The following is a 57,671-nucleotide window of genomic DNA, read 5'->3' as shown; positions in this document are numbered from 1 at the left end:
AAATTGACACCTGGCTGCATGAATTTAAAGGAAGAGGCGGAGTGAAAATTCCATTTAAAGAGGTTCGTGCAACAAATTCGCTTGATGTTAATATAGTTCTTGATTTGAAGTATAAAGATAAGTCTACTTCTTCTGATACAATTTCATACGAAACGAAATCGGTATTGAAGAAAGGGAAAAAACTGATATCCCTTGAGGAGATGAATGAGAAATTAGTGAAACAAATTGGCTCACAATTGTACTACTTACAGCACTTTGCCGAATGTGATATGATTTGCTACCGTTTTCCTAAACTTAAGATAAAAGATAAAGAACTAAAGAATGATATAAAAACCATTCAAACTTTGTTGAATGAGGCCAGGTTAAGCGATGTGGCCAATATCTACCGAAAAATTATTGATAAAGAACCTTCACCAGAAGCCCATTTATGCTTGGGTATTTGTTATGAATTGGCAGGAGATATCAAAAAGGCAGAAGCAGAGTTTAAACACAAAATAGATTTTCATATTAAAACGAGAATGAAATCTAACAATCAGATATATGATTATTTTCAATCAATAGGTATCACCTTAAAAGGAGTTGAGATTTAGTATAACATTATTGTATTTTAGTTAGAAAGAAATCCCGTTAATAGTATTGGCACTATAGCGGGATTTGCTTTTTTTCTTATATTCTGTTTATGTAAAAGCAAGTATAAATGTGAATTTGACTAATACTGAAATTTCAACAGTCAACTTAGCATTCTAAATTTAGTTGATTTCCATTTTGTTCTGCTTTTTTATCAAAATATATTCCTACAGATATTCCTATTGCCAAACCAAGTATCAAGCCCATGCCATTGTTATCAAAAGAGGTAGAAAACACAACTCCCAGAGCAACTCCAATAGCCATATATAGGTTTTTGTAGTGGTTTTTTGTAACCAGATTAAGCTCTTTTTCAATTAGTCTCAGAGTTTTATAATATACTTTTCTCAGAAGTCTGACCAGTTTTTGATCTGTTTCTGAAAATGAATTAATCGCGGCAATATCCGTATTAACAGCGTTTTGGATATTTTCCGGTATTTCTCTTTTATTCAACTCATCAATCAAAACCTGTAACTTATGATATGCTTTTGTAAGCTTTATATTTTGCTCATTATTAGCTCTTTCTTCTATTTTTTGTATTGTCATGCCCGTAAAATTAAAATTATGATTTTGAATGAGAATCAGGCTCTCAATTCTTCAATATCTGCAATTAGTTCATCCAGCTTTCTAAATACCTGGCCATAAATCAGGCTCACATCAAAATTGTAAATTCGATCGCCAAAGTAGGCTAGTAAACCTGTAATAATTACAACTGGAATTGTCCATAGTACCGGTATGTTATTTATGAGATAAATTTGATTGGGTCTTTCTAATATCCCTTTAAATGTTTCCTGAATATCCTGCGAAAACCAAAAACCCAATACCATAAAAAGGAAAAATAAAGGGTAATAATATCTGGCTAGTTTTCTGTTAACTGCAAGTTGTTCTTTCATCCAGTTATCGAATGATTTCAAATATTGGTAGCTGTTTACATTTTTATCAATTTTAAACAGGCCTTTCATTAATTTTCTGTTGACCAGTAAAATAGCATTTAAAATGAAAAAATATCCTATACCCATAACAGGGATTCCCACAACACCGGAAGCAATCAAAATTACGAATGAACCTATAAATAATGCATTCAGGTTTATTCTGAACATTCTTTTGAATTTATCGATAATGTGTTTGGATTTTTGATTGTACAAGTCATTTAGTTTTGGGGCTACCAATGCATCGCTTTCTAAAAAACCTTCTTTCCAAATTGTTTCAATTGACTTTTCCATCTAATATTTTTTTTAGCCGTTCTTTAATTCTTTTAACCCGCACACCAATATTGTTCGGATTTGTACCAATAATTTCTGCAATTTCCTGATAGGATTTTTCCTCCAGATAAAGCAAAACAACTGCCCTGTCTATCTCTGATAATTGCTTGATCGCAGTATAGAGATGATTAAGGGACTCATCGTCAAAGGTCCGGTTGTCTTCAGCTGCCACGTCTGGTAATTGATCTGAAGTAACATGATGCTTGCTGTTTTTCTTCAGTAAGGTCAGGCAAACATTCAAGCTCAATCGATAGATCCATGTCGACCATTCCGATTGTCCTCTAAAATTTTCATTACTTCTCCATATCTGTAAACAAACCTCTTGGTAGTAATCTTCGAAATCTTCCTGTGTATTCGTGTATGCCCGGCATATCTTAATGATAATGGCAGCATATGGAAGAATCGATGATGTGTAAAAATCGTTACTCACTATTGTTTTTTCTTAATTAGTGGTAGAAATATAAGATTATTACACCCAAAAGAAGATTTTTTTTTAATGTGACATTAAGATTTGCTTTATTACCGGTTTGGTAATTGTTTATTCCTATAAACAACAAATGCTTAAACCGATTAAAATCAGTTTAAGCATTGTGTGTTATTGGTGATCCGGTGTTGATTATTTTATTACCGGCACAATGGTAAAGCTGTAATGATATACTTTATCTGCATAATATAGATATGGATTGTGAGGTTTTGCACCCCAGCTGTTATCACCGCCAAGTCCCATCATTTTGTGGTCGATGTGAACTTCTACAAATTCGTGCTCTTTTACGTCAGCAGTCGTGCGTCCAAGTTTCTCCGTTCCCGGATCAAAATCAGACGTAGTGTAGTGCAGTGCATTGAATTCAATAGGTTCACTGTTGGCAATTATTTTTACTCCCAAGCCTGATTGATTGGTTAGGCTTAACCAGCGAACGTCTGTTTTATGTCCGTTTTCCTGTGGTCGGTTGTATGGAAAATATTGATCAGCTGCATTCGATTGATACAATCCAATAAACGATGCGGTATTTCTGTCGATATAATTTTCCTGAGGTCCTCGGCCATAATAGGTAAGATTATTAAATTCCTTTGGCAGTTTAAACTGTAAACCAATACGCGGTATTTCCGGTAACTTTTCCCGTTTAGCTTCAAAGCTATAGTTTACATCAATTTTACCATCTCCGTAAATTGTATAAGTAAGTTCTATTGAACCTTTAATACTTGGCAGTTGTAATTTTGCATGAACAGAAACTTCCGATTCAGAGATTTGTTTCGATGTAAATTCCTGAAGACTTGCATCATTCATAGCCTGTTTCCAAATTTCACATCGCTCCGGCATTTTGCTTCCAAAATCATTATCGGTAGGAGCACGCCAAAAGTCCGGTGCTAACCGGTCTTCTATTAATTCGTAACCATTCAGTTTGTAGGAAGTAACAGCGCCCGATTTTTTTGAGAATAAAGCTGAAAAATCCTTGCCGGAAAGGCTTAACTGATCTGCATTCTCTTGAATTGAAATCAGATCAGCAGAAACCAAATGATCTTCCGAGGCTTTAAATTCACTGATAGCAAATTGTTCAGAAGCAACAACATGACCGAATGGTATTAGTTCGGTTTCCTTAGCCTGCAAAGCAAACAGGTTGATGAAATATTCTGTTCCTTCGCTTTGATTAAAATCACCCAAATCGAGTTTAAATTCTTTTTCAGATTGAGGCGCAACTCCTGCAGGGGTAAATTCTCCAGACTTTTGAACAATACCATTAGCCAGCAATTCCCAGTGGATTTGGTAGTCATTCAAATTTTTGAAGAATTGATCGTTTGAAACTTTAATAAGTCCTTCAGAAAGATTAACGGCTTTAAAATTAATGTTTTGATATACTTTCTTTACTTCGTACAAAGCGGGATGCGGGGTTAAATCAGGATCCACCACACCATTTAAACAAAAATTACCGTCATTATACACCCATTTTGGCTCAAAATGACCGCCATATGCCCAAAACCGCTCTCCGTTTTCAGTGTACTTTGCAATTCCCTGATCCATCCAATCCCAAATAAAACCACCTTGCATTTGTCGGTTTTTACGAACCAAATCCCAATACTCCTTAAAGTTGCCGTTGCTGTTTCCCATGGCATGAGAATATTCACACCAAATAAAAGGACGTTCCGAATCTGTACCAATCCATCTTTTCTCTACACTTTCAATTGAACGGTACATGTCACCAATAATGTCGGTATGTCTTTCTTTTACGTCGGTCATTTTTTCAGCACGTTCGTAATGTACTGGTCGGTTACCATCAATTTCATTAATCTTTTTATAACAAGCCAGAAAATTAGGCCCTGTTCCGGCTTCGTTTCCCATGCTCCAAACAATTACCGAAGGATGGTTTTTATCTCTTTCCACCATATTTGAAGTTCGTTCTACATGAGCCGATTCCCATTCCGGATTATTTGCTAAAGTATGCTTTGGCTCGTAACCCATTCCGTGCGATTCAATATTGGCTTCATCATACAAATAAATTCCATATTCATCGCACAGTTCATACCAAAGCGGATCATTCGGATAATGGCAGGTACGAACCGCATTGATATTAAATTTTTTCATGGTTCGGATATCGTCCAGCATATTTTTTCTGTTAACAACATGTCCAAAATAAGGATTGTGTTCGTGTCTGTTAACCCCTTTTAACAGGATTGGAGTTCCATTTACCAATAATTGTCCGTCTTTAATTTCGCTGGTTCTAAAACCAATTTTAATCGAAGTGGCTTCTACTATTGCATTTTCTTTATTCCTTAAAGTTAGCAGCAGGGTATATAAATTTGGTTCTTCGGCCGACCATTTTTTCACATTGGGAATTTCACCTGTAAATGAAATCTTCTTAGTCTGATTTTTCATGCTGAATTCAGATTGATCAGTCAGAATTTCATTTCCTTCACGATCCAGAATTGTATATTTAAAATGATATACACCAGTATTTTTTCTTGAATGGTTTCCTATTTCGGCATCTAAGTTAAATACCCCATTTTTGTAATTTTCATCCAGTAATGCCTTGGCATAAAAATCAGTAATGTGCGTTTTGGGGCGATAATATAAATTTACATCCCGTTGAATGCCGGTTAATCTCCAAAAATCCTGATCTTCCAGGTAGCTGCCGTCGGTAAATTTAAAGACCTGAACAGCCAATTTGTTTCTGCCATCCTTTAAATAAGGTGTGATGTTGAATTCGGCAGGTAGTTTAGAGCCTTGGCTGTAACCAACTTTTTTACCATTTATCCAAATATAAAAGCCTGATTTTACAGAACCGAACTGAATATAAGTCTCTTTGTTTTTCCAATTTACTGAAGGCGTAAAGTAACATATGTATGAACCCGTTGCGTTGATTGAATCTGTAATAAATGGTGGATTCTTTTCAAATGGATAATCGGCATTGGTATAGTTGGCAAATCCATAATTGTACATTTCCCAGTTTCCCGGAACCGAAATCTCATCCCAATTGTTGTCATTAAAATCTTCCCGATAAAATTCTAAATTTCTTTTGCCTGCACTTTTGCTGTATTGAAATTTCCATTTTCCATTTAAGCACTGAATAGTTTCCTCTTTTGAAGGATCGGCGGCTAAAGCTTTCTCTTGGGAAGAGTATGATAAAAATGTAGAATGAGCCTTTTCTCTGTTTTTCTGAAATACATGTGGGTTTTCCCAATCGTTCTGACTAAATGAGCTTTGGCATAAGAGTACAAGCCAAATGATGGCAACGAAATGTTTCATTTCTTTTGGTTTTTTAGATGATCAACTAAATAGGAATATGATAGCCTTTCAATACCTACCTGTGGTGGCTGGTAGGTATTCAAAAGTAAGCCGTCCCGAATTTATTAAAAACGTCAGGATAAACAAAATAATTGAGGCGCTAAAAACACCAGAGACTGATTCTTAAATGCCATTTGAATTTAGTTCAGTATCTTCTTTTACTGTAATTGAGGATTTCTCGCTTTAATTGAGAAAATCAGTAAAATGACGGCGTAGGCGACTCCAGCGTATCCAGCTATGCTATAGCTTCCGGTTAATGTGAATATTCTACTGAAGAAAAGGGGCGCCATTGCACTTGAAAATACAACTAAGGACATTGATAGTCCGCTAATCGCACCCAAATGTTTTCGCCCGTAAAAGCGAGGCCATGTAATTGCTACTAAAACTGAATACAAGCCACCCATAATACCATTTCCCAGTATTAATACATAGTAGCCAATTTCAGATCCTAAAATTGCAATCCCTAAACTTGACAACAAACATCCAAGTAGAAAAATAATCAGAAGTTTTTGCATTTTTATGTAATCACTTAGAAGATTACCTAAAATTGCAGAAACAATAGAAATGATGGAAGCAGGAACAAATACACTTAAAGCTTTTTGTTCCGAATATCCACATGATTCGAAGATGGATATGACATTAAAGGTGAAACCGGTAATGAAAAATGCATTAAAACTTAAGCCAAAAGTAAACAGCCAAAATACCCATGTGCTTCGCGCTTCTTTTAGAGTATATTGTTTTTTAGTTTGAAATGTAGGATTGCTTTTGTGTTTTGGTTCAATAATTTTTCCATCAGGAATTAAACCACATTCTTCAGGATTATCCCGGTAAAAGATAAATGCGAAAATAACAAACAGAAAAGTAAGTACTGCCAAAATCTGGTAGGTGATACTCCAGTTAAAGCGGGTAATAAGCAGTGCTATAAAAAGTGGAGATACGGCAAATCCAAAAGATTGAATCGCACTGGAAAGACTATTTGCCAGCCCTCTTCGCTGGTCGAACCATTTCATGATCAGGTTTCGTGAGGCCAAGGTTAGTACTCCTTGTCCCGAGAATCGTAAGAAGAAGAATAACAAAGAGATCAGAACAAATGAAGCTGTTGAGAACTCAATACTGACAAAGTTTGATAACGACCCGGATAAAAGATCAGAATAGGAAAATAGTATTAATGTTACGGCTAATCCTAAGGCAGCGATCATTGCTGTGAAACGGGCACCAAATTTATCGTAAATTTTACCTGCATATGTTAAGAAAAGAGAACTCGCCACAGTACCAATCAAATAGGCTGAACTCAATGCATCACGACTTAATTTCAACGAATCGATTAAGTAATTGGTAAACACCGAAACGCCCATTGTTTGCCCGGGAATACTACTGATTATACCTATGGTACCTGCAATCATACAAATCCATCCGTAAAAAAACGGAATTTTTGCCGGAGCAAACGGGAAGTTCGGATTTCTTTTCAAACCAATAAATTTAAATAGATATAGTATGTATTCTTTTTGATAGTAGAGAATACTTTTATGAGACTGTAAAAATAAGCATTTTGAATTTATATCTTATGTGATCTAATTTAAAATAATATTAAATGTTTTAGTGATATATGTAAATACCTCTTAATCTTTTATTTGTTGTTTGATGTTACCCATTCCAGAACATCACCAAATCGATAATTTTCCAAATAAGCAAAGTGTTTTTCCTGTTTCAATTTTAAACGGGTGAAAATAGGTGTGTTGATGCCGCATAAAAATTTTGCAAGCAGTTCATCTGTTAAAAGATCACCAAATTTATTGATGGCAGTTTCACACAATTCTATATAATTATACTCAGGCAGACTTTTTAGCTGGTGGGATTTTGCAATTTTCACAGGACCGGAACTGCATACCGAGCAGTGCCCGCATTTTTCCCATTCGGGATATTCACCAAAATAGTTGGCCATATTTTTACTGATGCAGGTTTCCGATTCGAACAGACTTAGCATTTCCCGAATTCTGTTGACTTCAACTGCTTCTTTCTTTTTAAAACTGTCGTAAAGATCTTGCGCCACAGTATCGATATCAAAATCCGGATTTGTTACGGCAAAAACATCTACCATTAGTTTTGCTTCCAAATTGATTAATTTCTTAGCATCAAAATATTCCAAAGCAGAAACAATTCTATTTCTATCTGTCGGATAATTTTGGCTGATGGTGTCGAAATTTACTGTGATCCATTTTCTGGCTTTTTCAGAATGATCGAAAATGGCCTGAATAAATTTCTTTCGCTCTCCCTGGAACTTTTCTACGATACTTTTTTCGTCGTTGTTTAAGCTAAATCTATAGTCTGCAAAATAGCTGTATTGAGGTTTGATAATTCCTCGTATCTCCATGTAAACCAGTAGGGTTTTAATTGGCAGAATACGGATATTGCTATGTGCCGGAAGTGTGTTTAGCTTAATTTCCCAGCTTGTTTTAGCCTTTTTTATGCGACTGAGAATTTCTTTTATGCCTGATAGGGCAGGAGTGTCTCCAAATATGAAATTCTCAAGCACATTAACATTGTCATGATTTGCCAAAACAATACAATCTGATTTTTTACCATCGCGGCCTGCCCGTCCAATTTCCTGAGAATAATTTTCTGTCGATTTTGGAAGATCGTAATGAATCACATAACGAATGTTCGATTTATCGATTCCCATTCCAAAAGCAATTGTTGCAACCACACAATTTACTTTATCGGCCATAAATTGATTTTGGATTTCTTCACGGTCTTCACTTTTCAATCCTGCATGATATGCCTTGGCCGTTATTCCTTTCGAGGATAATATACCTGCAACTACCTCTGCAGTTTTTTGTTGGGTTACATACACAATTCCACATTCATTTTTTCGGGGAAGCAGTAATGAAAGTAATTTATTGTTTTTTTCAGATTGAATAACCGGGACAACGTTTACATCTAAGTTTGATCGGTAAAATCCTGTAACTGTTACATTCTCTTTGGCAATGGCAAACTTTTTAGTCATGTCTTCAATAACCTTGGGAGTTGCAGTTGCGGTAAGCAAAAGTACTTGTTTGGCACGAAAAGTATCACGATAATTTGGCAGCTTTAAATAATCCGGTCTAAAATTGTGACCCCATTCCGAGATGCAATGAGCTTCATCAATTACCAGTAAGGAGATTGGAATGTCTTTCAGAAATCTGCGAAAGCGTTCATTTTTAAAACGTTCGACTGATATCATTAAGATTTTGTGTTGTTTGGCACGGATGCCATTCATGATATCCTGTTCTTCTTCTTTCGAGAGAGATGAATCGATTCGGACTGCAGATATATTTTTCGATTGCAGAAAATCTATTTGATCTTTTATTAAAGCCAGTAAAGGGGAAACCACCACCGTAAGTTCCGTGAGTTGGAGAGCAGGAAGTTGGTAACAAAGAGATTTTCCTGATCCGGTTGGGAAAATAGCTATTGCTGATTTTCCTTCCAGTATGGTAGAAATAACCTCTTTTTGTCCTGGTTTAAAATCAGAAAATCCAAAATTGTCTTGTAAAAGATTGTGTAACATATTATGCAATTGTATGTTGAAAAAAAAGTACATGAATACACATAAATTGTGCATTTATATCATGGATAAAAGCTCATAGATTTGTAATGAATATCGAAATTAATCAAATAAAAATATATTTATGGAAAATTTAGGAAAACTAATTTTACGACTATCTGTTGGTGGTTTGATGTTGTTTCATGGAGTGCAGAAATTATTGGATGGTATTGGCGGAGTAAAATTCTTGATCGTTAAAACAGGTTTGCCCGAAATGCTTTCGTACGGAGTTTATCTGGGAGAGTTAATTGCACCACTTCTTTTATTATTAGGTACATACACAAGAGTTTCGGGATTGTTAATTGCCCTGACAATGCTCGTATCTATTCCTGCAGCTCACCCCGAAGGTATTTTTCATTTGAATGAGTACGGAGGATTGGGAATTGAATTAAATGCATTGTATTTATTTGGAGGACTCGCCATAATGCTGTTGGGATCAGGAAAATATCGTCTGATTAAGCAAAGTGGATTTTGGAAAGAATAAGCGAATTCGTTGAATTAAGTAATAATAGCCTTGTATGTCCGGATATACAAGGTTATATTTTTTGATCTTAACAGACAATTTCGTTAATTTGCATCGCAAGCGATATAAATAATAAATATGGACAATTTAGCTAACAAAGAGTTCAATCCTCTCAAACTTGAGAATCAATTGTGCTTTACGATATATGCAGCCTCTCGACTCATGACAAGACAATATCAGCCTTATCTTGATCAGCTCGGAATTACCTATCCTCAGTATTTGGTGTTTTTGGTTCTATGGGAGAAAGACGGGATTGGTGTTAACGAAATTGGATGCAAATTGTATTTGAATACAAATACGTTAACGCCGCTTTTGAAACGAATGGAACAGCTATCTTTTATTAAAAGAACAAAGTGTTGCCAAGATGAAAGAAAGGTTCGCATTTATCTTTCAGAAAAAGGAAAGAATCTAAAAGAAGAAGCTAAAAATATACCCTTGGAAATGGCAAAATCGCTTAACTGCAGTGCTGGGAAAGCCATGTGTTTAAAAAATGAATTGGAAATATTAATTCATCAAATGCTTAAATAGAGCATGTGTTTTTCTTGCTAAAATCACATCCGTTTTTGATTCATATCCGTTTGCACTCACACATGAAGTTTAGTAGATGTTAAAATTCATTACCAGTTTACTTAGAAGAGAACAAAAATATTCCGAAGTTGGGAAAAAGCTGCTAAAGCTTGCTTTTCCGATTATCGGCTCGTTTCTTTTGCATATGACCTATAATCTTACCGATATGATTTGGGTGGGATATTTGGGAAGTGGAGCTGTGGCAGCAGTTGGTTCTGCAGGTTTCTTTCTACAGCTGGGTTGGGCAATGGCTTCGATTGTAACAGTAGGTGCAAATATAAAAATCGCACATTCGGTGGGTGCCGAAAATATGAATGCGGCAGGAAGATATTCAACCGCTGGATTATGGGGAATTGGTGGTATTGCCATTCTATTTACTTCCGTATTTTTAGCCATTCCGGAACAATTCATTGGCTTTTTTCAAATGAAAGATGTTCATGTTAATGAAATGGCCGTTTCATATTTGGTGATAAGCTCCTTTGGGATTATTATCAGTTTTGTGAACCTTTTGTTCATCAGTATTTTTAATGCTCATGGTAAAACAAAAATCTCCTTTAAGGCCAGTATTATTGGAACTTTGGTGAATATTGTACTTGATCCAGTATTGATTTTTGTATTTAATCTGGGAGTTGAAGGAGCTGCAATAGCGACAATAATTGGTAGAACATGCAGCCTGATGTATTTCTATTTTGTCTATCAAAAATTTGACACCATTTATTTCAAAGGCCTGTTGCCGTATGCAACTAAATTAAAAAGTTTATTTGAGGTTGGAATGCCTGCTGCGGTGCAGCGAATTTCTTTTTCGGTGATATACATTTTTCTTGCCAGAATCATTGCAGATTGGGGACCAAATGCGATAGCTGTTCAGAAAATTGGTGTTCAAATTGAGTCGATTACATTTATGATTGTTGGAGGAATTATGCAAGCTGTAACTATTATGGTTGGGCATAGTTACGGCGCAAAAAATATTACCGAGGTTCCTAATATTCATAAAGCGGGTTTGCGGTTATCCCTGGCTGTAGGAGCTGTAACTACAATGATTTTCTTGATTTTACCCAAAACATTATTTTCCATTTTTGTGCCTGAGGCTGAAAGTATAGCAATGGGGAAGGACTATTTAATGATATTGGCAGCATCGCAGTTATTTATGTGTTTGGAAATGATTAGTGCCGGGGTTTTTAATGGTCTTGGAAAAACTAAAATATCAGCTGCTGTAAGTGTAATATTTACTTCATTACGACTGCCTGGGGCTTATTTTCTTGGTTTTTATACGGTCTTAAGTTTAAATGGAGTTTGGTGGAGCATCACCGGAAGCAGTATATTAAAAGGCATTGTTCTTTACTTTTTATTACGAACATATTTTAAAAATAATACATTTGGTAAATTCTGATATATGGATCATCTTATTAATAATATCAACGAAGCACTTCGGTTAGAAGGGATTCGTGAGAGCTTGAAGAACGGTAAATTTGGCATTGAAAAGGAAAATGTGAGAGTCGATTACACGGGTAAGATGGCAACGACACCACATCCGGGAATTTTGGGTGATAAATTTCAGAATCCTTTTATTACAACTGATTTTTCGGAAAGTCAGGTGGAGATGATAACACCTCCTTTGCATAGTATTGCTGAAGTTCATGGTTTTTTAGAGACTTTGCAGGATGTAATTTCTGAGAATTTAACTGATGAATTACTTTGGCCTCAAAGCTTACCTCCTTTATTGCCTCAGGAGGAGGAGATACCAATTGCTAAATTTGGAGAGAAAGGAATTCATAAAGAGAAATACAGAGAGGAATTGGCCAATCGATATGGGAAAGAAAGACAGATGCTTTCCGGGATTCACTTTAATTTTTCTTTATCAGACAGGTTAGAGCGCAAGTTGAAAAAAGCGAATCATTGCAACAGCGATTTGGAAAGCTTTCGTGAGTCTGTTTACTTAAAAATGGTTCGGAATTTTATGCGGTACCGATGGATGCTGATCTGGTTATTTGGGGAGAGTCCGATTTCTGATCCTTCTTTTAAAATGAAATCGTTAAAAACAGGGAAAAAGAGTTTCATGAGCTGTGGAAATGCTATTTCCATTCGAAACAGTTCTATGGGATATAGAAATATAGAAGAATTTTATGTCGATTTTAACAGTCTGGAGGATTATAAAAAGTCTGTGTCTAACTTGATTCAAACAGGTAAAATATTGGCAGGAGAGGAGCTTTATCTTCCTATTCGGTTAAAATTCGATGAAAAGAGCAAAAAAATATCACATCTGGAAGTTCGTATTCTGGATTTAGATCCCTTTGAAAAATCGGGAGTATCTAAAAATAGATTGTATTTCACACATTTATTTCTGTTGTATTGTTTATTCACCGCTGAAAATGATAAGTACAATGAAGCAGACCAAAAGGTGGCTGCCAATAATCAGGATTTGGTTGCATGTCATGGGTTGAATTCCGAGCTAATGCTTATGAATTTTGATGGACAGGAAACATGTGCAAAAAAGATGTTGAACGAATTATTTTCTGACATTACTGATTTTGCAAGAACAGCCGATTTAATTAATGATTCTGATTATCAGGGATCTCTTGCCGAAATTTCAAATTTTATTAAAAATCCCGATCAGCGAACTTCATTTAAAGTGAAACAGCGAATTGTAGAGGAGGGCTTTATTAATTTCCATTTGAACAAAGCTAAGCAGTACAAGGAAGAAAGTGAGATGAGTGGTTTTCGCTTTCATGGATTCGAAGATCTGGAATTGTCTTCTCAATTACTTATGAAGGCGGCTTTACGAAGAGGAGTGGAGTTTACTATATTGGACCGATGCGAAAATTTCATCAGTTTAAGCCAGGGAGATAAAACGGAATATGTAATGCAGGCTACCCGAACATCATTAGATAACTATTCAAGTGTTTTAATGATGGAGAATAAGCTGGTAACGAAGAAAATTCTTGAAAAAGGTGGAATTAGGGTTCCTGCCGGATTGGATTATCAGGATGCCAGACAAGCACGTTCTGATTTTGATTTGTTTGAAGGAAAAGGGATTGTAGTAAAACCTAAATCGACAAATTTTGGCTTGGGAATTACTATTTTAAAAGAAAATAAAGACGAAGAGGTTTACAAAAGAGCTGTTGATATTGCTTTTGAACACGATGGAAGTATCCTTATTGAAGAGTTTATTTCGGGTAGGGAATTCCGATTCTTTGTAATAAAAGATAAGGTGTGTGGTATTTTGCACAGAGTTCCGGCCAATGTAAAAGGAGATGGTGAAAAAAACATTCGCGAGTTGGTCGACATTAAAAATCAGGATCCTTTGCGTGGAAAAGGATATCGGACACCGCTTGAAAAAATTCGGTTGGAAGAGGCTGAAGAAATGTTCTTAAAAGAGCAGGGGTTATGTTTCGAAAGTGTTCCTAAAAAAGATCAGGTAATTTACCTGCGGGAGAATTCAAACATAAGTACGGGTGGCGATAGTATTGATTATACGGACGATATTCATCAGTCATACAAAGATATTGCAATAGAGTCGTCAAAAGCACTTGGTGTTCAGATTACAGGTTTGGATATGATGATTGAGGATGTGAATCAGCCGGCAGCAAAAGACAATTATGCCATAATTGAAATGAATTTTAATCCGGCAATCCACATTCACTGTTATCCTTACATAGGCAAAAACAGACAGCTGAATGAGAAAATTTTGGATTCATTGGGATTTTGATGCCATCTGAAAGAATAGAAATTACTAAGCTTATGTTGCAGGACAATGTTATAGAATAGCTAATTTCCAGATCCTCAAACTGCAATTTATCTTATATTTGTCTATGACTTTAATTAAGGCGAAAATATGCATTTTTGATTATTGTCGTTTGACTCGCAAATACAAAATTTAAAATACTATATCATGTCCGATTTTCATTATCAGAAACCATTTCCAATAACAAAGGATACTACCAAGTATCGTTTACTGACAACAGATTACGTTTCAACTGTTGAAGTTGATGGAAGAAAAATTTTAAAAGTAGATCCAAAGGGGCTTGAAATGCTTTCGAAAGAAGCATTTTCAGATGTGTCTTTTTACCTGCGTCCTGCTCATTTAAATAAATTAAAGACAATTCTTCAGGATAATGAAGCATCAGACAATGATCGTTTTGTTGCTCACACTATGTTACTGAATCAGGTAGTTGCTGCTGAAGGAGAATTGCCAACTTGTCAGGATACCGGTACAGCAATTGTGGTAGCAAAAAAAGGAGAAGATGTTTATACCGGAGCAGATGATGCTGAGCACCTTTCTAAAGGAGTTTACGATACCTACCAGGAAAGAAATCTGAGATATTCTCAGGTTGTTCCTTTTTCGATGTTCGAAGAAAAAAATTCAGGCAATAACCTTCCTGCACAAATTGATATTTACGCAAACAAGGGGAATACTTACGAATTTTTATTTGTAACCAAAGGCGGCGGATCAGGAAACAAAACTTTCCTTTATCAGGAAACCAAAGCTCTTTTAAACGAAAAGAACTTAACCACTTTCATAACAAATAAACTTCGTGATTTAGGAACTTCAGCTTGTCCTCCTTATCACCTGGCATTGGTAATTGGCGGCACTTCGGCCGAAGCAACTTTGGCTACGGTGAAGAAGGCTTCTGCCGGATATTACGATCATTTGCCAACCGAAGGTAACGAAGGTGGTCAGGCATTCCGTGATTTGGAATGGGAGAAAAAAATTGAAGAGATTTGCCAAAAGAGTGAAATTGGAGCTCAGTTCGGTGGTAAATATTTTGTTCACGATGTAAAAGTAATTCGTTTGCCTCGTCACGCAGCTTCTTGTCCGGTAGGTTTAGGCGTAAGCTGCAGTGCTGACCGTAATGTGAAAGCTAAAATTACCGAAGATGGAATCTATTTGGAAGAACTGGAAAGAAATCCATTTCAGTATTTGCCAAAAGAAGCTCCGCATTTGAAGGAGGCTGTTGAAATCAATTTGGATCAGCCAATGGCAGATATTCTGAAAGAATTGACCAAATACCCAATTAAAACAAGATTGAGTTTAACAGGAACTTTGATTGTTGCCCGTGACATTGCTCATGCGCAAATCAAACAAATGTTGGAGGAAGGAAAAGAAATGCCTGAGTATTTCAAGAATCATCCTGTGTATTACGCTGGTCCTGCAAAAACACCAAAAGGAATGCCTTCAGGAAGTTTCGGTCCAACAACTGCCGGACGTATGGATTCTTATGTTGATCTTTTTCAGAAAGTTGGAGGTTCTATGGTGATGGTAGCCAAAGGGAACCGTTACAAATCTGTAACCGATGCCTGTAAAGTAAATGGTGGGTTCTACTTAGGATCAATTGGCGGGCCTGCTGCAGTATTGGCAAAGAACAGCATTAAATCTATCGAGGTGATCGATTTTCCAGAATTAGGAATGGAAGCAGTTCGTAAAATCCGCGTGGAAAATTTCCCTGCATTTATTATTGTTGATGATAAAGGAAACGACTTCTTTGCAAACATGTAAATTGAAGTTCTCCAACAAAAATATATAGGGTGATCCATTGGATCACCCTTTTTTAATATCTCTATAATTCAGGTTTTTTTCTGCTTTCTTTTTTTTGTGCAAGAGCCTGTTTCTCTTCTAATCTTTTCTCTTTCGAAGCTCTTGTTGGTCTGGTCTTTTTTCTAGGTTTTACAGGAGTTAGAGCAATTTCAAGCCATCGATAAAACTTTTGGATTGCTATTTCTTTATTTTGAACCTGAGAACGTTCTGTTTGCGCAGTTACCGATAGTATACCCAGATTATTGATATGATGATATAATTTTAGAAAGATGATTTCCTTTTCTTTTTTAGTCAGTATTTCTGACTCGAAAACAGAAAATCGAAGTTCAACTTTAGAATTAACTTTGTTCACATTTTGCCCGCCCGGACCACTACTTCTCGAAGTAATGAATTCCATTTCTTTCGTTAAATCTTTTGCGAATTTAAATTTATTTTCCATAGTAAGGCAAATATAAGTCAAAAAAATAAATCTGAACAAACTAAATTCTAATGTTCTCAGTTAATTAATTTACTAAAAGCAATTATGAGGGATAAAAAAATGCCACTTCGAAAAGTGACATTTGATTTTATGATACAAATTTATTTGTGGTAATTTATTCGGGCAATCCGTAAGTATCAACAATAAAGTCGATATCCTTATCACCTCTGCCACTTAGGTTTACCAAAATAGATTGTTTCGGATTTGCTTTTGCAAGTTTCAATGCATACGCCACAGCATGCGCACTTTCCAGTGCAGGAATTATTCCTTCCTCTCTGCTCAATTCATAAAAAGCATCAATACATTCTTTATCTGTAATGGAATGATATTCAGCTTTGTTCAGATCTTTAAGCATAGAATGCTCAGGTCCGACACCAGGATAATCCAATCCGCTGGCAACAGAATATACTGGATCGGGTTCTCCTTTTTCATCCTGAAGAAGATAGCATTTGAATCCGTGTATTACTCCTGGTTTGCCAAAGGTTAGAGTTGCTGCATGTTCCCCTTTATCGAGAGAACGTCCGCCAGGTTCTACGCCATGCAATTTACACTCATCATCTTCTAAAAAGGCCGAGAAAATTCCCATTGCATTACTTCCTCCACCAACACAAGCAACAATATTATCCGGTAGTTCTCCGGTCATTTCCTGAAATTGATCTCTTGCTTCAATTCCAACTACACGTTGAAATTCGCGAACCATCATAGGAAATGGATGCGGTCCTACGACTGATCCAATGCAATAAATTGTATTAACCGGATCTTGAAGGTAAGCCATAAAAGCAGAATCAACTGCTTCTTTCAATGTCTTTAGTCCATGAGTTACCGGTACAACTGTTGCTCCAAGAATTTTCATTCTCACGACATTTGGATGTTCCTTGGCAATATCGACTTCCCCCATGTGAATTTCACATTCCAATCCAAAATAGGCGGCAGCAGTGGCTAATGCAACACCATGTTGACCGGCACCGGTTTCAGCAATCAGCTTTTTTTTGCCCATGTATTTGGCTAAAAGAGCTTCACCCATGCAATGGTTTAATTTATGCGCTCCTGTATGATTTAGATCTTCGCGTTTCAGATAAATTCTTCCACCATATTTATTGGATAGGCGGTTGCAGAAATAAACAGGAGTGGGACGCCCCTGGAAGTGCTTACGGATGCTTCTTAGTTCTGAGATAAATTCGTGAGATTTACTAATTGAATAGTAAGCCTCATTAATTTTCTTCATCTCTTCTTCTAAAACTTCAGGAATATAACTTCCTCCGTATTGGCCAAAATTTCCTTTTTCGTCAGGATAGGCTTTGAAATAATTCGTTGACATATTGGTAAATATTTTGGTTGATGATAGTTCTATTTATTTTGAAATGCGTGTGGTTTGCAGTTTAAAATAAAATAACCGGATCCATAAAGATGTATCTCCAGAGTCCGGTTATTATTTGTGTCGTTCAATTTCTTTTCATCTCCAGCCGGGAATGCTATTGGAAAAGATTATAGATTACTCGCACCCCGATAAGAAATTGCCAAAATTAAAAGACAAAAACAAAGATAGAAAAATTAGTCCATTTGATTCGTACGGGATATGTTCAAAATGATCCTATTGTATCTAAATAGTGTTTGGATAGATAATTTGCATTGCTATTGGAGCGGGATATTTGTAAATTGAGTAGAATCAATTCAAATAAGTTAAACCAAAAATGGAGGTTGTGATGAATGAAATCAAAGTGTCCCCTAAAGATAGGGTAGCTTTTGTAAGTGGAGCTAACAGAGGAATTGGGAGAGCAATAACCATTGAGCTACTCGAAAAGGGGGCAAAAAAAGTGTATGCGGGAGTAAGGAATTTAAAATCTATGGATGATCTTAAACCTGAGTATGGGAATCGTTTGGTTCCGATACTTTTAGACTTAAGGGATGATCGATCAATTATTAGGGCTGCAAAATTAGCGAAGGATGTTGAAATCTTAGTTAATAATGCTGGTGTTTATGAATCCGGAGGATTCTGTTCGGATGAAACATTAGACAGTATGGCTGTAAATTTTGAAGTAAATGTTTGGGGTTTGGTAAAGTTGACTGTTTCTTTAATAGACTATTTAAAACAGAGGGAAATTGCCGCTATTGTAAATATTTCTTCGCTATTGGGCTTGGCCAGTATGCCAATTGCAGGAGCATATTCTGCCTCGAAGGCTGCCGTTCATAGTATTACACAAGGCTTGCGCGGAGAATTGTTTTTGACTAATATTCTTGTTATGGGAGTATATCCTGGACCTATCAATACTGATATGACAAGAGATCTGGAAATGGAAAAAGATTCTCCTGTAAATGTTGCCAGAGAAATAGTAGAAGGATTAATTAAGGGGAAAGAATATGTGTTTCCGGATGTAATGTCGAAACAGGTTGGAGAATTGTATTTGACCGAGCCAATAACTGTTGAAAGACAATTTGCCCATTTTATTTCTCAGGAAGAAGAAGCATAAGGTTTGTAAGAGATAAAGATTTAACAGAGGCTGCAGAGCCTCTTTTTTTTGCTATATAGCTTTGTTAGTAAAGACCAGTTACATTTGCGTAGTGAGAATATTCTCATTATATTTGTTGAAAATAAATCCCTATGCCTAGAAAAATCAGATTGCGAAAAGTTGTGGAACCACCAAGATTTAAGGGTTATAAACCCTTTGGTGTAAATTCTAAGAGTCGGAAATCAATTGATTTGCTTTATGAAGAATATGAAGCATTGAAGTTAGCAGATTACGATTTGTTAAAACATGATGAAGCTGCCGGTTTAATGGGCATATCGAGGCCAACTTTTGCGAGAATCTACGAAAGTGCCCGAAGAAAAATTGCTGCAGCATTGGTAGAAGCAAAGGAAATAAGAACTGTTTTTGGGAATGCGGTTATGGATAAGAATTGGTATTTGTGTTCAAAATGCAATGCAAGATTCAATATTCCGGAAACTATGGACAAAGAAACTTGTCCGGCTTGTAATTCCAAACACATCGAATTAATTAATAAATAAGAATATGAAGACAATTATTACATCAACGGGAAATCAATTGAATTCAATTTTTGATTTGCGGTTTGGAAGAGCAGGTTGGTTTTGTTTGTATGATGATCAATCAGGAGAAATTAGTTTTATCGAGAATGAAAATATCAACTCGCAAAGCGGAGCAGGAACCAAAACTGTTGAAAAGGTAGTCGAACTGGGTGCTCAAAAAGTAATTTCAGGTGATTTTGGGCCTAAAGCAAAAGAATTGCTTGAAAAGTTCAATATTCAAATGGTGTTGCTGCAAAATGATAATAACACAGTGCAGCACATTATAAACAAATTGAAATCTTAAAATAAAATGTTATGCCACACTTGGATAGAAAAGGACCCGATGGAGAAGGTTCAAAATCGGGAAGAGGACTAGGACAGTGTTCTGAATCTGACCAAAACATTCTATTGGAGAAGTTAGGGAAAGGATTAGGATTGAAACGAAAAAGTGGTTGCGGTAAAGGGCAGGGAAAAAGATTGAAAAGTAGTAAATCAATTTAAAAAAGGAGGTTGAAATGCCAGATTTAGATCGAAGTGGTCCGGAGCGAAAAGGTGCTCGAACAGGAAGAGGAATGGGGCGTTGTAACAGCAACAAGAGGATGGACAGTGAGACTGAATTTAAGGATGAAACCATTGAAGGAGGCAAAGGACAAGGATTTGGTTTTGGACGAGGAGGTGCCGGAAGACTAAGACTTCGACGAAGGAAAATAAGTGATTAGATATTTATTCCTTGGTTTCATTAAAAATGTATCCTGATTAGTAAGAGGCATAAGAGTCTTGTTGATATTGTTCTTCTTGAATAATATCAATAGCTCTTGTGCTGTATCTGATACAAAGAATAAAATAGTATTCCCTCTTGTTTGGGATTGATTAATTGAGTTGAAATAAAATACTTATGTGAAATGTCCAGGACTGGTAATTGTGACACAAAGAGGCATGATTATCGGTTCATGGTAAGTTCCATCTGACAAAAACTTAAAATTATAAACACATGAAAAAGAAAATTGCAATTCCGGTTAAAGATGGAATTTTGGATGGACATTTTGGCCATTGTTCGCATTTTGCATTGCTTGATGTAATGGATAAAGCTATTGTTACAGAAGAATTAGTGGCTGCACCACCACACGAACCAGGTTTGTTGCCTCCGTTTTTAGCTGACTTAGGGGTTACCGATGTAATTGCCGGAGGAATGGGAAACAGAGCCATTCAAATTTTTAATCAACACAATGTAAATGTATTTGTTGGAGCACCTCAATTAGATGCTAAAGAATTGGTAAAAGGATTTTTAGATGAAAGTTTAAGCTTTACAGCTAACTATTGCGACCACTAAATATGGATAACAGGTGTTTGACTTGCCATTCCAAAACGGTGGATTTACTAATTGACAAATTTAATCTTCAGGGGGAAGTTGCCGGCGATTTTTCCTCTGAAGTAAATCATTTACTAACAAATTGTAAGCACCTCTCAAATCCTTATCTGGCGTTGCTGATTCATCGTTTGGCGAAAAAGAAAATACAAAATGATGATTTGTACCGTGAGGAGAAGAAACATGCCAATTCAATTTTGAATTCGCAGTATAAAAAATGGGTTGCATTTGTGAATGAGAATGATGAATCACTGCATATTGCCGCAAAATTAGCTGTTGTTGGCAATATTGTTGATTATGGAGCACATAGTGTACCAACCAATATTCCAGCTAAAATAGAAGAATTACTGGCTCTTGATTTTGCTTTGGACGACAGAGATGAGATGTTTGCTGAAATAGAAAAAGCAGAATCGGTTTTGTATTTAGGCGATAATGCAGGCGAAATAGTTTTCGATAAGCTTTTTATTCAACATCTGAATCATCCAAACTTAACTTATGTAGTTCGGGGAAATCCGATAATTAACGATGTGACTCTTGAGGATGCTGAACAAGTAGGAATGCAGGATGTCTGCCGGGTGATATCGAATGGTCATGATGCACCTTCAACCTTAGTGGATAATTGTTCAGAGGAATTTCAGGAACTGTATACAAAAGCGGCTGTTGTGATTTCTAAAGGACAGGGGAATTTTGAAGGCTTGCTAAATGAAAAAAAGGAATCGCTTTATTTTATGCTCATGGCAAAATGTGATATAATGGCTGAAATGTTGGGTGTGAATAAGGGAGATTTGATCATTACAAAAAAGCAGGAGGGGAGTTTATGGCATTTAAAATAGCCGTTGCAAGTGGCAAAGGAGGAACAGGTAAAACAACTTTTGCTGTTAATTTATTTTCTTCCATCAATGAACATTGGACAAGAAGTGTACAGCTGGTTGACTGCGATGTGGAAGAACCGAATGATCTTTTGTTTTTTCGGAATTTCTCGGTTAAGAGCGAGAAATTATCAGAGCAGGTGATTCCCAAAATAGACACTTCGAAATGTACATTTTGTAAAAAATGCGAAGAATATTGTGAGTTTAATGTAATAGTAATGATGCCATCAGTGCAGTATGCGGCTGTAAATAAGGATTTGTGTCATTCTTGTGGTGCTTGTTTTGTGGCCTGTCAGTTTGACGCTATTCACGAAACCACAAATGCCATTGGAACGGTTACCAATTACAATATTGGTAATGATTTGAGTCTGATGGAAGGCAATTTGAGGGTTGGTTCTCCATTGCAGACTATGTTGATTAAGGATTTAAAGAAGAACTTAGTTGGCGAACATGATATTCTGATTTACGATGCACCACCTGGTACAAGTTGTCCGGTTGTTGAGACCATTTCGGATGCCGATTTTGTGATTTTAGTGACAGAGCCAACTCCATTCGGAGTATATGATTTAAAGCTTACAGTTGATTTACTGCGTGAGGTGAATAAACCTTTTGGTGTTTTTGTAAACAAAGCCGGATTAGGAGATTCTGAAGTGTATGAGTTCCTAAAGGCCGAAAATATTGATTTATTGGGTGCAATTCCTTTTAGTAAAGAGTATGCAGGTTTGTATGCAAAAGGGAAAATTGTGAGCTGTGTTCCCCTTCAATTCGCGAAGGAGTATCGTAAGGTGGTTGAGTATTTGAAGAAATTGAATTGATAATGAAGGACATAACTATTCTTAGTGGTAAAGGTGGAACAGGAAAAACCAGTATTACGGCAGCTTTAGCTTCGGTGATTAAAAATACTGTTTTTGTGGATGCTGACGTTGATGCAGCTGATCTTCACATTATTTTTCAACCGGAAAATAAAGAGACACATGTGTTTGAGGGAGCCTGGGTTGCTTCTATTGATACCAATTTATGCACCAATTGCGGTCTTTGCAGACAGCATTGCAAATTCGAAGCCATTCATTTTAAATCGGGTGGAGGCTTACATATCGATGCTTTTGCATGCGAAGGTTGTCGTCTTTGTGAACGTATTTGTCCTGCAGGAGCAATCAGTTCAGAGCGAAGCCGTAACAATCATTGGTTTGTGTCCGATACGCGTTTTGGATCCTTGGTTCATGCCAAAATGGGACCGGGTGAGGAAAACTCCGGCAAATTGGTGACTCAAATCCGCAAAAAAGCTAAAGAAATTGCCATAGAAAAGAATGCTGATTTTATTTTAAACGATGGGCCTCCGGGAATTGGCTGTGCGGCAATTGCGTCTATTACCGGAGCCGATGCTGTAATTTTGGTTACAGAGCCCAGCAAATCAGGATTTCATGATGTGGTGCGTTTGGTAGAGTTGGTGCAGTCGTTCCAAATACCGATGTATGCTCTAATCAATAAATATGATATCAATTTAGAAATTTCCATGCAAATGGAGAACTTTTTTACTACACAGGGAATTAAATTGATGGGAAAACTGCCTTTTTCCGAAGAAGTAGTTTACTCGATGGTAGAGAAAAAAACAATTTTGGAGTACAATAAAGATTCGGAAATTGGCAACGCACTATCTGAACTTTGGAAGAAAGTTGATGTTTCCGAACTAAAAATTGAACAATGATTATTGGTGAATATAAAATACGGCCAAGATACAACGAGGTAGATCAAATGGGGTACGTCTATCATGCCAACTACGTTAACTATTGTCACCAGGCCAGAACGGAACTGTTGCGTCAATTCGGCATAAACGACAAGGTGTTAGAGGATAATAATATCATGCTTCCTGTAATTGAAATGAATCTAAGATATTTAAAACCGACAGGATACGATGAAGAATTAACGGTTCGAACCAAAATAAAAGAATTGCCCAAGGTTCGTTTCAAATTTGAGTTCGAATTTGAAAACGGAAGAGGAGAAAAAACATGTACTGCAACATCTACGGTGGTTTTTGTGGATAGTAAAACCCGAAAACCACATCAAGTTCCTGATATGATTGTGAGTGCCCTGCAAAACGAATTTCAATTAGTAGTTTAGTTTTTATGTTTTTTTAGGGGATTAAACATGAAAAAACCGGACTTTAGGATGAATACCTATTGTCCGGTTTTACTTTTAAAGTTTCTTATTAACTACAGTAAGTTTTTTGCAGCAATAACAGCATCATCAAAATTATCGAAAATATTTTCGTTGCTTATTAAGTGATTAATTTCGCTTTTTCGTAAATCGCCCATTACTTCTGAATTTACTCCTGATAAAATCACCTTTGTTTTTCTGCTTTCCAGATCCTCAATGATTTCGGTGAAGTTTCGAACTCCGGTGGTATCCATAAAAGGAACATGACGCATTCGAATGATAAGAACGGATGTAGAACTTTTTAGGTTGCGAAGGGTTTCCTGATATCTTTTGGCTGCGGCGAAAAAGAACGGGCCGCTAATTTCATATATTTCAATTTCCTTAGGGATTTGATTGTAATTCTGTATTTCATCCGATTCAGATTCATGTTGAATTACGCCATTTATTTTTGACATTCGATACATGAAGATTAAAGATGCCAGTACAATTCCCATTTCGATGGCGATGGTTAAATCAACCAATACGGTTAAGAAGAAAGTGGTGAGTAAAACGATAATATCGAATCTTGAACCTTTAAGAATAGATTTGAAAGATCTCCATTCACTCATGTTGTAGGAAACCACTATTAAAATACCTGCCAGACACGACATTGGAATTAATTTTGCCCATCGTCCAAATACCAGCATGATTAATAATAGAGTAAGTGCATGAATCATTCCCGCAACAGGTGTGCGTCCACCGTTCTTAACATTAGTTGCAGTTCTCGCAATAGCTCCTGTTGCCGGAATTCCTCCGAAAATTGGAGAGAAGATATTGGCAATTCCCTGTGCAATTAATTCTGTATTGGACCGATGATTTCCACCGATCATACCGTCGGCAACTACTGCGGATAACAAAGACTCAATTGCTCCCAAAATAGCAATGGTAATGGCAGGTTGAAAGTAATTTGGAAGATTGGTCCAGTCAACAGTTGGAACCGAGAAACTAAATGAATTGGGAATGTCTCCATATACCGATTCGATGGTGTTAACAGGCATGTCAAAAACCTGCACAAGCGCGGTCATTGTAATAATTGCGATAAAGGATCCAGGTATTTTAGGAATCAATTTACCGGCGAATAAGGTCAATAGGATTGTACCCCCGCTAATCGCGATTGCATATATATTGAGACTGGAAATATTAGAGAAATAACAAGCCCATTTTCCAATAAATTCAGATGGAACTTCTGCTATCTGAAGACCAAAGGCTGCTTTAATTTGGGTAGAGAAAATAACCAGAGCAATACCCGAAGTAAAACCAACAATTAAAGGATGGGGAATGAATTTTAAAACCGCTCCCATGCGCAGCACCCCAAACAGAATCAGAATAATACCCGCTAAAAATGTTGAGATCATTAATCCATCAATGCCGTACTGACTTACGATACCGTAAACAATTACGATAAAAGCTCCGGTAGGTCCACCAATTTGAACACGGCTACCACCCAATAAAGAAATGATAAAACCAGCCACAATTGCTGTAATTAAACCTTTTTCGGGCGAAACACCCGATGCAACAGCAAAGGCAATGGCCAAAGGAAGAGCAACTATACCTACAATAATTCCTGCAAACAAATCCTTTTGAAAGGCTTGTAAATTGTAATCTTTTAGTACAGTGAATAATTTAGGTCTAAAAATAGTGTTCATTTGTTAATAATTTAAATGATAATAGTTGGCCTGATAAAGTTCAGGAAGAATCCGTCATGCTAAGGTTTATCCGCAAAGGAAACCCTATTATTTATGACAGATTTTTTTTTTCGTTATTGATTGTTTTGAGTTGCAAAAGTAATGCATAAAGGCTCTCGTTATTCTCCCAAAGGAGAATATTTTAAGGAAAATGAAACAAAACAAGATGTATTCTTTCCTTACCAAATATAAATGCAGGGAATTACAGGATTGCGGAATGGCTTGGAGCATAAATAAATTGTATTTTTGTACGGATTTAAAGGCGTTAGTCATCTGCGAACGGTTATCTGTTATCGGTAAACAGAGAAAAATAAAATGCTTAGGTGCAGAACACAGCCGCTAATTTGAAATAATCATTTAGAACAGAAATAAAAGAACATGCAGGTTCCCGGAAAATATAAATTCATAGTGCAGTTGGGCAAGGCCCTGCATACTTACGGTGTACCCTCCTATAAATCGCAGATTTATTTGACAGAGATTTCGGAAAAGAAAGGGATTAAGGGAAGTTTTATGGATACACCAACCTGGATTAACTATGTGTTTTACGAAGAGGAAGAACAAACCTACAACTACGTAGAATGCGTGCCACCAGGGGAATTAAATTTGGGTGCTTTGTCGCGAATTGTAGAAATTACTAATGATGTTCTTTCTAATAAAAGCAGTTTTGAAGAAGCAAAAATGGCCATGGAGCAATTAAAAACAGCACCTTTTGCTTACGGTAAACTAACCGAATTGGCTGCTTTCATTCTATCGGCTGGGGCATTTAGCATGATATTGGATACCAGTTGGGCATCTGCAATTACTGCATCAATTATTGGCGCTGTGATTTATGGCATCACTCTTTTGGCTCAAAAATCGGGATACATTCGCAGTGCTCTGGAATCATTAATTGCTTTTGCAGCTACTCTGATAACCGGTTTATTGTCTATGCAATTTGAGCAAATCAATATTTCCATGACTATTCTGGCATCTATTATTGTGTTTATTCCCGGATTATCCATAACTACCGCGTTGGAAGAGATTACTTCCCGAAGTTTGGTGTCTGGAACAGCCAAGTTGTTCGACGCCTTGGTATCGCTTTTCAAACAGTTTTTTGGTGTTGTCTTAGGTTTGGCAATTCTTCCTTTGTTTGTTGATTTACAACCTAATAATGTAATAAATGATGTGCCCGAGTGGCTCGACTACTTGGCTATTTTGGTTTTGGCACTTAGCTTGGCCGTAGTATTTAAAGTGCGGACAAGAGATTTGTTGTATTGCGTAATTGCAGGATTTGTTAGTTTTTATACCACTACTCTTTTCGATTTCACAGGAATTTTAGTCAGTATCTTTATCGGAACTATTGTGGCTGTGAGCATCAGTAAGTTGTTTGGTAAAATAACACGATCGCCGCAGTTGGTGTTTTTAGTGCCGGGAATTGTGATGCTCGTTCCGGGAAGTAAAGCATTTATTGGTTTAAGTAGTGTGTTTCTTGATGCGCCTGGAGCGCAAAATAACATGGGAACACAGGTACTTTATATTTTTATGGGGATTATTGGTGGTTTAATTTTCTCTGGTAGTTTTATGGATCGAAACATCAAAAAAGCATCCTCGAAAAGCATGCTGACAGGCCAATAAATAATTCTATTAATGATAGTAATCGGAGATATATCCTCAGGAAATTTGAGATATCTGTAATTTTAGATAATGTTTTAGCAATTTGGCAGCCGTTTAATTATTGAGTTGCTATTAAGTGTAATATCAAAAAAGAATCAACAATAATGCAAACAAATATACTGAGTCTTCAAAATATACTGCCTCTCACCTGTGCGCGGATTGGAGCTTGCTGCCATGGCAACCAAGTGTTGCTTAATCCATGGGAGTTGGTCTGTCTGGCTAAGGAGAAAAAAATGACTACAAGGGAATTTCGTGATCTTTATTGTGAGTTCGGCGGAATTCGTTTGCACTTTAACGGAAAAGCAGGATGGGGAGAGAAGCAAGCCTGCTCTCAATATGTCGAAAACTTTGGATGCAGTGTTCATCTGGGGCGCCCTCTGGCTTGCCGGTTATATCCACTAGGCCGTCAAATACAAAATAATGAAGTTAACTATATGTTTCAGGGAGATCAACTTCCTTGTTTGGAAAAATGTCCTGAAGTCATCAATTTACCTCAAATGAGTGTTGGGGAATATCTTAATGGGCAGATAACGGATCAATTCGAATTGGCTCAGGATCAATATTTAGAAATAATGCAAAATATAGCTGATATTGCATTTGAACTGCTTCTTGATACTGGTCTGGCTGAATCCGGAGATAAAGAAACATTGCCACTGTGGAGAAAAATGGGCAATGAGCCTCCGGAAGAATTAGCAGAAAGGATAGGACAGGAGTGGATTGATTGTTTGATGATTCCTGAAATATCTGATGATGATCCGATTACATTTACTCAAAAACACAATAATTTGCTTCAATTAAAAGCGCAGAAAGAATTTGGAGCCTTGCAAACAAATCAAGAATTACATGAAGCTTCTGTTTTAATTATGGGAGTAGCTTTGCATTTTGCTCGTGGTATAGGAGCTGATCCTAAAAGTTTGGTTGAGCATTGGATTGGAATTGCAAAGAATCACGGCGCTCAGGAATAGTATTTCTGATAAAAAGACTTCGTTCGAGCTTACCATATTATAGTAACAGACCAGACCGGATTTGTTTTTAAATACTTCTGATGTTGCAGAACAATGATTTTCAACAATAATCAGATACCATTATCAATTATTTGGTTAAAAATTTTAATACCAACAACGATATTAATAAAAGCATTATTTTTGTTGAAATCCTAATCATTTCCATCTAAAACAATATTTTTACGATGCATTATCTATTTTGTTTACTAATCAATATGGAGAGCAGTATCGATTAGTAAAATTGAACGTCTCGATATAAAATAAATCAAAAACATTTTACCAATTCGAATGAAATAACTCCAATGAAATTTTCTTTAAATACCCGCGACAAGAGTTCTTGTTTTAAGAACAGAAAGTTAACTTCTTATATCGAAAACAGAAACTTAGGCATTCAGCATTCTATGCATCGATTAAAAACAAGATGGTTAAGAATTAGTTGCATTGCCATACTTATAGCAGCTGCAAATCCTGTTGCGGCTCAGTCTGTTAAACCTATATTCCAGTATATTGTCTCCGTACCCGAACCTTCATCTCATGTTTATCATGTAGAGCTTCATACTTTAGGCTGGGATCAGGATACTGTTGTATTTAAAATGCCGAAATGGATGCCTGGATATTATCAAATAATGGACTATGCAAAATCGATTAAAAATATTACTGCCCATGATGATGAAGGCAATAAAATTTTTATAACAAGCCGTAATGAAAATAGCTGGAGTATTGGGGGCATTAAGAATAAGTCAATTATTTTAAGTTATGATATAAAAACAGATAAAAAATTTGTTGCTAATAGTTTTGTTGATGAATCTCACGCCTATATCGTACCCGAAAATTCATTCATGTATGCCGATGGATTTCTAGAATTGCCCGTATCGGTAAAAGTTGAGATGAATAGCAAATGGAAAGATATTGCAACTGGTCTGATGGTAATTAAAGGTCATCCATTTGAATTTGCGGCTTCTAATTTTGACATTCTGTATGATTCTCCATTATTAATTGGAAACTTAGAGGAGTTGCCAGCCTTCAAAATAAAAGGAATTGAACATCGATTTATAGGTTATGATATTGGTAGTTTTGATAAAATACGGTTTATGAATAACCTAAAAAAAGTAGTTGAATCAGCCATTAATATCATTGGTGATATTCCTTACGATCGCTATACTTTCATTGGTATTGGTCCCGGACAAGGAGGAATTGAACATTTAAATAATACCGTGGTAAGTTTTAATGGCAATAAGCTCAATTCAGAGAAAGCCGAGCATTCAATGATGAATTTTTTGGCTCACGAATATTTTCATAATTACAATGTAAAACGGATAAGACCTTGTGAATTAGGTCCATTTAATTATGACAAAGAAAATAGAACGAATCAGCTTTGGGTAAGTGAAGGTTTAACAGTATATTATGAGTATTTAATTTTGAAAAGGGCTGGTTTTGGGGACACTAAAACTATGTTTTCTGATTTAGAAGCGAATATTAATACAGTCGAGAATAATCCTGGCAGGTTTTATCAAACTTTAGCTCAAGCTAGCTATAATACATGGGAAGATGGTCCTTTTGGCGGTCAAGGTGAAAAAATAAACAAGTCTGTTTCGTATTATCAAAAAGGCCCTGTTGTTGGACTTTTATTAGATTTTGCAATTCGTAATTCTACTAGAAACAAGAAATCACTTGACGATGTGATGAAATTAGTATATTGGGAATATTATAAAAATAGTAATCGAGGATTTACAGATGCAGAGTTCCAACAAGCCTGTGAAACCATTGCCGGAAAATCCTTGAACTCTGTTTTTGATTACATTTATACGACAAAAGAATTAGAATACAATACTTATTTGAATTATGCAGGTTTACGTTTAGATCTAAAACTTAATTCGCAACAAGAAAAGAAATATACACTAAATCGAATAAGCAAGCCAAATTTATTACAACAGGAAATACTTAGATCTTGGTTACAGGAAACGAATTAAAATAGCTTTTCTTGAAAAGAATTGTGGGTTGGAAAGGAGCAGGAGAAAGTGAAATTAAATTCCCCGTTTTTATTTATTGCAATGTATTTCATAATTCTGGAAATGTAAGAAAAAAATAACTGTTACACATAACAATTCATGATTAATTGTTGTGATATAATAGTAATAGCCGTGACATAAAGTATGTTACGGCTTTTTTCTACTTGTGTTCTGGATGATGAAGTATCTTATTTAAAAAAAATATATGAAGGAAATGAATCAGTTGACTAAAAAATTCCTACTTTTGATTTTAGAAAATAGACCAAATGATTATTCTTCAAACGTTAACACATTCATATCGTCGTCTATTCAATTGCCTGATGTACTACAATCGGACAATTTAATCGATATTACTTGTTTCAATATATGAAACAGGTAAATTCCTCACACACTACATTTACACTTTTTATTTATTTACGGATTGGTTCGTAGATAAAGATGTATTAGGTACCCAACTTTAGTTTTTGAACCCAAAAATTAATAACAAAATGAATTCAAATAATCTACATAAAACTCCTGAGCGTGCGCCTCGTTCAGAAAGCAATTACAGCAATACACATTCTTCGGATTCCCATGAAAGAATGACCGAACGTATTCAGAATTTACGCAAAATTAGTGTCGGTACAGAGGCTTCGCTTGATATCGAAAGAGCATTGATCGAAACTGCTTTTTACAAAGAAAACAATGGTAAATATTCCATTCCAATGATGCGGGCATTAACCTTCATGGAAATTTGTAAAAAGAAAACAATTTATCTGGGTGAAGGTGAGTTGATTGTGGGGGAACGCGGGCCATCACCAAAATGTGTACCTACTTTTCCCGAGTTGACCTGCCATAGTGTTGACGATTTAAATGTATTAAATACCCGCGATTTGCAACGCTATACCATATCGCAGGAAGATATTGATACTTATGCGCGTGAGGTAATTCCATACTGGGAAGGCCGAACCATGCGCGAACGTATTTTCAACTATGTGCCCCAAGAGTGGAGTGCGGCTTACGAGGCAGGTTTGTTTACCGAATTTATGGAGCAGCGTGCTCCCGGCCACACGACTTTAGATGGCAAGATTTACAAAAAAGGATTGCTCGATTTTAAAAAAGACATTCAGGCTCACATCGACCGTTTGGATTTTATGAACGATGATGAGGCCACTGATAAGCTGGAAGAGCTGAAAGCCATGGCAGTTTCCTGCGATGCTGCGATTGTATTTGCAGAACGTCATGCCGATTTAGCCGAAGAGCAGGCTAAAACAGAAAAAGATCCTCAAAGACTTACTGAACTGAAAAAGATTGCTGAAGTGTGTCGTTGGATACCGGCTCATGCTCCCCGGAATTTTCACGAAGCCATCCAAATGTATTGGTTCATGCATCTTGGAACCATTACCGAGTTGAATGGTTGGGATGCTATGAATCCAGGTCATTTTGATCAGCATTTGGAACCTTTCTACAATAAAGGAATAGAAAGCGGAGACTTATCACGTGAGGAGGCAAAGGAATTACTGAGTTGTTTCTGGATTAAAGTAAATAATCATCCGGCACCGCCAAAAGTGGGAATTACAGCCCGTGAAAGCGGCACCTATAACGATTTTACAAACATCAATATTGGAGGAGTCCGCAGAGACGGTTCCGATGGTGTTAGTGAGGTTTCTTATCTGTTGCTGGAGATTATTGAAGATTTGCATATTCTGCAGCCAGGAAGTTCTATTCATGTTAGTTCGCGTACTCCTGATCGTTTTTTAAAAGAGGGTTGTAAGGTGATTCGTCAGGGACATGGTTATCCTTCTGTTTTCAATCCCGATGTGTATGTCATGGAGTTGCTTCGTCAAGGTAAGTCATTGGAAGATGCCCGCGAAGGTGGTTGCAGCGGTTGTATCGAAGTAGGAGCTTTTGGGAAAGAAGCCTATGTTTTAACTGGGTATCTGAATGTTCCGAAAGTTTTAGAGGTAACCTTAAACAACGGAATTAATCCCGTAACCGGTAAAATGGCTGGGATTCAAACCGGTGATCCCCGTAATTTTAAAAGCTTTGAAGAATTGTACGAAGCATTTTTGAAACAGCTGAATTTTGTGGTTGATCAGAAAGTCAGGGTAAGTAATTATATCGACCGTATGTTTGCTAAATATGCACCGGCACCACTTTTATCGGTATTAACCGACGATTGCATTGCCAGAGGGCGTGATTATTATAATGCAGGACCACGATACAACACAAACTATATTCAGTGTACTGGTTTGGGAACCATTACCGATAGTTTGGCAACACTGAAAAAACATGTGTTTGAGTCGAAAGATTTTACAATGGATTCAATTTTGGGAGCTGTTGCTAAAAACTTCGATGGGGAAGAAATTCTTCGTCAAACCATACTCAATAAAACACCTTTTTTTGGAAATGACGATGAATACGCCGATAGCATTGCAGTGCGTGTTTACAACGATTTGCTGGAAGCTATTGATGGTAAGCCAAATACTAAAGGAGAAACCTATCATCTGAATATGCTGTCGACTACTTGTCATGTGTATTTCGGTAAAGTGATGGGAGCAACTCCTAACGGGCGGTTAGCCGGAAAATCCATTTCGGATGGAACTTCACCTTCGCATGGCAGCGATGTTAACGGTCCTTCAGCAGTGATTCGTTCTCTGACAAAAATTGATCAGACCAAATCGGGTGGAACTTTATTGAATCAGCGTTTTCTTCCTAGTTTACTGAAAAGGGATGAAGACATTAATAAGCTGAGCAAGCTAATCCGAAGCTACTTTTCTTTGGGAGGTCATCACATTCAATTTAATATTGTTGATTCAGCAACTTTGCTGGCCGCTCAGGCATGTCCGGAAGATTACAAAGACTTGTTGGTACGTATGGCCGGTTACAGCGATTACTTCAATGATATGAATGCCGATTTACAGCAGGAAGTGATTGATCGTACTGAAAATGAATCGTTTTAAATCTTTTTAAATGGGAAAAGGACTGATTTTCGATATTAAAAGATACGCTATTAACGATGGACCCGGCATTCGGGTAACTATTTTCTTTAAAGGCTGCCCTTTGTCCTGCGTTTGGTGTCATAATCCGGAAAGTATTTTGGATTACGCGCAGAAAATGTACACAGCTTCGAAATGTATCGGAGCTGTAAAATGTACAGCGGTTTGTCCGAATGATGCGCTGACTTTAACCAGAAATGGGATTGAAACAGATGTTGAATTGTGTAATCTTTGTGGAAAGTGTGCTGAGGTTTGTCCAACAAAGGCCATTGAAATGTCGGGGCGTGAATACAGTACGGCTGGTTTGATGAAAATTATTGAAAGGGAGACTGTTTTCTTTGATCATTCCCAAGGTGGAGTGACTTTTTCAGGCGGAGAACCCTTGATGCATTTTCAAAAACTGATTGAACTTCTCGATCAATGTGGTAAAAAGGACATCCATCGGGTAGTGGATACTACATTATTTGCGAATACGGATGTTGTTCTTGATGTGGCCAAACGAACTGAATTATTTTTGGTTGATTTGAAAGCCTGGGATTCTGATGTGCACCGAAAGTATACCGGAGTTCCCAATGAGCAAATTCTTAAAAATATAAAGCAGTTGGCAGAAATTGGTAAAGATTTTATCATTCGCATCCCCTTTATCGATGGGGTGAATGCTGACGAACAAACTCTGAGAAATGAAGCGGCGTTTCTATCGTCAATCCCATGGGAACGAAAAGAAGTGAACCTGTTGCTTTATCATGATATTGCAAAGGGAAAACATCAAAAACTAGGGTCGGCTTACAAAGCTGAGGAATTGGCAACTCCCTCAGATGAAATGGTACAATTAGCTCAATCCATTTTCGCCGAAAAAGGCATAAGTGCCACTGTTGGTGGCTAATCGTAATTTACTAAAACATTCAATTAAACAGAAGATGCACATATGTGCATCTTTTTTTTACATATGTATTGGTGTTATTATGTGTTAAATATGCAACTTTGGGTATACTAATCCAAACAGATGAAACGACCATGCAAAAATTATTACACACATGTGCATGAGTGTAATTTGAGAGTTCCATCTGACAAAAACTTTAAATTATAAACAGATGAAAAAACTAATTATTGTATTGTGTTTATTTCTTGGAAGCTACACCTTTCTTAGTGCACAACACAAACTAAAGTCCCCCAATGGAAAAATAATTGTAAATGTTGATGTTTCCAATGGCATTCATTATTCTGTTTCGTTGAACGATCAGATATTTGTTGAACGATCAGATATCGGTTTATCTTTTAATGATATAGATTTATGCAAAAATGCAAAGCTTAAGAAAACATCATACACTAATCAGGACAAGTTGGAAACCCCTGTGGTTGCTTTAAAAGAAAGTAGTATCAGAAATAATTACAATCAGTTAAATCTGGAATTTAAAAATAAATTGACCATCGAATTCCGCGCTTTTAATGATGGTGTGGCTTACCGATATGTTACAAACAGCAAGGGCGATGTTGAAGTAAATGAAACAGCGAAAATTGAATTTGCAGATAACTATAAAATGTGGGCTTCTCCATTGGATGGATATGCAGGCAGTTATGAACCCGATTATCAAAAGGTGAAAATAAATGATTTTTCGACTTCCAAAAACACCTTTTTACCGTTGCTGATTGAACATTCAAAAGGATATAAAATGTTGATGACTGAGGCGGATGTTTCAGATTATCCACACATGTTTCTAAAGAAAACAGGAGCAAATACGCTAAGCGCAGCTTTCCCTTCTTATCCGTTAGAAACGAAATTGATTGGTGATCGCGGAAGTGAAATTGTAAAGGGAGCCGACTACATTGCAAAAACAACAGGTAAGAGAAGCTTTCCATGGCGTTTAATGGTGATTTCAGAAAAAGATGCACAGCTAATGGAATCAAATTTGGTCTATTTACTGGCTCCGGAGAATAAGCTTGAAAATACCGATTGGATCAAACCGGGCAGAGTTGCCTGGGACTGGTGGAATGCTTCCAATTTGTATGGTGTTGATTTTGAAGCAGGTTTAAACACAGATACCTACAAGTATTTTATCGACTTTGCAGGTCGCAATGGTTTGGAATACGTTATTTTAGATGAAGGTTGGTCGGTGTCAACTACAGATATCACGAAACCAAATCCAAAATTGGATCTGTTTGAGTTAATTCGTTACGGGAAAGAAAAGAATGTAAAGCTGATTTTGTGGGCTAGCTGGAGAGCTATTGAGGACCAATTTTTAGTACTCAGGAAATACAAAGAGTGGGGGATTGCAGGAATTAAGGTTGATTTCATGAACAGAGCGGATCAATGGATGGTGAATTACTATGAAAAAGTGGCCAAAGAAGCTGCGCAAAATGAGTTGTTGGTTGATTTTCACGGAGCCTTTAAACCCAATGGATTGCACCGGACCTATCCAAATGTAGTTTCTTACGAAGGGGTTCAGGGAAATGAACATTGCAAATGGTCAGCCAACGTAACTCCCGAACACATGCTAACACTTCCGTTTACCAGAATGGTATGCGGCCCGATGGACTTTACTCCGGGGGCGATGCGTAATTTTAACTCCAAAGAATTTAAATTCAACTTTTACCGTCCGGGCAGTCAGGGGACACGTTGTCATCAACTGGCACTTTTTATTGCCTACGAAAGCGGAATTCAGATGCTTGCCGACAGTCCTTCCAATTACGAAAGAGAACAGGAATCAACAGATTTTTTAGGCAGTGTACCCAATACATGGGATGAGCTAAAAGTTTTGGAAGCAAAAGTTGGAGAATATCTTGTGATTGCCCGTCGAAAAGGAGATCAATGGTTTATTGGAGCAATGAATGATAATGAGACCGAAAGAGAATTCACCCTTGATTTATCATTTCTTTCTTCAGGCGCAAAAAAAGCAATTATCATGCAGGATGGTTTGAATGCAAACCGGTTTGCAGAAGATTATCAAAGAATCGAAAAATCAGTAAATAATCAGTCGAAACTGACTGTGAAAATGGTTAAAGGAGGTGGCTTTGCTGCCCGAATTAAATAGTATTTCGATTGTAGAGTTAGTTTTTTTTTAAATGAACGTATTGATAACGAATTAATTAATAAGCATGATACATTCAAAATTTATGAAGATTTCGGGAATCATTTTGTTGGCCATATTCTCAGCATCCTGTGCCAACAAGAGCAATATGGAATCGAAACAGACTGCTGTTGAAAAGGAATTATATCTGCCTGCAAAAATTTATTTTGTGCCGGATAGTAACGACTTCAGCTGCGATACCAGTAAATATTGTTACAAAAGAATGGTACAATCAGCAAATATAGCCCTTTTCTGGGATAAGGAATTTGGCGGTAATCCGATGACCAATGCTGATGAAACAAAGCGTTTTGATGCGAATGAAGCTCTTAAGGAATGTGAAAGATTTTACAACTACTATGTAAATGATCTCAAGATAGTGCAGAAAGGGAAATCATTGTCTGATAAATACAAGTTACTTATGTTTGTATTCGGAGGCAAGGAGGGAACTGCATTTGGTGGTGGAGAAGAGGATAAAGTGGGTGTTTTATGGACTCCTGCAACAAGAATTAACCGTGCACCGTATGGAGCATTAGCTCACGAAATGGGTCATAGTTTTCAATACATTTCCAGTGCCGATAACGGAACGGGGCCTGCAGGACCGATTATTGAGATGTCTGCGCAGTACATGTTATGGCAGGTGTATCCGGAATGGATGACTTTTGAGAATTATCATTTGGTAGATTTTATGAAGGGAACACATTATGCATTTCTCCATCCGGCAAACATGTATCATTCACCATATGTGTTGGAATATTGGTCGGATAAGCATGGAAAAGAGTTTTTTGGAGACTTGTGCCGTGCAACCAAAAACGGCGAAGATCCCGTTGCAACCTATAAGAGGATGAACTCATTGACTCAGGATCAGTTTAATGATGAGATGTTTGATGCTTCACGCAAATTTATCACTTGGGATATGAAGCGAATCGAGAAAGTGGCAAAACAATATGCCAATCAACATTATACCGTTTTGAATGATACAGGAAATGGATGGTATCAAATTGCAGCATCAAATTGTCCTCAGAATTACGGATACAATGGAATCAAGTTGAACGTTCCTAAAATGGGAACAAAAGTGGTTCTGAATTTTAAAGGAATTGCAGGTGCCAAAGGTTATAGCACAGTTAAAACAGATAAAGCCGGGTGGCGGTACGGATTTCTGGCTTCGCTGAAAGATGGTAGTCGTGTTTACGGAGATGTATTTAAATCTGCAACTGATACAGTATCTTTTACAGTGCCCGAAAATACTGAATATTTGTGGTTGGTTGTAAGTGGTGCACCTACTGAACATTGGCCGGTTGTTTTTAAATGGGGAGCATCGGATGATGATAGTCAGGAGGAACAATGGCCCTACCAGATTAAATTATCGGGAACCGAAATAGACAGTTCTCAGATAAAATAAATGATACTGTTTTATATGTAAGGCGTAATCGACAATTAGCAGAAGAATATTTTTCATAAGTTTAGCAGCAGGGAGGAGAACATTATTATATGTTTTGCCTCCCTTTTTTTGTTTAGATAACAAAGAATCAGTCTTTAGATTAACTTTCAATAAATTTAACAAAGTCTATGCGAAACGTTTATTGATTATTTATGACTGCGTACCAGCCATTTCCTTCTCAGTGTTCATTTTGATGAACAATCCATCGATAATTACCTGAAAATAAAATTCGTGAAAAGAAAAAAAAGTTGTAAGTTAGTAATTCCTAAAAGAGAATAATTCTCATTTAGATATTAAAAATGTAAAATGAGTTCAGAAGATATTAAAAATAAGCTGACAGAAAGAGGTTTAAAAGTAACCCCTCAAAGAATGGCAATTTTGGAAGCAATATATAATCTAAAAAATCATCCGACTGCGGAGAATATAATTGACTATATAAAAAAAATGCACCCAAACATAGCCACAGGCACAGTATATAAAGTTTTAGGTGCTTTGGTTGACAATCGATTGGTGAAGAAAGTGAAAACAGAAAATGACATCATGCGTTACGATGGAGTCATGAAAAGCCATCATCATTTATATTGCATGGAATCGGATGTGATAAAAGACTATGTTGATGAAGAACTGGATGAGCTGCTTCAGAATTATTTTGAAAAAAAGAATCTTCCTGGTTTTAAAATAGAAGATATAGTCCTTCAGGTAAAGGGAACATTTAATAAGTAGTAAAATTTCACTTAAAATAAATTAGTATGGAAAATGATTCTGGAAATATAAGTAAATGTCCGGTAACCGGTGCAAGCGGAAAACACAGTTTTGGTGTTGGCGGCACAAAAAATCGTGATTGGTGGCCAAATCAGTTAAAGCTCAATATTCTTAGGCATCACGCTGAAAAATCGAACCCAATGGGCGAAGAGTTTAACTACGCCAAAGAATTTAAAAGCCTTGATTTAAAAGCAATAAAAAATGACCTGTATGAGTTAATGACCGATTCGCAGGATTGGTGGCCCGCAGATTTCGGACACTACGGACCGTTCTTCGTACGCATGGCCTGGCACAGCGCAGGCACCTACCGTACAGGTGATGGACGGGGAGGAGCAGGAAGCGGACAGCAGCGTTTTGCACCCCTAAACAGCTGGCCCGATAATGTGAATCTGGATAAAGCACGCAGATTACTTTGGCCGGTCAAACAGAAATACGGCAAAAAAATCTCATGGGCCGATCTTATGATACTTGCAGGGAATGCAGCCTTGGAATCGATGGGGTTCAAAACCTTCGGATTTGGAGGAGGACGTGAAGATGTATGGGAACCTGAAGAAGATGTGTATTGGGGCTCGGAAACCGAATGGCTGGATAATGATGAACGTAAACTGGACACAGACGAAACAGATAATCCGCTTGCTGCCATTCAGATGGGATTAATCTATGTAAATCCGGAAGGACCGGATGGAAGCGCCGATCCGCTCGCCGCAGCCAAAGACATTCGTGATACTTTTGCCCGTATGGCAATGAATGATGAAGAAACCGTTGCCCTGATTGCAGGCGGGCATACATTTGGAAAATGCCATGGAGCAGGAGATGCTGCTCTTGTAGGGGCCGAACCCGAAGCTGCTGGCATTGAAGAACAGGGCCTGGGTTGGAAAAGTAATTTTGGCACAGGAAAAGCCGGCGACACAATCTCAAGTGGTTTGGAAGTGATCTGGACACAAACTCCTGTGAAGTGGAGTTATTACTTTTTCGAAAATCTGTTTAACTTCGAATGGGAACTAACAACAAGTCCGGCAGGAGCAAAGCAGTGGGTCGCTAAAAATGCAGGAGATGTAATGCCTGATGCTCACGATGCGTCTAAAAAACATGCTCCCACCATGCTTACTACCGATCTTTCTTTGCGTTTCGATCCTGTCTACGAAAAAATTTCAAGACGTTTCTATGAGCATCCTCTTGAGTTTGCCGATGCATTTGCCAGAGCTTGGTTCAAGCTCACACATCGGGATATGGGGCCGCGTTTGCGCTATTTAGGGAATGAAGTGCCGGCAGAAGAACTTATCTGGCAGGATCCCATTCCGGCCATCAACCATCCTTTGATTGATACGAAAGATATTGCCGGATTAAAAGCGAAAGTTTTACAATCGGGACTAACTGTTTCGCAATTGGTTGCAGCGGCATGGGCTTCTGCTTCAACATTTCGCGGTTCCGACAAGCGTGGAGGTGCCAATGGCGGCCGTATCCGCTTTGCTCCTCAAAAGGATTGGCTTGCCAACAATCCGGCTCAATTGGCAACGGTTTTAGGAAAACTGGAAGAGATTCAAAAAGAATTCAACAAGGCTCAAAAGAGTGAAAAAAAGGTATCACTTGCCGACCTGATTGTGTTGGCTGGCTGTGCTGGTGTTGAGAAAGCGGCAAAAGACGCCGGCAGTAGTGTAAATGTTCCTTTTACTCCGGGACGTATGGATGCTTCTTTGGAACAAACCGATTTGGAATCTTTCAAAGTACTGGAGCCTGCAGCTGATGGTTTCCGTAACTATTTAAAAACAAAATACAAAGTTTCCACGGAAGAACTATTGATTGACAAAGCACAATTACTGACATTAACAGCTCCTGAAATGACTGTATTGATTGGCGGTATGCGTGTATTGAATACAAATTTTGACAATTCCAGACATGGTGTTTTCACAAAACGTCCGGAAGTGCTCACCAACGATTTTTTTGTAAACCTTTTGGATATGAGTACAGCATGGATGCCGGCATCAGAGGACAAAGAAAAATTTGATGGCCGTGACCGAAAAACCGGCAAAATAAAATGGACAGCAACCCGTGCAGATCTTGTTTTTGGTTCGAACTCGGAGCTTAGGGCGCTTGCCGAGGTTTATGGAAGTTCGGATGCTCAGGAAAAATTCGTTGCAGATTTTGTGGCAGCATGGAACAAAGTAATGAATCTTGACCGTTTTGATTTGGTTTGATTTTTTTGCAGCCTTATAAAATTTACTAATTGAGCAAAAACCTTCGTCTGATTGGGCGAAGGTTTTATTTCTTTGTGGCAATCAGAATACCTTTTACCGGGTATAAATTTGTAAATAACTGTGTATATACCTTCTAAAAGCCAATTTATTTATGGGACAAATGCGATATATTCCATAAATTTAAATATGCGCAAAAATGATAAAAGAATAAAATTGGTTGTTCAACGGAGAATTGTACTTTTTTCTGTTCTGATTTTTGCTGCAAAAACGGGAGCCTATTTCTTAACCAATTCTGTTGGAATTTTAACGGATGCTCTGGAAAGTACCGTAAATGTAATGACTGGTTTTATCAGTCTTTACAGCATAAGTTTTGCCTTAAAACCGCGTGATTCCGATCATCCTTTTGGACATGGTAAAATTGAATCAATATCGGCCTCTATCGAAGGGATATTGATTGTATTGGCAGGTCTGGTTATTATTTTTGAGGCAGTAAAACGTTTGTTCAATCCGCGTGAAATAGAGCAATTGGATGTTGGAATACTGATTGTTGCCCTGGCCGGATTACTAAATTACATATTGGGTTACTTTAGCATTAAAACCGGGGAAAAACACAATTCAATTGCTTTGGTTGCCGGGGGAAAACATTTACAATCGGATACTTATTCTACCATAGGATTGGTTGTTGGTTTGGTTTTTTTGTGGCTGACAAAAGCAGCTTGGCTCGATAGTGCTATCGCCATGCTGTTTGGCTCGATCATTATCTATACCGGGTACAAAATTCTAAAAGAGACCACATCGAATTTAATGGATGAAGCCGATTTTAACTTGTTGAAAGATATCTGTAAAATTCTGTGGGAAAACAGGAATGAAAACTGGATCGATGTAAGCAATCTGAAATTGCTGAAATACGGAGACAGGTATCATATTGATTGTGATTTGACCTTGCCTTGGTATATGAACATTGCTGATGCTCATAAGGAAGGGGATTCAGTTACCCAAAAGATTTCAGAACATTATCCTTATCCAATTGATTTCACCATTCATACGGATGCCTGCAGCAGCGAATTGTGCAGGAATTGTTCCATCCCCAATTGTGAATTTCGCTCCCATTCTTTTGAAAATGAAACTGTTTGGACGGTAGAAAACACAATAAAACAAGCAGTTTCTTAATTACAAACAAATAACATCCCTATTATGAGAATCTGGTCGGTACACCCTAAATATCTGGATACAAAAGGATTGCTTGCGCTTTGGAGAGAAACACTGCTTGCTAAAAATGTATTGGAGGGCAAAACAAAAGGCTATAAAAATCATCCGCAGTTGCTGAGGTTTAAAAATTCCGGCAAGCCGCTTCATTGTATCAATCAATATCTGGAAGCTGTTTACAAAGAATCGTGCAGGCGTGGCTATCAGTTTAATAAAGACAAGTTCGATTTGTATGATGAACCTGCAGTTTTGCCTGTAACCGACGGACAAATAAAATTTGAAGTAAATCATCTGTTAAAGAAACTGCAACAGCGCGATGCAGAGAGATATTTAAAATTAGCAGAAGAAACCAGTATCGAGACACATCCACTTTTCAGAGCAATTGAAGGCGGTGTTGAGGAATGGGAAATTGTATAAAATATTGGAAGAAAACAGCTTGGCAGAGAGAAGCATTTGTTTCAAAAAAAAAGAGGGTGTCCAAAAAGAAATATTTTGTACTGGATTGTCTGTCATGTTGAGCTTGTCGAAACATCTCATTTTAAATGAGTAGATTCTTCGTCCCGTTTCATCGGGATCAGAATGACAATAGAACAATACTTTTTGGACACCCTCTTAGTAAATTTATTTCGAAACAGATTTAATTCTTAATCTTTTCAATCTCTGCAGCCAATTGATCAACCAGTTTGTCCAATTGATTGATTACGGCCAGCATCGCTTCCGGTTTCGATAAATCAACACCGGCTTTTTTCAATTGTTCCATTGGAAAATCGTTACCACCCGATTGTAAAAGGGTGATGTATCTTTTCAAGGCTTCCTGTTTCTCCGTTTTGCTTCCCTCGGTTACATCTTTGTACAATTTAGCCGACGATGCAAAACAGGTTGCATACTGGTACACATAGTAAGGAGAGTTGTAAAAGTGAGGAATTCTTGTCCAAGGATAGTTAGAATACTGTGTTTTTTCAGAAACATCGCCGTAATACTGGTCAGCAATTTCACCCCAGGTATTTGTTAGTATTTCTGCATTTACTGGTTGTCCCTGTTCTACCATAGTATGAACCTGATATTCGTAATCAGCAAACATGGTTTGTGCAAAAAAGGTACCGATAATTCCTTCAATAGACTGAGTCAGTAAAGCAATGCGTTCCTTAGGATCTTTTGTTGTTTCCATCATATGATCCAATAACAGGCGCTCGTTAAAAGTAGAAGCAACTTCAGCCACAAATATCGTATAATTCGAAGTGGTAAACGGCTGTGTTTCGTTCGATAGAGTCGTGTGCATGGTATGTCCCAACTCATGAGCCAAAGTGAAAACATACTCAAGTGTTTCATCGTAATTTAGCAGCATGTATGGATGCACGCCGTAAACTCCGGACGAAAATGCTCCGGAACGTTTGCCGGGATTCTCATAAACATCCAGCCAGCCGCTGGCAGTTGCTGTTTTTAATTTTTCCTGATATTCTTTTCCCAAAGGCAAAACTGACTCAGTAACTACTTTAACGGCTTCATCGTATGGGTATTTCTTGTCGAAATCAACCAAACTGATTGAACCGTCGAAACCATAGTATTTTTCCAGACCCAATACTTTTTTACGAAGTTTGTAATATTTCTGAACAGGTGCCGTATTTTCTTTTACCGTTTTAATCAGGTTCAAATACACATCTTTCGGAATGTTGTTGCCTTCCAGAGAAGCATCCAGACACGATTCGTAATTTCTGGCCCGTGCATTTGCCCATTCCGATTGAATAATTCCGTTGTAAACAGCGGCGTAGGTGTTTTTATTCTTGTAGTATACGTCGTAAATTGCTTCGTAAGCCTTTCTGCGGTCTGCCTGATTTCTGTTGTTGGTCGTAATTTGAGAATACATTCCCGGTGTTACAGTTACTTTCGAACCATCCGACAGTTCCACTTCCTGAAATTCGATATCAGCGGTCGATAAAGCTTCAAATACCGATCCTGCAGTTTCTGATACCTGAGAGTAATAGGATACCAGTTTTCCCAATTCTTCACTCAAAACATGCTTTTGTAAACGATACATATCCAATAATTCGAATTCGTAAACTTTTAAACCTTTGTTTTCAGCAAGCCATTGTTTCATGACAGCTTCCGGAATTGCAATCATTTCAGGCGAAATCCAGGCGGTTACAGGTCCGAAACCCGCAAACAAAAGTCCAACTTTCTGCAGTTTTGCCTGCAGATCCATATTTCGTGTATCAACAGTGCTTTGGAACGAAACAAACTGATAAACTTTGTAAGCTTTTTTCATCAGGTTCTCTTGTGCAGTCATTAACTTTAGCAAGTTGTCAGAACTTTCGCCAAGCGTTCCTTTACAGGATAGAATTTCCTCCATGTCAACTGAAATTGCCTTAAAATCAGCTTCCCATGCATCCCAGTTTTCATAAATATCAGAGAAATTCCATTTGTACTTTTCCGGAATTTCTTCCCGGCTTTTGTAATTCACCTGTGCCATTGTCTGCAAACACATTGTAGTAGTAAAGGCTGCAACAAGCAATCCTTTTCCCACTTGTTTAAAATTCATTTTCATTGTTCTTTATTAATGTTAGTTGAATAGATATTTGATGTTAAAGCAATAAATATAAAATGATGGGCCCATATAAGCATAATTTTTTCGATGTAAGATAGTAAAATCGGGATGTATGTGGAATATTGAAGAGCAAAGCCTTGTTGTTGGGAGGGAGTGAAGCTAAAGCAAAACAATGGGAATATTTTAGTTACAGTTGGCTAAAGCCAAACTGCAACAGATAAAAAATACAAAGCATTTATTGATAAGAGCAGAAAAGCTCAGTATCCATTGCAGTTGCTTTCAAGCAACTGATAACAAGAAAAAGCAATTACAGAGGGAGTGAAGTGAAGCTAAAGCAAAACAATGGAATATTTTAGTTACAGTTGGCTAAAGCCAAACTGCAACAGATAAAAAACACAAAGCATTTATTGATAAGAGCAGAAAAGCTCAGTATCCATTGCAGTTGCTTTCAAGCAACTGATAACAAGAAAAAGCAATTACAGAGGGAGTGAAGTGAAGCTAAAGCAAAACAATGGAATATTTTAGTTACAGTTGGCTAAAGCCAAACTGCAACAGATAAAAAACACAAAGCATTTATTGATAAGAGCAGAAAAGCTCAGTATCCATTGCAGTTGCTTTCAAGCAACTGATAACAAGAAAAAGCAATTACAGAGGGAGTGAAGTGAAGCTAAAGCAAAACAATGGAATATTTTAGTTACAGTTGGCTAAAGCCAAACTGCAACAGATAAAAAACACAAAGCATTTATTGATAAGAGCAGAAAAGCTCAGCATCCATTGCAGTTGCTTTCAAGCAACTGATAACAAGAAAAAGCAATTACAGAGGGAGTGAAGTGAAGCTAAAGCAAAACAATGGGAATATTTTAGTTACAGTTGGCTAAAGCCAAACTGCAATGGATAAAAAACACAAAGCATTTATTGATAAGAGCAGAAAAGCTCAGTATCCATTGCAGTTGCTTTCAAGCAACTGATAACAAGAAATTTTTAAAATCAGGCTTTAGCCTCATAAAATAAACAACAAGCAGTATCCCATAAAGTGTGTAAGTAAAGTTATTCTGATTTATTTCCCTCGTATTGGTATCCATATTTCTTCTTCCGAATTTGGATCCGCATTTTTATATTTTTCTCCTAATATTTCAAAATGCGGCCTGTTGTCCAATAAATAATTTGATTCAGGAATCCATGTCCCAAAAATATATTGAAAGATACTATGATCGTTGCCTGAACCTTTGTAACTGAAAACGGCATATAGTCCGCCCGGCAGGGTAAAAGTTTCCATATTGGCGGGTAAGTTATCAAAATTCCCAACTTCAACTACTGCCCACTTTTCAAAAAGATTAGTTGGCTTAAAGTCCGAAAAATGAGTAGACGGATATGCCTGCATTGAAATCAAGTCATTTGTCAGTTGGTTCTTTATTTCACTTCGCCTTGGCATAAAAGCTTGCCAAAGAGCAGCTGTTTTGTTGGCCGACAAGGACATTGATAAATGAATTCCTATTAATTTTTTCTCCTGTATGTTTTCAATTCTGGCCTGCATATGTTTATTATTTGCTTTTTTAGTTGGCAAAAGCTTTAATCAGTTTGTTGTATTTAGAAGTCTTGCTTATAAGTAATATTCCTAAAATAAATGAGGAGATAACAATTGCAGCAAAAATAAGAATGCATACAATTGCAAAAATTGTATCAAATAAATCTCCGGCTCGGTCAGCTCCCGGTTTAAAAAAGTCACCAAGAATAAAGCCGATCATAGCCAGACCCGTTAAAGGATTAAACTGAATTAAGGTCCAGATGCCTACAAAATAGTTCCACTTTATGTGTTTTGGGCTAAGAGCGATGTAGGCCGGCACTAATGTGATCAGCCCATAAAGCATGAACAGGAAGTTTTGGGTCAGAAATACGAGTAAGAAAATCTCAAGCATTCCTAAACCAATAAAAAACCAATTGATTCTTTTTAAACTCTTAACTATATCTTCTGGTGATATCATAATTAATGTATGTGCTTACTATTTTGTAGTTTATTAGAATTCTTACCGGTATTACGGTTTATTTTTTTTAGATATTACATTACTATTTACAATTACATGAAGTTAAAATTAATTGGAACTGTAAAACTTGTTGTTACAGGAATTTTTGATCTAAATCCAGGAGTCCAAAGGGGAGATGATTTAATCACGTTTAATGATTCTTGATCCAGCAGGGGATGAACTGATTTATCTATTTTAATATCTGCAATTTTACCTTCGGTGTTAATAATGAAGCTGACATATACTTTTCCTTTTATTCCATTGGTAATGCAAGAATCAGGATATCTTACGACTCTGGAAATGAAATTTTGAAAAAGTTTTTGATCATTGCCTTCAAATTTTGGCATATCCTCTATAATTATAAATCTTTCGTTATGGTTTAAGGTTAAATCTTCTGTAGAATCTACCTTTAATTCTTGACTTGATTCATATTGTTTAGAATGATCTAATGCTCCGGCTGAATTATAAAAATTCCATTTCCCAATCATATTCCCATTTTGATACTGCCCTTCAAAAATTCTAGTTCCACTGTAATTATATCCAATAATCTGACCGTGTAAAAGAGAGTCTTTAACATTACGGACAAGAAGAATTTGTTTTTTATCCGTGTTGGATTTAATCGATTCCAAAACGCCGTTTCCATCTTTTAATTGGCCTGAATAATTAGAATCGTCACTTTCAATATCCAAAGAAATAGGAGTGTCTTTAAAATAGTCCAGCTTAAAAATAATTTCTCCTTCCTCAGAATACCTAATATTCTCCCCATGAATTAGTCCATTCTCATAATGAGTTGTTTCTTTTATTTCTCCATTTTGAAAATAGCACATTTCAACACCATCCTTTTTTCCCATATTGTAGTTCAATTCGGAAGCGATTGTCCCATCTGCATAGTATCCAATTTGTTTTCCATCCAACAAACCATTGAAATATTTAAGAACTGATATTATTGTTTTATTTTGAGAGTAGATCCACTCACCATCTTTCTTATTGTTTTTGTAATTTCCTGTAATCATTAATTTTGGACTTGGGGTGTAGGTCCATTTGCCAATTTTATTGTTATTCTGATATTGACCTCTTATTTGAATTTTACCTTTATATTTAAAGAGATACTTTCCTTCTTTAATTTTGTTTTGATCCCCCTGAATAAAATATTCTTCGGATGTTTTCGCTTTGCTGTTAACATCCAGAACCTCTGAATATTCTGTTTGACTAAATAGTTGTAATGTGGTAAGACTAAGAATAAATCCCAGTAGTATTGATTTCATATGTTTTGTATTTTAAGAATATATTTCAGTTACTAATAGTTTTTAGGGTCGGCAAAAAAGCGATGGCAAACAGATAAGCTCTTTTGCAATTTTTGACTTTAGCATTGGTTTGTGCAAAGCAAAGTTTGGTAAAGCCAATTGCTAATGTGCATGGCTGTTTGATAGGTCTATTTTAAAACTTAATAAGTCTTTTTTACTAATTAGTTTAGCACAAACACCATGAGAATAAGCCTTAAACCAATTTCTCCCATAATCAGAACTTAATGCATGGATAAAGGGTTCAATAAACATCTTGGGTAGTGTTACCTTTAGAATGCAGTCAGAGATTACAATACAACCACTTTCAATTACACAAAACTTACCTAGACATCTAGAACCAACTCTAGCAATTAAAATATCACCTTTTTCAGCATACAATTCCCCATTTTTATAATTATTAGAAGGTAAAGACACATAAGTTTGACCTTTAAAATCAGAAGTGTGAAAAAAAGCACCACCTTTATTTCTTAATAATTTACCAGAAAGCCTACCTCTTTTAATAGTAGCTCCTAATTCTGCCAAACTAACACCATTATTGCAGTCTAATAAATGAAACAGATTAAACGAATAATCCATACGCTTAATTAAATCAGACTTATTCACTTTTAATTGATTTTGAATCTGACCAGAAGTATCTGCAATAAGTAAATTAGTTGAATTCGAACTCGATTTTCTTTTATTAATAATAAGTATATACGTTTTTGCCTCAGTTTTTTTAAATATTTTCTCAGGAAGCTCTATAATTGATGTTATATCATATTTAAGAATATCCATTCTAAGCAACTCAAAATCAGAAGATGCAATAAGTGTATCCGGTAGAATAATACCTAATTGGCCATTATTTTTTAGGAGACTTAAATTAAACGCCAAGAAAAGTAAATCTGCGGTAATATATTTTAGTTTAAGACAATTGTTAAAACCAACTTCTCGAAATAGGCTATTGTATCTTTTTCGATTCTTTATTCTTTTATAAGGAGGATTGCATATTGCGATATCAACGTCACAATTTGATAATTCAACTGTAATTTCACTTGAATTATTTAGAACATCTTTTTTTATAAAGTTAATCTGAAGTGACTCATCAAAACTTTTTTCTTCAATATCTACAGCTGAATAATAAGCATCTTCCCATTTATTAAGTGCTGCGGACAATAATGAACCATCACCCACCCCTAAATCAAGTATATGTTTAGGAGAATCAATATCAAGTTGATTTACTAACAATTTAGAAAAAGCATTACCTGTATAAAACCTACCTAGTTTATCCATTCTAGTCCAATAAAAAGCATGATAATATATAAAAATATGTACAATCTGCACCTTCGCTTCGAAAATTTTTCTCAATTGGAAAGTCATATATAAGTTGACAGTCCTTATGCCTAAGTGTAAATATCGCTGCTCCTAAACAATTCGGTCTTGTTCCAAAAGGGGCAACCATAATATTATAAGTGTCTGATTTCTTAGTATATATTTCCTTTAAACGGGTATAAATACCAAAAGGGCTTGAAGATTCACAAGACTTAATAAATCCTTCGGCTTGTGCATCTTCAATTACTTTATAATTCATATTAATTGCTGTAATATTCCAACCTGGTTTAAAGGATGGAAACCCTACTATTGGGATTAAGCCACCTTTTGGCTCAATCCTATCAAAAAGAGCTAATAACCTTTGCCTTTCAAAACCTAAGGAAGCTACTAATAAATCATCATCCATACGCTTTCTTCTGGAAAAACCATTTACATTATAATTTAAACCTAATATTTCCTCATAAAGGTCATAATCTTCATCATCTATGCAAGTTTCTAATCTTTCTTTAACCTTCCTCTTATAAAATTTAGGTTCTGTATAGGTAGCAAATAAATTTCTTGGTCTAACTTCTTTTATGAAAATTTTAGCCAAACTAAAAATTAAAATATGGGGCATAGAAGTGATGTCAATACAAATATTACTTCTATGAATTTTATGAGTTTCAAAAAGTAAACTTCTCTTAAAGAATTGACGTAAGTTTGGAATAATTATACTTTCAGGAAGATTACCTAAACACTCTTTGTTTTCATCAAAAACCTGTAAGCTAAACTTATCCTGTTGACGATTTGAATCAATGATGATGGTAATTCCTTTAAAACTATTAGAAATCAAATTTCTTACTTTTTGACTTCTTTCAATATTAGAAGAGGTATCACTAGTAATTAGAATGTCAATATTCTGTCCAAACTGGATAGAATTTTCACTATTTAAATCAAATTTTTCCTGATACTCCATAATTAAAACAGTTTTCCTTGTGAAATTTGAGTATCGTTTAATTCTTCATATTTCTTAATTATCTTATTAACCTCCTCTGAATTACCGAGTATTAATTTGTTAAGAACAGAAGGCTCAATATTAATTTTTCTTTTTCTTCTATGAGAAATTTTAAAGAAGGGGCAATAAATATGATTTATATGAAAATCTGCAACCTCTACTATATCATTAGATTTGGTTTTGGTTGGTAAACTAGGTTGAAGAATATTATGCATAATAGCAAATTCAAGATATTTAGTTGCATCACTATGGTATGTCTTTAACTCAAATAAACTTGTAGTAAAATGATTAACTTCAGGTTCACCTAATGTTGTGTGTTTATTAGTTTGTCTTAGATAATATATCTTACCTAGATTTAATATAAGTCTTTTTAATACTTTGCCACCAGGAACAAAACCATCAATTTGTGCAACTTTAGTTTCACTTACAAATTGGGCTGCATTTGTTTGCTCTTTTAGTGAAAACGAACGTGGATTTGAGAAATAAAAACCATTTTCAATAGCACTATCAAAGGCACTCTTGCAGATTTCAATAAAATACCGAATTACACCAGATGATAATTGCGCAAACACTTTCAGACCATGATATTGATATTCCAAACCAAGTTCATTGCATAATAAAAAATGAGTAGGAAATAATGTGTTATGTTTCCAATCAAAATATTCTTTCTTTTCTTTTATTATAGCCTCATAAAGAACTTTTACATTTATATCTTTTCTTCTTAACAATGCAATATGCATTCTCTCAATCAATGGAGAATCATTAAATAAAACTCTCTCTATTTCTTTTGGCTCTATTTCTTTTGAAGATTCATCATGATTTACCAGTTCTCTTAGGACATCCAAAACCTCTTTCTTATAGTTAGGTGATTTTTTATAAACTGAAAGGATTTCAGCTTCAGAATGTCTTTTTAAATAATTTTCAATGTTAATCCAAGTACAGTACTCTTTTGTTTCCTTCGGCACAAACTCTTCCAATCTTTTTTGACAAATACGTTTTAGGAATTCTAAATACCTGCTTGAATTGTCATAATCTTTTAACTCTGGTTTATGATGTTTAAAATCATGAGGTTCTTGAATTATTTCATTTCCAGAAATCGTATTAAAACTATATATACCATTAGTTTTTACACATACATCATAAACTAACCAATATACACTTTGCTTAATAAGTGTATTTAATTGAATCTGTTGGTTCTCATTAAGTTCCTCATACTCATCTATAAGCATGTGAAATCTAGATTCTTTAAAAATCTCTATTTTTCGAGTAAATTCAACAATTGTCTTTATTAGAGTTCCAGAACTTAAAAGTTTAGGAAGTGATTGTTCAGGGTCATTTGAAAATTCTTCAACACTATCTAATATTTCTTCGAATTTCTCAAATATTTTCTCAATATCACTTCCCCCTTCTAATCCTATCTTCTTTGCTACTCTGGAATTTAAATTGTTTAAATCGGAATGGTTAATTATATTTTGTAAAAGACAATTACTAATAAATTCATAAATTTCTTTCGAAACAACTATATTGAAATATGTATTAAAAATTGAAACCCATTTTTCATCTTCAACACCTTTTCCTTTTAGATTATTTCCAACAAACCTACCATCAACTTTATAGTAAATTCCCACAAAATTTTCTTTAGAAAAAAGCCTTTTAATTTTATCATTTTCAAAATTGAATTCAGAAAACTTTTCTCGCCATGAATTACAAAGCAAAAACATTGTTTTACCAGTCCCTCTACTTCCCTCAAATATTAAAGGTTGCTCTGATAATAAGTTTTCTTCTGGAGAAACGTAATATCTCCAAGAATCTTCTCCCATTTGCTCTGCTCTATTTTTTCCAAAAGGATTTAGCGTCTGTCTACTCATTTAAAATAGATTTGAATTTTTTCTTGTCATTAAAGGTGTCCAATCTGAATTATCTACCCAGAAAATTGGCAATGACCAATCAGGTACTGTATTGTGCATAAATACAGCAAAATCAAGGTTTGCCCATCCATATTGATTAATCCCTAGATTACTTTCTAAAGCCTTGAAATATTGATCTGCCTTTTCAAATTCCTCTTTATCTTGCCAAATAATATTCTGCTCATTAAAAATTCTATCAAAATCATTCAATTCATCACATGCAACAATCCTGATATTTTTCAAATTATCTTTCTGCTGTACTTTTTGAATATTTTTTTTATAGCCTGTAATAATTAAGTAATATACTTCAATGTTATTTTCTACCGCAAAGTTAACTGCGGACTGCACATTTGGCTTTCCAAAGAAATCATCTAGTTGATTACCGCTACCGATGCAATCATCTAAGAAAATGACACTTCTATGTTTTAAAATCACTTCATTAGTTAAATCCTCAATAAAGAATGTTTGATTTGGTGAAATGTTTAACTTCTGAATAAGGTACCTTGCCATTTGATTTGCACTTTCTCCTGGTCGTGATTTGTCAAGTAATGGTACAAAAGCAGAACTTTCAACTCTATCCAATAATTGTGAATTTGTTTCAGTACGTGATATAAGTATATTATTATCGTTGACTAATTGCTTTTTAATTTCAGTACTATGAATTTTTTCATAGATTCCGTGACTTAATAAGTCTACAACATTCTTTTCGCTATAATAAATACTATGTATTAAAATTTTTAATGCTATATATTTACCAAAGTTATCTTCAAAATTATCAAGCCAATTATAAATATCGCATTCATCTAATCCGCTCCATTGCTTTGTTCGACAAATAACTCTGATTAAGGCTTTCCTGTTATCCAAATATTTTTTATAATACTGTTCCATAGGCTATAGCATGGGATAAAATTGTACTCTTTTGCAAATTTCGGTTTGTAGGTTAGTCTGTGCGATTTGCAAATGTGTGCAATCTGCGTGGGCTTCCCTAACTGTCCCGAAGGGCAGAAGCGGGCGGGCAAAAACTAATTTTTTCTTGAACCAATCTTTAAACAATGAGACGATATTTTTAATCCATTTTTTCAAATAATATAATTTGGTTTCAATGTTCATTTAGGTCTTTTAGCCTTGCATAGCTTTTATAAATAAAAGCAATAGGCTTTATTTCGTTTGCATTTGCACTTACTCCTCCAAACAGCAACACAAGTTTGTAATTATTTATCGTTACTAGAAACCGAATGTAGCCATCTTTTTTTAATTGTAACAGGAAATCATAAAAAATAATAGGCTTACACTTATTTTATTTGCTGAGAGTAGGGGGGTAAAAAAACAGCGAGCTAATTTCTTAAAGTGAATGATTGGTTTCAATCAATATTTTTAGCAGAAGAAAATATCAAATACCACTCAGAAACCATCTTTTGCGTTTTAGTTTGGCTCTCAGGAAACTTTCAAATGGCATTTTACAACTTTCAAAATGCATTTTGCGATTTGTCCTTGACGAAAATGGGCACCATTTGGCTCATTTGAAGCACCAAAAATGCCAAAATTAGCCTCTAAAACGTCTCCTGCAAATTCAAACGGGTCTTTTGCAAATTGTAAAACGTCTTTTGCAATTTGCAAAATGGTACCATTTGTTCGAAAAAAGCACTTACAGGGTATATTTTTTATAAAAATAAAATTTGCTGTAAACAATCAATAAAATCAAACCTTGCAGACTAAGTGATGCATATAAATTAGTTAACAAAACAGATTAAATATTACAAAACGTCATTTTTTGGGTTTCCTGCCTGAAAACCAGATAAAAGTCTGTGTATTAAACAGTAGTAATATGGAATAAAAGTGTTGATTTATTGGGCATCGCCTTGTTTAGGTTTTTTGGAAACTTAACCATATATTATTTTGCTTTTTGATTTATAAAAAAAGAACTAAAAATATGCCAATTGAGCCGTTTCTAAAACAATAAATTTTCAGCCTGAAAGCCCTGTGTTTTTGCGATGTTAAGTAGTTTGAACAAAAATAATATCATAAAAAAATATATATTTATAAAAAATGTTTTCTAGCTTTAGTTCAGGATCCTGGAGAATATGTTTAATCAAAAAATATTAATAAGATGGCACAGATAGTCATAAAAAAAGATTTTATAGAGCACAATGAGGCTGGTTTTGCCCGTAAGAGAGACAATTTTTTGGCCAAGGCGCCTCAATTGGTTACCGATGGACTTTTGCCCAAAGAATCAACTGATTCTATTATACAAGAGCTTCAGGTGGATAAAACACGCTGCGACCAGAAAAATGCAGATCAGAAAATAGCCCGTGATTCCCGCACTATTTATGTTGCAGGCCATAACTCTGTTGAAAAATCATTACGGGAGTACAAAAAAATTATTGATCTTACGCCGGGCATTACTCCTGAATTAAAACTGGAATTGGGTTTGGTGAATGAAAACAAGGTAGAGTCGACCACCAGCAAAAAACCAGATCTGAAAGGAAGAGAAGTGGGGGGTATTCCTTACCTCAGTTTTACTAAATTTCCCATGGATGGCATTATGCTGTACGGCAAAATAAACGATGGAAATTACGATTTTCAGACCAGTGTAAAAGGATCGGATTTTGAAGATACCCGTCCGCGGGTGAATGCAAAACTCACCGAGGTTAGAGAATATTATGCCTATTACATGTATGCCGGTAAAAAGGTGGGCAAACAATCAGAGATCATTCGGGTGGTTCTTAATCCCATCGAATAATCAGGATAGATGGGTTAAAAATCCAAGTAGTTTCAGTATGCTTTAAGCTTGTGTTCGTTCGCTAAAATTGGTGAGCGGACACAGCCTTATAAATAAGATTTTTGTATTGACTTTGGCGGGTGGAAAGCTTAACTTCTTGTTTATTTACTAAAAGAGGAGGAAAGAAGATGAGCGGAACACTTTACGAGCGATTAGGCGGAACAGAGGGAATTACCAAAATTGCCAATGATGTTGTTGATTTGCATTTGCTTAATCCGGCAATTGCGGTCAGGTTTACAAATGCCAAGGCTGATGTGAAAGCGATGAAGAATGGAGCTGCAACTTTTTTGATGGCAGGTACGGGCGGTCCGGATTTGTACAAAGGTGCCGATATGCTGACAACACACAAGGGAATGAATGTTAGTGAAAAGGAGTTTGTTGAGGTTATGGCTGACGTGATGAAAGCTATGGATATGAATAATATCGGTCAGCGCGAAAAGGAAGAAGTACTTTTTGTTCTTTTTAGCATGAGAGAGGAAATTATTGCTGTATAGATTATTTCTGAAGTAAAGAAAGAGGGTGTTCAAAAAAGAATTGTTTTGTCTGCTAAAATGATATTCAGTTTTACTCCAGTCTTTAAAAGGAAGACTGAGTTTTAAAGACTTTCCTTAAGAAAATTTAGGGGTAAAAGTCGCTGAATAGCTTAAGATTCTACTTTTTTAGACATCCTCTTTTTTATGGAGAAAAACAAACACGAAGAGATCCTGTTGATATCTTAATCTCTGATGCGGTCAATCAATTTCCGTATATCTTCCATTGTTTTTGCAGTAGTCCCGTCATTTGTTATTCTTTTCACTGTGGTTTTTTCGGGCGATTTCATTCTTTGTACCTTTACAGGCTTATACATGCGGGCACGTGCTTGTTGTTCCTCTCTTTTTTGTACAATTAATTCCAATCTTTTTAATTGTTTGATTCTTTTTTCTTCTTTTTCCTTTGCAATCCGTTCGGCTCTGCAATTGTAATAGTCCTGTATAACTTCTTCGCTGTCTTGCTGCAGGTAATTTTGTTTGGTTTTAAGAAAGTTGAAAAACTCTGTAAGGGTATTGTATTCTTTACTCATAGTGCTTTATTTATATACGGATGACTTAAGAAGATGAATTGTCTTGCTAAATTTAAACATTAATTTGAGATACTGTTTTATTTGATCAATCAAATTTTGTTTTTTTCTGCAAATTGAGTGGTATTGGTCTGCATTAAAATGCCTCTAAAGGTTGAAAAAGCGATTTGTTCTGCCCGGTTTTCGAAAAATAGAATGTAATTTTGCACTTCTTACTACTTAGTAACCATTAAAAATCCATTTATAAACCGAAAGTAATTTTATGGTAAAGAAGATTTTACTGTTGGGCTCAGGAGAGCTGGGAAAAGAATTTGTGATTGCGGCACAGCGTTTGGGACAAAATACAGTTGCCGTTGATAGTTATGCGGGAGCTCCTGCCATGCAGGTTGCGGATGCATTCGAGGTAATTAATATGCTTGATGGTGATGCGCTCGATTTGGTTGTAGCCAGACATCAACCGGATTTAATTGTACCCGAAATAGAAGCCATTCGTACCGAACGCTTTTATGAGTACGAGAAACAAGGCATTCAGGTAGTTCCGAGTGCAAAAGCTGCCAATTTTACCATGGACAGAAGAGCAATCCGCGATTTGGCCGCAAAGGATCTGGGAATCAGAACTGCAAAATATTTGTATGCCGGTTCGTTGGAGGAGATGTATGCTGTGGTGAAAGAGGTTGGAATGCCTTGCGTGGTAAAACCCCTGATGTCATCATCAGGAAAAGGGCAGTCGGTAATTAAATGCGAAGCTGATATTGAAAAGGCCTGGAACATTGCCGGTTCTAAGGGACGTGGTGATTCCGGGGATGTGATTGTAGAAGCATTTGTGAACTTTACTTCGGAGATTACCTTGCTTACCGTTACACAGAAGAACGGTCCTACCTTATTTTGCCCGCCGATAGGTCATGTTCAGGAACGTGGTGATTATCAGCAAAGCTGGCAGCCGGCTGCAATTTCCGGTGCAGATGTAAAAGCAGCTCAGGAAATGGCTGAAAGGGTTACCCGCGAACTGGGAGGAGCAGGTCTTTGGGGTGTAGAATTCTTTATTTGCGAAGATGGAGTTGTATTTTCAGAATTATCGCCCCGTCCGCACGATACAGGCATGGTTACTCTTGCAGGCACTCAAAATTTTAGTGAATTCGAACTGCATTGCCGTGCTGTTTTAGGATTACCAATACCTGAAATTACATTGGAAAGAGTAGGAGCGAGTGCTGTTATTCTGGCACAGAGTGAAGGGGTTAATCCATATTTTGAAGGTTTGGAGCATGCGGCAGTTTATCCCAAATCTGATTTGCGTTTGTTTGGCAAACCAAGCAGCCGCGAATACCGTCGCATGGGAGTGACTTTAGCCTACAATTCTATCGGCACAGATGTTTTTACCTGCGTAGATCAGGCCAAAGAAATGGCGGCTTTAATTAGGGTGAAGAATAAGTAAGAAAGAAGGGTCTGGAAAAGTCGAAAGGTCTTGAAGAGTCTTGAAGGAGCCAAGTCGATTGTAATAATTCTCCCATTTTAAGGGGAGATGCCGACAGGCAGAGGGGTGTGTTTGAAGAAGTCTGGAATGGTCGAGAGTTAAAAAAAAATAGAAGAGGATGTTCATTGGTTTGAGCATTCTCTTTTTGTCAATATGGTATTTGATTTCGAATCGTTTGTCATCCTGAACAAGGTGAAGGATCTTTTCAGTAATCAGATCCCTCGGTTCCTCGGGATGACATAGAACCTGCAGCTAATTTATTGGTTTGAACATCCTCTTTTTGTCAATATGGTATTTGATTTCGAATCGTTTGTCATCCTGAACAAGGTGAAGGATCTTTTCAGTAATCAGATCCCTCGGTTCCTCGGGAAGACATAGAACCTGCAGCTAATTTATTGGTTTGAACATCCTCTTTTTGTCAATACGGTATTTGATTTCGAATCGTTTGTCATCCTGAACAAAGTGAAGGATCTTTTCAGTAATCAGATCCCTCGGTTC

The 57,671-nt window shown here is 36.4% G+C and carries 49 protein-coding genes (1 of these 49 running past the window's edge); 30 read left to right on the top strand and 19 right to left on the bottom strand.

Annotated features, from left to right (window positions below):
• A protein-coding gene (locus BZG01_RS07225; RefSeq protein WP_101309153.1) for a tetratricopeptide repeat protein crosses the window boundary here: on the top strand, positions 1-590 show its 3' portion. The gene continues 340 nt to the left of window position 1, outside the view; only the last 590 of its 930 coding nucleotides appear in the window; its start codon lies off the left edge, out of view; the stop codon is at positions 588-590.
• A 145-nt stretch (positions 591-735) separates the two neighbouring features.
• Here BZG01_RS07225 and BZG01_RS07220 read toward each other — a convergent pair whose 3' ends face one another.
• From BZG01_RS07220 to BZG01_RS07190, 6 genes are all read right to left on the bottom strand, one after another.
• Complete coding sequence (locus BZG01_RS07220; protein ID WP_101309152.1) at positions 736-1,170, bottom strand: glycine zipper domain-containing protein; 435 nt, start codon at positions 1,168-1,170, stop codon at positions 736-738.
• A 35-nt stretch (positions 1,171-1,205) separates the two neighbouring features.
• Positions 1,206-1,847: a hypothetical protein gene (locus BZG01_RS07215; protein ID WP_101309151.1), complete on the bottom strand. Its 642-nt coding sequence runs from the start codon at positions 1,845-1,847 to the stop codon at positions 1,206-1,208.
• Positions 1,831-2,316 carry an RNA polymerase sigma factor gene (locus BZG01_RS07210; protein ID WP_101309150.1) on the bottom strand — a complete coding sequence of 162 codons (486 nt, stop codon included), beginning with the start codon at positions 2,314-2,316 and terminating at the stop codon, positions 1,831-1,833. The genes BZG01_RS07215 and BZG01_RS07210 overlap by 17 nt, the downstream gene beginning before the upstream one ends.
• 186 nt (positions 2,317-2,502) lie before the next feature.
• Positions 2,503-5,625 (bottom strand): beta-galactosidase, LacZ type, encoded by a 3,123-nt coding sequence (lacZ, locus tag BZG01_RS07205; RefSeq protein WP_101309149.1) that lies wholly within the window; start codon positions 5,623-5,625, stop codon positions 2,503-2,505.
• Between the two features lie 197 nt (positions 5,626-5,822).
• On the bottom strand, positions 5,823-7,133 hold the full coding sequence (locus BZG01_RS07195) for an MFS transporter (protein ID WP_143470852.1): 1,311 nt from the start codon (positions 7,131-7,133) through the stop codon (positions 5,823-5,825).
• Positions 7,134-7,291: 158 nt separating this feature from the next.
• Positions 7,292-9,208, bottom strand: coding sequence for a RecQ family ATP-dependent DNA helicase (locus tag BZG01_RS07190; RefSeq protein WP_101309146.1), 1,917 nt, complete (start codon positions 9,206-9,208; stop codon positions 7,292-7,294).
• Positions 9,209-9,329: 121 nt separating this feature from the next.
• Between BZG01_RS07190 and BZG01_RS07185 the strand changes: the two genes are divergently transcribed.
• The 5 genes from BZG01_RS07185 (at position 9,330) to BZG01_RS07165 (ending at position 15,828) form a co-directional block, all read left to right on the top strand.
• A complete protein-coding gene (locus tag BZG01_RS07185) occupies positions 9,330-9,728 on the top strand; it encodes a DoxX family protein (RefSeq protein WP_101309145.1) in 399 nt (132 codons plus the stop codon).
• A 117-nt stretch (positions 9,729-9,845) separates the two neighbouring features.
• Positions 9,846-10,295, top strand: coding sequence for a MarR family winged helix-turn-helix transcriptional regulator (locus tag BZG01_RS07180; RefSeq protein ID WP_101309144.1), 450 nt, complete (start codon positions 9,846-9,848; stop codon positions 10,293-10,295).
• 76 nt (positions 10,296-10,371) lie between these two features.
• On the top strand, positions 10,372-11,724 hold the full coding sequence (locus BZG01_RS07175) for an MATE family efflux transporter (RefSeq protein WP_101309143.1): 1,353 nt from the start codon (positions 10,372-10,374) through the stop codon (positions 11,722-11,724).
• Positions 11,725-11,727: 3 nt separating this feature from the next.
• The gene (gshAB, locus tag BZG01_RS07170) at positions 11,728-14,040 is read left to right on the top strand and encodes a bifunctional glutamate--cysteine ligase GshA/glutathione synthetase GshB (protein ID WP_101309142.1); all 2,313 of its coding nucleotides are present in this window, start codon (positions 11,728-11,730) and stop codon (positions 14,038-14,040) included.
• A 183-nt stretch (positions 14,041-14,223) separates the two neighbouring features.
• Positions 14,224-15,828: a fumarate hydratase gene (locus BZG01_RS07165; RefSeq protein ID WP_101309141.1), complete on the top strand. Its 1,605-nt coding sequence runs from the start codon at positions 14,224-14,226 to the stop codon at positions 15,826-15,828.
• 61 nt (positions 15,829-15,889) lie between these two features.
• On the opposite strand, the gene arfB is transcribed toward BZG01_RS07165, so the two are convergent.
• Both arfB and trpB read right to left on the bottom strand, forming a co-directional pair.
• On the bottom strand, positions 15,890-16,306 hold the full coding sequence (arfB, locus tag BZG01_RS07160; protein ID WP_101309140.1) for an alternative ribosome rescue aminoacyl-tRNA hydrolase ArfB: 417 nt from the start codon (positions 16,304-16,306) through the stop codon (positions 15,890-15,892).
• A 154-nt stretch (positions 16,307-16,460) separates the two neighbouring features.
• Complete coding sequence (trpB, locus tag BZG01_RS07155) at positions 16,461-17,663, bottom strand: tryptophan synthase subunit beta (protein ID WP_101309139.1); 1,203 nt, start codon at positions 17,661-17,663, stop codon at positions 16,461-16,463.
• 385 nt (positions 17,664-18,048) lie between these two features.
• Here trpB and BZG01_RS07150 point away from each other — a divergent pair, with 385 nt between their 5' ends.
• From BZG01_RS07150 to BZG01_RS07105, 10 genes are all read left to right on the top strand, one after another.
• Positions 18,049-18,813: an SDR family oxidoreductase gene (locus BZG01_RS07150; RefSeq protein WP_180327250.1), complete on the top strand. Its 765-nt coding sequence runs from the start codon at positions 18,049-18,051 to the stop codon at positions 18,811-18,813.
• 131 nt (positions 18,814-18,944) lie between these two features.
• Positions 18,945-19,349: a DUF134 domain-containing protein gene (locus BZG01_RS07145; protein WP_245870304.1), complete on the top strand. Its 405-nt coding sequence runs from the start codon at positions 18,945-18,947 to the stop codon at positions 19,347-19,349.
• Between the two features lie 4 nt (positions 19,350-19,353).
• The gene (locus tag BZG01_RS07140; protein WP_101309137.1) at positions 19,354-19,671 is read left to right on the top strand and encodes a NifB/NifX family molybdenum-iron cluster-binding protein; all 318 of its coding nucleotides are present in this window, start codon (positions 19,354-19,356) and stop codon (positions 19,669-19,671) included.
• 11 nt (positions 19,672-19,682) lie between these two features.
• A complete protein-coding gene (locus BZG01_RS07135; protein WP_101309136.1) occupies positions 19,683-19,868 on the top strand; it encodes a DUF5320 domain-containing protein in 186 nt (61 codons plus the stop codon).
• 14 nt (positions 19,869-19,882) lie between these two features.
• On the top strand, positions 19,883-20,086 hold the full coding sequence (locus tag BZG01_RS07130; protein ID WP_101309135.1) for a DUF5320 domain-containing protein: 204 nt from the start codon (positions 19,883-19,885) through the stop codon (positions 20,084-20,086).
• Positions 20,087-20,358: 272 nt separating this feature from the next.
• Complete coding sequence (locus tag BZG01_RS07125; protein ID WP_101309134.1) at positions 20,359-20,697, top strand: NifB/NifX family molybdenum-iron cluster-binding protein; 339 nt, start codon at positions 20,359-20,361, stop codon at positions 20,695-20,697.
• Positions 20,698-20,699: 2 nt separating this feature from the next.
• On the top strand, positions 20,700-21,566 hold the full coding sequence (locus BZG01_RS07120) for a damage-control phosphatase ARMT1 family protein (protein WP_101309133.1): 867 nt from the start codon (positions 20,700-20,702) through the stop codon (positions 21,564-21,566).
• Complete coding sequence (locus BZG01_RS07115; RefSeq protein ID WP_245870302.1) at positions 21,551-22,417, top strand: P-loop NTPase; 867 nt, start codon at positions 21,551-21,553, stop codon at positions 22,415-22,417. The genes BZG01_RS07120 and BZG01_RS07115 overlap by 16 nt, the downstream gene beginning before the upstream one ends.
• A 2-nt stretch (positions 22,418-22,419) precedes the next feature.
• Positions 22,420-23,307 carry a P-loop NTPase gene (locus BZG01_RS07110; RefSeq protein WP_101309236.1) on the top strand — a complete coding sequence of 296 codons (888 nt, stop codon included), beginning with the start codon at positions 22,420-22,422 and terminating at the stop codon, positions 23,305-23,307.
• Positions 23,304-23,720, top strand: coding sequence for an acyl-CoA thioesterase (locus BZG01_RS07105; RefSeq protein WP_101309132.1), 417 nt, complete (start codon positions 23,304-23,306; stop codon positions 23,718-23,720). Before BZG01_RS07110 ends, BZG01_RS07105 begins: the two co-directional genes overlap by 4 nt.
• Before the next feature lie 92 nt (positions 23,721-23,812).
• On the opposite strand, the gene BZG01_RS07100 is transcribed toward BZG01_RS07105, so the two are convergent.
• Positions 23,813-25,441, bottom strand: coding sequence for a SulP family inorganic anion transporter (locus BZG01_RS07100; protein ID WP_101309131.1), 1,629 nt, complete (start codon positions 25,439-25,441; stop codon positions 23,813-23,815).
• Between the two features lie 417 nt (positions 25,442-25,858).
• Here BZG01_RS07100 and BZG01_RS07095 point away from each other — a divergent pair, with 417 nt between their 5' ends.
• The 11 genes from BZG01_RS07095 to BZG01_RS07045 all read left to right on the top strand — a co-directional run bounded on the left by BZG01_RS07095 (position 25,859) and on the right by BZG01_RS07045 (position 42,207).
• Positions 25,859-27,094 carry a threonine/serine exporter family protein gene (locus BZG01_RS07095; protein WP_101309130.1) on the top strand — a complete coding sequence of 412 codons (1,236 nt, stop codon included), beginning with the start codon at positions 25,859-25,861 and terminating at the stop codon, positions 27,092-27,094.
• 143 nt (positions 27,095-27,237) lie between these two features.
• Positions 27,238-28,098, top strand: a complete 861-nt coding sequence (locus BZG01_RS07090; RefSeq protein WP_101309129.1) for a YkgJ family cysteine cluster protein — start codon at positions 27,238-27,240, stop codon at positions 28,096-28,098.
• 440 nt (positions 28,099-28,538) lie between these two features.
• On the top strand, positions 28,539-30,107 hold the full coding sequence (locus tag BZG01_RS07085) for a M61 family metallopeptidase (RefSeq protein ID WP_180327249.1): 1,569 nt from the start codon (positions 28,539-28,541) through the stop codon (positions 30,105-30,107).
• 527 nt (positions 30,108-30,634) lie between these two features.
• The gene (gene hypD / locus BZG01_RS07080; protein ID WP_245870300.1) at positions 30,635-33,088 is read left to right on the top strand and encodes a trans-4-hydroxy-L-proline dehydratase; all 2,454 of its coding nucleotides are present in this window, start codon (positions 30,635-30,637) and stop codon (positions 33,086-33,088) included.
• A gap of 10 nt (positions 33,089-33,098) precedes the next feature.
• Positions 33,099-34,007 carry a glycyl-radical enzyme activating protein gene (locus BZG01_RS07075; RefSeq protein ID WP_101309127.1) on the top strand — a complete coding sequence of 303 codons (909 nt, stop codon included), beginning with the start codon at positions 33,099-33,101 and terminating at the stop codon, positions 34,005-34,007.
• 208 nt (positions 34,008-34,215) lie between these two features.
• Entirely contained in the window at positions 34,216-36,153 is a 1,938-nt protein-coding gene (locus tag BZG01_RS07070) for a glycoside hydrolase family 97 protein (protein ID WP_101309126.1), read from the top strand.
• 64 nt (positions 36,154-36,217) lie between these two features.
• Entirely contained in the window at positions 36,218-37,588 is a 1,371-nt protein-coding gene (locus tag BZG01_RS07065) for a DUF6055 domain-containing protein (protein ID WP_218973042.1), read from the top strand.
• 345 nt (positions 37,589-37,933) lie between these two features.
• The gene (locus BZG01_RS07060; protein ID WP_101309125.1) at positions 37,934-38,350 is read left to right on the top strand and encodes a Fur family transcriptional regulator; all 417 of its coding nucleotides are present in this window, start codon (positions 37,934-37,936) and stop codon (positions 38,348-38,350) included.
• A 26-nt stretch (positions 38,351-38,376) separates the two neighbouring features.
• Entirely contained in the window at positions 38,377-40,584 is a 2,208-nt protein-coding gene (gene katG / locus BZG01_RS07055) for a catalase/peroxidase HPI (protein ID WP_101309124.1), read from the top strand.
• 186 nt (positions 40,585-40,770) lie between these two features.
• Positions 40,771-41,754: a cation diffusion facilitator family transporter gene (locus BZG01_RS07050; protein ID WP_101309123.1), complete on the top strand. Its 984-nt coding sequence runs from the start codon at positions 40,771-40,773 to the stop codon at positions 41,752-41,754.
• 24 nt (positions 41,755-41,778) lie between these two features.
• Entirely contained in the window at positions 41,779-42,207 is a 429-nt protein-coding gene (locus BZG01_RS07045) for a pyrimidine dimer DNA glycosylase/endonuclease V (protein ID WP_101309122.1), read from the top strand.
• Positions 42,208-42,427: 220 nt separating this feature from the next.
• On the opposite strand, the gene pepF is transcribed toward BZG01_RS07045, so the two are convergent.
• The 9 genes from pepF to BZG01_RS06995 form a co-directional block, all read right to left on the bottom strand.
• Entirely contained in the window at positions 42,428-44,326 is a 1,899-nt protein-coding gene (pepF, locus tag BZG01_RS07040; RefSeq protein ID WP_218973041.1) for an oligoendopeptidase F, read from the bottom strand.
• A 1,063-nt stretch (positions 44,327-45,389) separates the two neighbouring features.
• Positions 45,390-45,866, bottom strand: coding sequence for a GyrI-like domain-containing protein (locus BZG01_RS07035; protein WP_101309121.1), 477 nt, complete (start codon positions 45,864-45,866; stop codon positions 45,390-45,392).
• Positions 45,867-45,885: 19 nt separating this feature from the next.
• Complete coding sequence (locus tag BZG01_RS07030; protein WP_143470851.1) at positions 45,886-46,314, bottom strand: hypothetical protein; 429 nt, start codon at positions 46,312-46,314, stop codon at positions 45,886-45,888.
• Between the two features lie 92 nt (positions 46,315-46,406).
• Entirely contained in the window at positions 46,407-47,618 is a 1,212-nt protein-coding gene (locus tag BZG01_RS07025; RefSeq protein ID WP_101309119.1) for an energy transducer TonB, read from the bottom strand.
• A 141-nt stretch (positions 47,619-47,759) separates the two neighbouring features.
• A complete protein-coding gene (locus BZG01_RS07020; protein WP_180327248.1) occupies positions 47,760-48,926 on the bottom strand; it encodes an N-6 DNA methylase in 1,167 nt (388 codons plus the stop codon).
• A gap of 1 nt (position 48,927) precedes the next feature.
• A complete protein-coding gene (locus tag BZG01_RS07015; RefSeq protein WP_101309117.1) occupies positions 48,928-49,920 on the bottom strand; it encodes a hypothetical protein in 993 nt (330 codons plus the stop codon).
• Positions 49,921-49,922: 2 nt separating this feature from the next.
• On the bottom strand, positions 49,923-51,827 hold the full coding sequence (locus BZG01_RS07010) for an ORC-CDC6 family AAA ATPase (protein ID WP_101309116.1): 1,905 nt from the start codon (positions 51,825-51,827) through the stop codon (positions 49,923-49,925).
• Complete coding sequence (locus BZG01_RS07005) at positions 51,828-52,754, bottom strand: phosphoribosyltransferase-like protein (protein WP_101309115.1); 927 nt, start codon at positions 52,752-52,754, stop codon at positions 51,828-51,830.
• 546 nt (positions 52,755-53,300) lie between these two features.
• Entirely contained in the window at positions 53,301-53,483 is a 183-nt protein-coding gene (locus BZG01_RS06995) for a hypothetical protein (protein WP_143470850.1), read from the bottom strand.
• Positions 53,484-53,973: 490 nt separating this feature from the next.
• On the opposite strand from BZG01_RS06995, the gene BZG01_RS06990 reads away from it, so the two are divergent.
• On the top strand, positions 53,974-54,606 hold the full coding sequence (locus BZG01_RS06990; protein WP_101309112.1) for a hypothetical protein: 633 nt from the start codon (positions 53,974-53,976) through the stop codon (positions 54,604-54,606).
• 167 nt (positions 54,607-54,773) lie between these two features.
• Positions 54,774-55,139 (top strand): group I truncated hemoglobin, encoded by a 366-nt coding sequence (locus BZG01_RS06985; protein WP_101309232.1) that lies wholly within the window; start codon positions 54,774-54,776, stop codon positions 55,137-55,139.
• 221 nt (positions 55,140-55,360) lie between these two features.
• Here the strand turns inward: BZG01_RS06985 and BZG01_RS06980 are convergent, their stop codons facing one another.
• Complete coding sequence (locus tag BZG01_RS06980) at positions 55,361-55,705, bottom strand: hypothetical protein (RefSeq protein ID WP_101309111.1); 345 nt, start codon at positions 55,703-55,705, stop codon at positions 55,361-55,363.
• Positions 55,706-55,964: 259 nt separating this feature from the next.
• Here BZG01_RS06980 and purT point away from each other — a divergent pair, with 259 nt between their 5' ends.
• Entirely contained in the window at positions 55,965-57,134 is a 1,170-nt protein-coding gene (gene purT / locus BZG01_RS06975; RefSeq protein WP_101309110.1) for a formate-dependent phosphoribosylglycinamide formyltransferase, read from the top strand.
• Positions 57,135-57,671: the final 537 nt, after the last annotated feature.

Source organism: Labilibaculum manganireducens (assembly GCF_002843385.1).
Taxonomy (GTDB): domain Bacteria; phylum Bacteroidota; class Bacteroidia; order Bacteroidales; family Marinifilaceae; genus Labilibaculum; species Labilibaculum manganireducens.
The sequence above is the reverse complement of the archived record's forward strand: the minus strand, read 5'-3'. Positions and strand labels throughout refer to the sequence as shown.

What these genes read in the sequence shown, in the direction of transcription:
- BZG01_RS07220 (WP_101309152.1), bottom strand. Translation starts at nt 1,170, where the DNA reads ATGACAATACAAAAAATAGAAGAAAGAGCTAATAATGAGCAAAATATA.
- BZG01_RS07215 (WP_101309151.1), bottom strand. Translation starts at nt 1,847, where the DNA reads ATGGAAAAGTCAATTGAAACAATTTGGAAAGAAGGTTTTTTAGAAAGC.
- lacZ (WP_101309149.1), bottom strand. Translation starts at nt 5,625, where the DNA reads ATGAAACATTTCGTTGCCATCATTTGGCTTGTACTCTTATGCCAAAGC.
- BZG01_RS07190 (WP_101309146.1), bottom strand. Translation starts at nt 9,208, where the DNA reads ATGTTACACAATCTTTTACAAGACAATTTTGGATTTTCTGATTTTAAA.
- BZG01_RS07185 (WP_101309145.1), top strand. Translation starts at nt 9,330, where the DNA reads ATGGAAAATTTAGGAAAACTAATTTTACGACTATCTGTTGGTGGTTTG.
- BZG01_RS07180 (WP_101309144.1), top strand. Translation starts at nt 9,846, where the DNA reads ATGGACAATTTAGCTAACAAAGAGTTCAATCCTCTCAAACTTGAGAAT.
- BZG01_RS07175 (WP_101309143.1), top strand. Translation starts at nt 10,372, where the DNA reads ATGTTAAAATTCATTACCAGTTTACTTAGAAGAGAACAAAAATATTCC.
- gshAB (WP_101309142.1), top strand. Translation starts at nt 11,728, where the DNA reads ATGGATCATCTTATTAATAATATCAACGAAGCACTTCGGTTAGAAGGG.
- BZG01_RS07165 (WP_101309141.1), top strand. Translation starts at nt 14,224, where the DNA reads ATGTCCGATTTTCATTATCAGAAACCATTTCCAATAACAAAGGATACT.
- arfB (WP_101309140.1), bottom strand. Translation starts at nt 16,306, where the DNA reads ATGGAAAATAAATTTAAATTCGCAAAAGATTTAACGAAAGAAATGGAA.
- trpB (WP_101309139.1), bottom strand. Translation starts at nt 17,663, where the DNA reads ATGTCAACGAATTATTTCAAAGCCTATCCTGACGAAAAAGGAAATTTT.
- BZG01_RS07150 (WP_180327250.1), top strand. Translation starts at nt 18,049, where the DNA reads ATGAATGAAATCAAAGTGTCCCCTAAAGATAGGGTAGCTTTTGTAAGT.
- BZG01_RS07145 (WP_245870304.1), top strand. Translation starts at nt 18,945, where the DNA reads ATGCCTAGAAAAATCAGATTGCGAAAAGTTGTGGAACCACCAAGATTT.
- BZG01_RS07140 (WP_101309137.1), top strand. Translation starts at nt 19,354, where the DNA reads ATGAAGACAATTATTACATCAACGGGAAATCAATTGAATTCAATTTTT.
- BZG01_RS07135 (WP_101309136.1), top strand. Translation starts at nt 19,683, where the DNA reads ATGCCACACTTGGATAGAAAAGGACCCGATGGAGAAGGTTCAAAATCG.
- BZG01_RS07130 (WP_101309135.1), top strand. Translation starts at nt 19,883, where the DNA reads ATGCCAGATTTAGATCGAAGTGGTCCGGAGCGAAAAGGTGCTCGAACA.
- BZG01_RS07125 (WP_101309134.1), top strand. Translation starts at nt 20,359, where the DNA reads ATGAAAAAGAAAATTGCAATTCCGGTTAAAGATGGAATTTTGGATGGA.
- BZG01_RS07120 (WP_101309133.1), top strand. Translation starts at nt 20,700, where the DNA reads ATGGATAACAGGTGTTTGACTTGCCATTCCAAAACGGTGGATTTACTA.
- BZG01_RS07115 (WP_245870302.1), top strand. Translation starts at nt 21,551, where the DNA reads ATGGCATTTAAAATAGCCGTTGCAAGTGGCAAAGGAGGAACAGGTAAA.
- BZG01_RS07110 (WP_101309236.1), top strand. Translation starts at nt 22,420, where the DNA reads ATGAAGGACATAACTATTCTTAGTGGTAAAGGTGGAACAGGAAAAACC.
- BZG01_RS07105 (WP_101309132.1), top strand. Translation starts at nt 23,304, where the DNA reads ATGATTATTGGTGAATATAAAATACGGCCAAGATACAACGAGGTAGAT.
- BZG01_RS07100 (WP_101309131.1), bottom strand. Translation starts at nt 25,441, where the DNA reads ATGAACACTATTTTTAGACCTAAATTATTCACTGTACTAAAAGATTAC.
- BZG01_RS07095 (WP_101309130.1), top strand. Translation starts at nt 25,859, where the DNA reads ATGCAGGTTCCCGGAAAATATAAATTCATAGTGCAGTTGGGCAAGGCC.
- BZG01_RS07090 (WP_101309129.1), top strand. Translation starts at nt 27,238, where the DNA reads ATGCAAACAAATATACTGAGTCTTCAAAATATACTGCCTCTCACCTGT.
- BZG01_RS07085 (WP_180327249.1), top strand. Translation starts at nt 28,539, where the DNA reads ATGCATCGATTAAAAACAAGATGGTTAAGAATTAGTTGCATTGCCATA.
- hypD (WP_245870300.1), top strand. Translation starts at nt 30,635, where the DNA reads ATGAATTCAAATAATCTACATAAAACTCCTGAGCGTGCGCCTCGTTCA.
- BZG01_RS07075 (WP_101309127.1), top strand. Translation starts at nt 33,099, where the DNA reads ATGGGAAAAGGACTGATTTTCGATATTAAAAGATACGCTATTAACGAT.
- BZG01_RS07070 (WP_101309126.1), top strand. Translation starts at nt 34,216, where the DNA reads ATGAAAAAACTAATTATTGTATTGTGTTTATTTCTTGGAAGCTACACC.
- BZG01_RS07065 (WP_218973042.1), top strand. Translation starts at nt 36,218, where the DNA reads ATGATACATTCAAAATTTATGAAGATTTCGGGAATCATTTTGTTGGCC.
- BZG01_RS07060 (WP_101309125.1), top strand. Translation starts at nt 37,934, where the DNA reads ATGAGTTCAGAAGATATTAAAAATAAGCTGACAGAAAGAGGTTTAAAA.
- katG (WP_101309124.1), top strand. Translation starts at nt 38,377, where the DNA reads ATGGAAAATGATTCTGGAAATATAAGTAAATGTCCGGTAACCGGTGCA.
- BZG01_RS07050 (WP_101309123.1), top strand. Translation starts at nt 40,771, where the DNA reads ATGCGCAAAAATGATAAAAGAATAAAATTGGTTGTTCAACGGAGAATT.
- BZG01_RS07045 (WP_101309122.1), top strand. Translation starts at nt 41,779, where the DNA reads ATGAGAATCTGGTCGGTACACCCTAAATATCTGGATACAAAAGGATTG.
- pepF (WP_218973041.1), bottom strand. Translation starts at nt 44,326, where the DNA reads ATGAATTTTAAACAAGTGGGAAAAGGATTGCTTGTTGCAGCCTTTACT.
- BZG01_RS07035 (WP_101309121.1), bottom strand. Translation starts at nt 45,866, where the DNA reads ATGCAGGCCAGAATTGAAAACATACAGGAGAAAAAATTAATAGGAATT.
- BZG01_RS07030 (WP_143470851.1), bottom strand. Translation starts at nt 46,314, where the DNA reads ATGATATCACCAGAAGATATAGTTAAGAGTTTAAAAAGAATCAATTGG.
- BZG01_RS07025 (WP_101309119.1), bottom strand. Translation starts at nt 47,618, where the DNA reads ATGAAATCAATACTACTGGGATTTATTCTTAGTCTTACCACATTACAA.
- BZG01_RS07020 (WP_180327248.1), bottom strand. Translation starts at nt 48,926, where the DNA reads ATGGATAAACTAGGTAGGTTTTATACAGGTAATGCTTTTTCTAAATTG.
- BZG01_RS07015 (WP_101309117.1), bottom strand. Translation starts at nt 49,920, where the DNA reads ATGGAGTATCAGGAAAAATTTGATTTAAATAGTGAAAATTCTATCCAG.
- BZG01_RS07010 (WP_101309116.1), bottom strand. Translation starts at nt 51,827, where the DNA reads ATGAGTAGACAGACGCTAAATCCTTTTGGAAAAAATAGAGCAGAGCAA.
- BZG01_RS07005 (WP_101309115.1), bottom strand. Translation starts at nt 52,754, where the DNA reads ATGGAACAGTATTATAAAAAATATTTGGATAACAGGAAAGCCTTAATC.
- BZG01_RS06990 (WP_101309112.1), top strand. Translation starts at nt 53,974, where the DNA reads ATGGCACAGATAGTCATAAAAAAAGATTTTATAGAGCACAATGAGGCT.
- BZG01_RS06985 (WP_101309232.1), top strand. Translation starts at nt 54,774, where the DNA reads ATGAGCGGAACACTTTACGAGCGATTAGGCGGAACAGAGGGAATTACC.
- BZG01_RS06980 (WP_101309111.1), bottom strand. Translation starts at nt 55,705, where the DNA reads ATGAGTAAAGAATACAATACCCTTACAGAGTTTTTCAACTTTCTTAAA.
- purT (WP_101309110.1), top strand. Translation starts at nt 55,965, where the DNA reads ATGGTAAAGAAGATTTTACTGTTGGGCTCAGGAGAGCTGGGAAAAGAA.